Source organism: Pseudomonas sp. NPDC079367, assembly GCF_044542195.1.
In the GTDB taxonomy this organism is placed as follows: Bacteria; Pseudomonadota; Gammaproteobacteria; order Pseudomonadales; family Pseudomonadaceae; genus Aquipseudomonas.
Map to the genome: position 1 here is coordinate 57,672 of NZ_JBITTW010000008.1, position 40,391 is coordinate 98,062.

At 59.8% G+C, this 40,391-nt stretch carries 30 protein-coding genes, 5 tRNA genes and 2 pseudogenes (2 of these 37 cut by a window edge); 30 read left to right on the top strand and 7 right to left on the bottom strand.

The window, feature by feature from the left end; translation table 11 throughout:
* Positions 1-89, top strand: the 3' end of a protein-coding gene (locus ACIGDJ_RS10450; protein ID WP_313004598.1) for a SidA/IucD/PvdA family monooxygenase. It extends 1,249 nt beyond the left edge of the window; only the last 89 of its 1,338 coding nucleotides appear in the window; the start codon falls outside the window, past its left edge; its stop codon occupies positions 87-89.
* Positions 90-599: 510 nt separating this feature from the next.
* Here ACIGDJ_RS10450 and ACIGDJ_RS10455 read toward each other — a convergent pair.
* Complete coding sequence (locus ACIGDJ_RS10455) at positions 600-728, bottom strand: hypothetical protein (RefSeq protein ID WP_256589877.1); 129 nt, start codon at positions 726-728, stop codon at positions 600-602.
* Between ACIGDJ_RS10455 and mgtA the strand changes: the two genes are divergently transcribed.
* From mgtA to ACIGDJ_RS10500, 9 genes are all read left to right on the top strand, one after another.
* Positions 727-3,426, top strand: a complete 2,700-nt coding sequence (gene mgtA / locus ACIGDJ_RS10460; protein ID WP_397479061.1) for a magnesium-translocating P-type ATPase — start codon at positions 727-729, stop codon at positions 3,424-3,426. The genes ACIGDJ_RS10455 and mgtA overlap by 2 nt on opposite strands.
* 186 nt (positions 3,427-3,612) lie before the next feature.
* Positions 3,613-4,047, top strand: coding sequence for a chemotaxis protein CheY (locus tag ACIGDJ_RS10465; RefSeq protein ID WP_101160070.1), 435 nt, complete (start codon positions 3,613-3,615; stop codon positions 4,045-4,047).
* A 128-nt stretch (positions 4,048-4,175) separates the two neighbouring features.
* Positions 4,176-4,808, top strand: a complete 633-nt coding sequence (locus ACIGDJ_RS10470) for a response regulator transcription factor (protein WP_101160067.1) — start codon at positions 4,176-4,178, stop codon at positions 4,806-4,808.
* Positions 4,809-4,819: 11 nt separating this feature from the next.
* Positions 4,820-8,017 carry a transporter substrate-binding domain-containing protein gene (locus tag ACIGDJ_RS10475; protein WP_397479062.1) on the top strand — a complete coding sequence of 1,066 codons (3,198 nt, stop codon included), beginning with the start codon at positions 4,820-4,822 and terminating at the stop codon, positions 8,015-8,017.
* A gap of 141 nt (positions 8,018-8,158) precedes the next feature.
* Positions 8,159-9,025: a pirin family protein gene (locus ACIGDJ_RS10480; protein ID WP_313004614.1), complete on the top strand. Its 867-nt coding sequence runs from the start codon at positions 8,159-8,161 to the stop codon at positions 9,023-9,025.
* 242 nt (positions 9,026-9,267) lie between these two features.
* Entirely contained in the window at positions 9,268-10,710 is a 1,443-nt protein-coding gene (locus ACIGDJ_RS10485; protein WP_101160058.1) for a mechanosensitive ion channel family protein, read from the top strand.
* An 83-nt stretch (positions 10,711-10,793) separates the two neighbouring features.
* On the top strand, positions 10,794-11,588 hold the full coding sequence (gene xth / locus ACIGDJ_RS10490) for an exodeoxyribonuclease III (protein WP_397479063.1): 795 nt from the start codon (positions 10,794-10,796) through the stop codon (positions 11,586-11,588).
* Positions 11,589-11,689: 101 nt separating this feature from the next.
* Positions 11,690-12,523 (top strand): arylamine N-acetyltransferase, encoded by an 834-nt coding sequence (locus tag ACIGDJ_RS10495; RefSeq protein ID WP_397479064.1) that lies wholly within the window; start codon positions 11,690-11,692, stop codon positions 12,521-12,523.
* A 275-nt stretch (positions 12,524-12,798) separates the two neighbouring features.
* Complete coding sequence (locus ACIGDJ_RS10500) at positions 12,799-14,322, top strand: nucleobase:cation symporter-2 family protein (protein WP_101160050.1); 1,524 nt, start codon at positions 12,799-12,801, stop codon at positions 14,320-14,322.
* 114 nt (positions 14,323-14,436) lie between these two features.
* Here the strand turns inward: ACIGDJ_RS10500 and ACIGDJ_RS10505 are convergent.
* A tRNA-Asn gene (locus tag ACIGDJ_RS10505) sits at positions 14,437-14,512 on the bottom strand.
* A 219-nt stretch (positions 14,513-14,731) separates the two neighbouring features.
* On the opposite strand from ACIGDJ_RS10505, the gene ACIGDJ_RS10510 reads away from it, so the two are divergent.
* A complete protein-coding gene (locus ACIGDJ_RS10510) occupies positions 14,732-14,962 on the top strand; it encodes a hypothetical protein (RefSeq protein WP_101160047.1) in 231 nt (76 codons plus the stop codon).
* Here ACIGDJ_RS10510 and ACIGDJ_RS10515 read toward each other — a convergent pair.
* Together ACIGDJ_RS10515 and ACIGDJ_RS10520 are read right to left on the bottom strand one after the other, a co-directional pair.
* Positions 14,959-15,159, bottom strand: a complete 201-nt coding sequence (locus ACIGDJ_RS10515; RefSeq protein WP_016773917.1) for a hypothetical protein — start codon at positions 15,157-15,159, stop codon at positions 14,959-14,961. The two genes, ACIGDJ_RS10510 and ACIGDJ_RS10515, sit on opposite strands and share 4 nt — an antisense overlap.
* Positions 15,160-15,386: 227 nt before the next feature.
* Positions 15,387-16,583, bottom strand: a complete 1,197-nt coding sequence (locus tag ACIGDJ_RS10520; RefSeq protein WP_101160043.1) for an amino acid aminotransferase — start codon at positions 16,581-16,583, stop codon at positions 15,387-15,389.
* A 337-nt stretch (positions 16,584-16,920) separates the two neighbouring features.
* Between ACIGDJ_RS10520 and uvrB the strand changes: the two genes are divergently transcribed.
* The 14 genes and pseudogenes from uvrB to ACIGDJ_RS10590 all read left to right on the top strand — a co-directional run bounded on the left by uvrB (position 16,921) and on the right by ACIGDJ_RS10590 (position 30,017).
* Positions 16,921-18,936 carry an excinuclease ABC subunit UvrB gene (gene uvrB / locus ACIGDJ_RS10525; RefSeq protein WP_101160040.1) on the top strand — a complete coding sequence of 672 codons (2,016 nt, stop codon included), beginning with the start codon at positions 16,921-16,923 and terminating at the stop codon, positions 18,934-18,936.
* Positions 18,937-19,213: 277 nt separating this feature from the next.
* Entirely contained in the window at positions 19,214-20,695 is a 1,482-nt protein-coding gene (gltX, locus tag ACIGDJ_RS10530; RefSeq protein WP_397479065.1) for a glutamate--tRNA ligase, read from the top strand.
* Between the two features lie 178 nt (positions 20,696-20,873).
* A tRNA-Ala gene (locus ACIGDJ_RS10535) sits at positions 20,874-20,949 on the top strand.
* Between the two features lie 79 nt (positions 20,950-21,028).
* Positions 21,029-21,104 (top strand) — tRNA-Glu (locus ACIGDJ_RS10540).
* A 53-nt stretch (positions 21,105-21,157) separates the two neighbouring features.
* A tRNA-Ala gene (locus ACIGDJ_RS10545) sits at positions 21,158-21,233 on the top strand.
* Positions 21,234-21,313: 80 nt separating this feature from the next.
* Positions 21,314-21,389: transfer RNA gene (locus tag ACIGDJ_RS10550), tRNA-Glu, on the top strand.
* Between the two features lie 181 nt (positions 21,390-21,570).
* Positions 21,571-22,110: a TetR/AcrR family transcriptional regulator gene (locus ACIGDJ_RS10555; protein WP_397479066.1), complete on the top strand. Its 540-nt coding sequence runs from the start codon at positions 21,571-21,573 to the stop codon at positions 22,108-22,110.
* A 30-nt stretch (positions 22,111-22,140) separates the two neighbouring features.
* Entirely contained in the window at positions 22,141-22,974 is an 834-nt protein-coding gene (locus tag ACIGDJ_RS10560) for an alpha/beta fold hydrolase (RefSeq protein WP_101160032.1), read from the top strand.
* A 46-nt stretch (positions 22,975-23,020) separates the two neighbouring features.
* The gene (locus ACIGDJ_RS10565) at positions 23,021-23,470 is read left to right on the top strand and encodes a thioesterase family protein (protein ID WP_313006182.1); all 450 of its coding nucleotides are present in this window, start codon (positions 23,021-23,023) and stop codon (positions 23,468-23,470) included.
* A 131-nt stretch (positions 23,471-23,601) separates the two neighbouring features.
* The gene (locus ACIGDJ_RS10570) at positions 23,602-24,561 is read left to right on the top strand and encodes a tRNA dihydrouridine synthase (RefSeq protein WP_397479067.1); all 960 of its coding nucleotides are present in this window, start codon (positions 23,602-23,604) and stop codon (positions 24,559-24,561) included.
* A 119-nt stretch (positions 24,562-24,680) separates the two neighbouring features.
* Positions 24,681-25,127 (top strand): Hsp20 family protein, encoded by a 447-nt coding sequence (locus tag ACIGDJ_RS10575; RefSeq protein WP_101160023.1) that lies wholly within the window; start codon positions 24,681-24,683, stop codon positions 25,125-25,127.
* Between the two features lie 139 nt (positions 25,128-25,266).
* A pseudogene (locus ACIGDJ_RS10580) lies at positions 25,267-26,489 on the top strand (IS3 family transposase).
* A 142-nt stretch (positions 26,490-26,631) separates the two neighbouring features.
* On the top strand, positions 26,632-27,327 hold the full coding sequence (locus tag ACIGDJ_RS10585; protein ID WP_101160020.1) for a DUF1266 domain-containing protein: 696 nt from the start codon (positions 26,632-26,634) through the stop codon (positions 27,325-27,327).
* Positions 27,324-30,017 (top strand): DUF805 domain-containing protein, encoded by a 2,694-nt coding sequence (locus ACIGDJ_RS10590; RefSeq protein WP_397479068.1) that lies wholly within the window; start codon positions 27,324-27,326, stop codon positions 30,015-30,017. The genes ACIGDJ_RS10585 and ACIGDJ_RS10590 overlap by 4 nt, the downstream gene beginning before the upstream one ends.
* Here ACIGDJ_RS10590 and ACIGDJ_RS10595 read toward each other — a convergent pair.
* The 3 genes from ACIGDJ_RS10595 to ACIGDJ_RS10605 form a co-directional block, all read right to left on the bottom strand.
* On the bottom strand, positions 30,014-31,705 hold the full coding sequence (locus ACIGDJ_RS10595) for an Hsp70 family protein (protein WP_397479069.1): 1,692 nt from the start codon (positions 31,703-31,705) through the stop codon (positions 30,014-30,016). The genes ACIGDJ_RS10590 and ACIGDJ_RS10595 overlap by 4 nt on opposite strands.
* Before the next feature lie 94 nt (positions 31,706-31,799).
* Entirely contained in the window at positions 31,800-35,078 is a 3,279-nt protein-coding gene (locus tag ACIGDJ_RS10600) for a PAS domain S-box protein (RefSeq protein ID WP_397479070.1), read from the bottom strand.
* Between the two features lie 63 nt (positions 35,079-35,141).
* A complete protein-coding gene (locus ACIGDJ_RS10605) occupies positions 35,142-36,032 on the bottom strand; it encodes a LysR family transcriptional regulator (protein ID WP_042609424.1) in 891 nt (296 codons plus the stop codon).
* A 139-nt stretch (positions 36,033-36,171) separates the two neighbouring features.
* Here ACIGDJ_RS10605 and leuC point away from each other — a divergent pair, with 139 nt between their 5' ends.
* From leuC to asd, 5 genes and pseudogenes are all read left to right on the top strand, one after another.
* Positions 36,172-37,590, top strand: coding sequence for a 3-isopropylmalate dehydratase large subunit (gene leuC / locus ACIGDJ_RS10610; RefSeq protein ID WP_313006169.1), 1,419 nt, complete (start codon positions 36,172-36,174; stop codon positions 37,588-37,590).
* Between the two features lie 11 nt (positions 37,591-37,601).
* Entirely contained in the window at positions 37,602-38,246 is a 645-nt protein-coding gene (gene leuD, locus ACIGDJ_RS10615) for a 3-isopropylmalate dehydratase small subunit (protein WP_313006167.1), read from the top strand.
* Positions 38,247-38,386: 140 nt separating this feature from the next.
* Positions 38,387-39,154 (top strand): class I SAM-dependent methyltransferase, encoded by a 768-nt coding sequence (locus ACIGDJ_RS10620; RefSeq protein WP_101160006.1) that lies wholly within the window; start codon positions 38,387-38,389, stop codon positions 39,152-39,154.
* A 54-nt stretch (positions 39,155-39,208) separates the two neighbouring features.
* Complete coding sequence (gene leuB / locus ACIGDJ_RS10625) at positions 39,209-40,291, top strand: 3-isopropylmalate dehydrogenase (protein ID WP_090282646.1); 1,083 nt, start codon at positions 39,209-39,211, stop codon at positions 40,289-40,291.
* Positions 40,292-40,357: 66 nt separating this feature from the next.
* Positions 40,358-40,391, top strand: a pseudogene (gene asd / locus ACIGDJ_RS10630) (aspartate-semialdehyde dehydrogenase); it runs 1,019 nt beyond the window's last position.

Genomic DNA, 40,391 nt, shown 5'->3' on the forward strand with positions numbered 1-40,391 from the left:
ACGAAATCGCCGGCTCGCTGTATGAGCATGGCAAGCAGCGCGGGCATAGCCGCTCGGTGGCGGATTTGTTGTTGGCCACTGCCAGCTGAGTTCCGCGGCGCCTGACACACCGCCTTCGCGGGCAAGCCCGCTCCCACGATGGTTCTGTGAAGGCAGAGCAAAATGTTTTAGATCATTCCCACGCTCTGCGTGGGAATGCCTCAACGGACGCTCCGCGTTCGGCTTTTGGAAGGGACGCGGAGCGTCCCGGGCTGCATTCCCACGCAGAGCGCGGGAACGATCGCAGAGGGAATCCTGAACCCTGCCTGAACATCCCTCACATCCCCTCAAGCAGCGCTTCCAGCCATTTCGCTGCGGGCGTAAGCTGCGCGCGTTTTCATCAATTGCGGAGACCCACAGTGGGTACTTGTTCGAGTGACAGTTGTCGGCCGGTCTCGATGTCCGGCAGATTCTCGGCAAGATAACGCGCAGCCTTTTTCTCTGCCGTTGTCTCGCCGTAACAGCGAGCAGCGGCATCCCGTGCATGGCCAGTTCCGGGTCGTGCCTCGACGTCCTTCTCAACGACACTGAACCAAGCGTGCTGGCGACCTCAGTCGTCATCAGAGCTTATCGACACGCCTGTCGTGCCCGACCGGCGCGCCACGCCTTGCCGCGCCGGTTTTTCCGGTGCCAAGGCGCGGCGGTACCTGCTCGACGGTTTCCTGGCTGACCACAGGGGACACAGCCATGAAACTCACGCTCAAGGAATTTTTCGCAGGCTTTCTGCGCAGCCGCCATATCGGCCGGCACTTGCGTCGTCTGGCGCTGCTGGACTCGATCAACGACACCACAGTCAGCCGTGAAGTGCCGCCGACGCTGGCCAGCACGCTGGTCGCTGCCGCCCATGAAGACAGCGCTGCGTTGCTGTTGTCACTGGGCACCCACGGCGAGGGGCTGACCGAGGTTGAGGCTGATGCACTGCGCGCGCAACACGGCCTCAACGAAGTGGAACACGAGCAGCCGTTGCCGTGGTGGAACCATCTGTGGCACTGCTACAAAAACCCGTTCAACCTGCTGCTGACCTTGCTTGCGGTGATCTCCTGGCTGACCGAGGACCTCAAGGCTGCCGTGGTGATTTTCTCCATGGTGGTGCTGTCGACGCTGCTGCGCTTCTGGCAGGAGAGCAAATCCACTCAGGCGGCCGATGCGCTCAAGGCCATGGTCAGCAACACCGCCACCGTGCTGCGCCGGAATGCGCCGCGCCGGGAACTGCCGATCAAACAGCTGGTACCGGGCGATCTGATCGTGCTTTCGGCTGGCGACATGATTCCCGCCGATTGCCGCGTGCTCAGCGCCAAGGATCTGTTCGTCAGTCAGGCAGCAATGACCGGTGAATCGATGCCCGTGGAGAAATTCATCCATCAGGCTGATCGCGGCACACGTAACCCGCTGGAAATGGACAACATTCTGTTCATGGGTACCAACGTAGTGTCCGGTACAGCGGTGGCGGTGATTCTCACCACCGGCAACAGCACCTATTTCGGTGCGCTGGCGAAACGGGTCGGTGCGACTGACCGTGCGGTGACCTCGTTCCAGCAGGGCGTCAACAAGGTCAGCTGGCTGCTGATCCGGTTCATGTTCGTCATGGCGCCGCTGGTGCTGTTCATCAACGGTTTCACCAAGGGCGACTGGACCGAAGCGCTGCTGTTCGCACTGTCGATTGCCGTCGGCCTGACCCCGGAAATGCTGCCGATGATCGTCACTTCGACCCTGGCCAAAGGCGCCGTGTTTCTGTCGCGCAAAAAGGTCATCGTCAAACGCCTCGACGCCATCCAGAACTTCGGCGCCATGGATGTGCTGTGCACCGACAAGACCGGCACCCTGACTCAGGACAAGATCTTTTTGGCGCGTAATGTCGACGTCTGGGGTGAGGATTCTGACGCTGTGCTGGAACTGGCCTACCTCAACAGCTACTACCAGACCGGCCTGAAAAACCTGCTGGATGTCGCCGTGCTCGAACACGTGGAAGTCCATCGCGAACTGAAAGTCGGCAGCGTGTTTCGCAAGGTCGATGAGATCCCGTTCGACTTCAATCGCCGGCGCATGTCGGTGGTGGTGGAGAGCCGCGGTCAGCCCCATCAACTGATCTGCAAAGGCGCGGTGGAAGAAGTGCTGGCGGTGTGCAGCCGGGTGCGTCACGGCGAGGTCGATGAAGTCTTGAGCGATGAATTGCTGGCGCGGATTCGCCACGTCACCGGTGCTTTCAACGCCGAAGGTCTGCGCGTGGTGGCGGTCGCGGCTCGCTCAATGCCAGCAGGTCGTGAAATTTACAGTCTGGCCGATGAACAGGAGCTGACGCTGATCGGTTACGTGGCATTCCTCGATCCACCGAAGGAAAGCACCGCGCCAGCGCTCAAGGCCTTGGCCGAGCATGGCGTGGCGGTCAAGGTGCTGACCGGTGACAACGAACTGGTGACGGCGAAAATCTGCCGCGAGGTCGGCCTCGGCCAACAGGGTTTGCTGCTGGGCAATGACATTGAGCGCATGAGCGATGCCGAACTGGCCATGGCGGTCGAGACGACCAACGTCTTCGCCAGACTCACGCCGGCGCACAAAGAGCGCATCGTCGGCATTCTCAAGGGCAACGGCCATGTGGTCGGGTTCATGGGCGACGGTATCAACGACGCGCCGGCGCTGCGCAGCGCCGACATCGGCATTTCCGTGGACAGCGCGGTGGACATCGCCAAGGAAGCGGCGGACATCATCCTGTTGGAAAAAAGCCTGATGGTGCTGGAGGAGGGCGTGCTCGAAGGGCGGCGCACCTTCGCCAACATGCTCAAGTACATCAAGATGACTGCCAGCTCCAACTTCGGCAATGTGTTCTCGGTGCTGGTCGCCAGCGCGTTCATCCCGTTCCTGCCGATGCTGCCGATGCACCTGCTGGTGCAGAACCTGCTCTACGATATTTCGCAGATCGCCATTCCGTTCGATAACGTCGACGACGAGATGCTGAAACAGCCGCAGCGCTGGCAGCCGGCTGACGTCGGGCGCTTCATGCTGTTCTTCGGCCCGATCAGTTCGATCTTCGACGTCACGACGTTCGCCTTGATGTGGTACGTGTTCGACGCCAACACCCCGGATCACCAGACGCTGTTCCAGTCCGGCTGGTTCGTGGTCGGTCTGCTGACCCAGACGCTGATCGTGCACATGATCCGCACGCCGAAGATCCCGTTCCTGCAAAGCCGCGCCGCGATGCCGCTGCTGGTGATGACGGCGATTATCATGGCAGTCGGCATCTTCCTGCCGATGGGGCCGCTGGCGCATTACTTCAAACTGCAGGCGCTGCCGTCGCTGTATTTTGTGTTTTTGCCGCTGATTCTGTTGGCGTACATGGCCCTGACCCAGGCGGTGAAAGGCTTCTACATTCGCCGGTTTGGCTGGCAATAACGGCCCTGGAGCGCATTCACCTGTGGTAGCGAGACTGCTCGCTCCCGCAGGGGACAGGGTTGCGTCAGCGCGGTGGGATGTAGGGATGCCCGGATAAATCACCTGATATTTAGGAAAAGTCCTACAGAGCTATCCACGGCGCTTGCGTAGTCTTGCCTCCCCCAAAACCTTACCGGGAGAATGACCATGAGCAACAAAGCGTTGCGCATCCTGATCGCCGACCCGCAGCATTTTCATCGCATGAAAATCGAGCGCCTGTTCAACGCGCTCGCCTATTACCGCGTGGCCCCGGTGCAGAATCTCGACGAATTGTTGACACTGGTCGACTACGGCTGCGAGCCGTTCGATATGCTGGTGATCAATGCCGAACTGGCGGCGGGCTCCCTGGATCTGCTGGGTTTTCTGCTTGATAACCCACAGGTTCGCCACGCTCTGATCTACAACGAACCGTCCGCGCCGTGGCAGGCAAGTGCGGGGTTTGCCCAGGAAAACGTGCAGATCAGCCCGGTGCCATTGCCCAATTCACAACTCATCGGGCAAGTGATGGCAAGGGTCGAGGCCTCTGGCGACTGCCAGGCAATGCCTGACTCGCATTGGTCGTTGCGCCATGCCAATGCATAAAAGACCGGTGCGCCCAACTGTCAGAGCTGACAAGTGATTCTCTTGCTCATCCAGGTCGCAGCGCCAGCGCGGCCACCGATTTCGGCACCGGCTGTTGCGGTGTCTTTCACGATTGTGCGGGAGCGAAAATGAAGTCAGCGCTGATCGTCGATGATCATCCAGTAGTGCGCGCGGCTATTCGAATCGTCCTGCAGGCTCAAGGCTTCAGCCAGATTCATGAAGCGTCCAATGGTAACGAAGTCGTGCCGTTGATCTGCGCGCATGATCCGCACCTGGTCGTGCTCGATCTGGGGCTGGGGTCCATGGACGGGTTGGAAGTACTGACACGAATCCAGATCAAGGCGCCGACGGCGCGCTGTCGGGTTCTGGTGTTCAGCATGCATGAGCCTACGCATTACCAGGAGCGTTGCCTGCGTGCCGGCGCGAGGGGCTACGTAACCAAGAGCAATCAACTGACGCTGCTGCACGAAGCCATCAAGGCGCTGATGTCCGGCCACACTTATTTCTCCGCGTTGCCCAATAACAGCGGTCTGTACAACGCCATGCAACGCACTGAAAAGGAGCTGATTGCTCAGCTTTCCGATCGTGAATTATGCATTTTCGTGCAGTTGGCGCTGGGCAAGCCGAACAAGGCCATCGCCCAGGAGATGCACCTGAGTCACAAGACCGTCAGCACCTACAAGACCCGCATGATGGCGAAACTTTGCCTGGGTTCACTGGTGCTTCTGCGTGAATTCGCCAAGCGCAATCACTTGATTTGAGTGCCCAAGACATGACGCACGGGCTGCGGATTTTATCGCTGTGGCTGGGGCTTGTTGCCTCGGTCTGGGCGAATGATCAGCCGCAGACGCTTGAGGTGCTGGCGCGCCTCGAACCGGGGAGTATTCAGGTCCGCCTCGATGATCGGGAACGCCAGTGGCTGCGAGAGCACCCCGTCTTGCGCATGGGCATCTCCGGCCCTGATTACCCACCCTTCGAGATCACCCGCAATCAGCATGAGCTGGAAGGGCTGACGGCCGATTACGCCGATCTGCTCGCGCAACTGCTCGGCATCCGGATTGAAGTGCGGCGTTTCGCCGATCGGCCCGCATTGATGGCGGCGCTCAAGCGCGCCGATGTCGATTTGCTGGGTACATCGAACAGTTTCGAAGCGGCGGATCCGGCGTTCATTCTGTCGCGGCCATACGCTGAAGATCAGCCGATGCTCGTCACGCGCCACCATGAGAAACTGCCCGCCAACCTGGCGGCCAAACGCATCGCTGTGGTCGCAGATTACCTGCCGCTCGCCCATATTCAGGCGTTTTACCCCGCCGCCCACGTTCAAGTTTATGCGTCGGCAATGGATGCACTCGGCGCGGTCGCCTTCGGTGCCGACGATGTGTACCTGGGCGACTTCATCAGCGCCTGTTATCTGATCAACACCAACTATCGCAACGACCTGCAACTGGCCGGGCCGTCGGGGCTTGACGCCAACGCCTTCGCTTTTGCGTTGTTGCGCAGCGACGTGATGCTCAAACGCATCGTCGACAAGGCATTGTCGGCCCTGCCCATGGAGCGTCGTCATCTGATCGAACAGCGCTGGAATGTCGGCCGCGCCGAGATGGCCGAACAGTCTCGAGTGCAACTCAGCGCCGCGGAGCAGCGATGGCTGGACCAGCATCCAGTGGTGCGGGTGGGCGCCGTTGAAGATTTCGCACCGTTGGCTTTTTTCGATGCCGACGGACGCTTCAATGGGCTGTCAGCGCAATTGCTGAGCCTGATTGCGCAGCGCAGCGGCCTCAATTTCGAGATCGTGCGCGGCTCCTCGCTGAACGATCAATTCGAGCAACTGCAGGCCGGTGAGCTCGATGTTCTGCCATCGGTGACGCCGAGTACCGAGCGTGAAGCGCAGCTGCGATTCACCCGCGCCTATCTGAGCAATCCGTTCGTGCTGGTAAGCGCGGCGAACGGGCAAGCTCCGCTGTCGCTCGACGAACTGGCGGGCAAACGCCTGGCCATCTACCGCGGCCACCCATTGCGTGATTACCTGCTGCATCGCGTGCCCGGTCTGCATCTGGTCGAGGTCAAAAGCCCTGCCGAAGGCATGGCGCTGATTGCCAAAGGACAGGTCGACGTGACGGTGAGCTCGTTGCTGGTGGCGCGTTTTCTCATAGCCCGGCAGTATCGCGACCGTCTGCGAATCACCGGCACCGTTGGCGATCAGCCGGCGCGCATCGCTTTGGCCACGGCGCCGCAATCGGCATTGCTGCACTCGATCCTGAACAAGGCGTTGCTGAGCATTGCGCCGCAGCAAACGGATGAACTTGCCGAGCGCTGGAGCCACGATCTGGTGGTCGAAGACAGCTACTGGCTGCGCCACCGTCAGGAGATAATGCTTGGTTTCGCCGGCGCAGTTGCCTTGCTCGTGCTGGCAATGCTCTGGATCGGCTGGCAGCGCCGGCAGATTCATCAGCGTCAGCAATGGCTGTTGCAACTGCAGCAGGCCAAGGACGCGGCGGACGAAGCCAATCGGGCCAAGAGCACTTTTCTGGCAACCATGAGCCATGAGATCCGCACGCCGATGAACGCTTTGATCGGCGCGCTCGAGCTGGCCCTCGAGCGCGCAGAAGAAGGCGTCACCGACCGACTGGCAATTCAATTGGCATCGAATGCCGGCCAGCAATTGTTGGCGTTGATTGGCGACATCCTGGATATCGCGCGCATCGAGTCCGGGCATTTGTCCCTCGCACCCGAACGAGCCAATCTACGCGACACGGTGTCATCGGTATGCCGAGTATTTGAAGGGCTGGCGCAGCAGAAGCGTTTGTTGTGGCGCATCGCACTTGATCCGCGCGCCAATGCGGATGTGCTCATCGATCCGACGCGTTTCAAGCAGGTGCTGTCAAACCTGTTGAGCAATGCGATCAAATTCACGGAAGCGGGAGAGGTGAGCTTACGGCTGCAGATGGTTGCGATATCGCACGAGCAAGTGAATGTGCAGGTGTTGATCGAAGACAGCGGCATTGGCATCAGCGCAGAGGATCAAGAACGGCTGTTCAATCCGTTCGTTCAAGCGAGCAATAGTTCACAAGCAGCGCGCAGCGGGTCCGGCCTTGGCCTGGTGATCAGCCGCAACCTCTGCGCAATGATGGGTGGCATGCTGCGCCTCGACAGTGACCTGGGACAAGGCACGCGAGTGGAAATCAACCTGCGGTTGCCCCTGCTGAGCGCGATGACGGCCACACCGGTATCGCCCGACGTGACGCCCGTTGCCCGTGTATTGGACGTGTTGGTGGTGGACGATTATCCGGTCAACCGCTTGCTGATGGGCTGGCAACTGAGCGAGCTGGGACATCGCACGGTAGACGCTGGCGATGGTGAGCAGGGGCTGGAACGCTGGCGCACGCAGGCCTTCGATGTGGTGATCACCGACTGCAACATGCCGCGACGCAACGGCTATGAATTGGCGCAGGCGATTCGCAACGAAGAAGCCGCCAGCGGCCGCAGACCCTGTCTGATCCTGGGTTTTACTGCCAATGCGCAGGTCGAGGAGCGCTTGCGCTGTCTGGATGCTGGCATGGACGGCTGTCTGTTCAAACCGATTCGCTTGCATGATCTGGCTGAAGCCTTGAATGGCGCTCGCGGCTGCGAGCCTTACGAAGATGAATCGCCGGGCGTTGAGCTTGATCTGAGTGCTCTGGAACAGATGGTCGGGGCCGATCACTCGTTGATCGAACGCTTGCGCAAGCAAGTCGGCAACAGCCTGCGCGACGATCTGCACACTCTGGATCATTTGCAGGCGGGCGACCGCGAAGGCTTGCGCGAGTTGACCCATCGCATCAGGGGCGGTGCGCAAATGGTCGGCGCGGCGCGAATTGTGGCCGCGTGTGCAGCTCTGGAAACGGCGTGCCGGGACAGTGAAAACGCGGTGGTCGACGGTGCCATCGACGAGTTGCGCAAAGTCATGCACGGCCTCGCCCGAAGTCTCTGAACAAATGCCGTCACCTGCTCGTGAAGCACGCATTGCCAGCACTGTTCTGTAAATGGAACACTCAAGCCGATTTTGACCATCTAGTCGAATATTCGATATGCCTTTAGGCTTAATCCAATGCAATCACCCATTGGAGACCCCATGAAAAACATCATCGGCATCTACACCAGCCCGCGCGGCCATTGGGTCGGCGACGGTTTCCCGGTGCGCACCCTGTTTTCCTACGACAACCTGGGCAAGCACATCAGCCCGTTCCTGCTGCTCGATCACGCAGGTCCCGCCGAATTCACCCCGACCACTGAACAGCGTGGCGTCGGCCAGCACCCGCACCGTGGTTTCGAAACCGTCACCATCGTCTACGACGGCGAAGTGCAACACCGCGACTCCACCGGCAGCGGCGGCACCATCGGCCCGGGCGACGTGCAATGGATGACGGCAGCGTCCGGCATCCTTCATGAGGAATTTCACTCGGAAAACTTCGCAAAAACCGGCGGCAAGCTGGAAATGGTCCAGCTGTGGGTCAACTTGCCGGCCAAGGACAAAATGGCCGCGCCGGGGTACCAGACGATTCTCGACCGTGACATTCCGAACGTCGCGCTCAAGGATGGCGCCGGCAGCCTGCGTCTGATCGCCGGTGAATTCGATGGGCACACCGGACCGTCGCGGACGTTCACGCCCATCGACGTCTGGGATCTGCGCCTCAACGCCGACAAGCTGCTGACGCTTGATCTGCACGAAGGACGCAACACCGCACTAGTCGTGTTGAAAGGTTCGGTACAGGTCAACGGCGCGGAGTCGGTGGGAGTAGGGCAGTTGGCGCTGTTCGAACGCGACGGTGATCGCCTCACACTGCAAGCGAGCGAAGACGCGGTGGTGTTACTGCTCAGCGGCGAGCCGATCGACGAACCGATCGTCGGCCATGGCCCGTTTGTGATGAACACCGAGGAGGAAATCCACCAGGCCTTCGCCGACTTCCAGTCCGGCCGCTTTGGCCGGATGCACCCTTAACGCAAAACACCCTGTAGGAGCTGCCGAAGGCTGCGATCTTTTGATCTGATCGTTCCCACGCTCTGCGTGGGAATGCAGCCGGGGACGCTCCGCGTCCCATAGCCTCAAGATCGCAGCCTTCGGCAGCCCCTACAGGGTTTCGCAGTGTTTTCAGGCAGCGGTTCATCCGCTCAAATCAATTGCTCCTACACTGTGCCAATCTGTGCGATCTTCTCGCGATTGGCCTTTTTCGGAGTTGTTTGATGCTGTCTCTGCTGACCGAACACCCGTTGTTTTGCGCATTGATCCTGATTCTGCTCGATCTGGGCCTGTGGCGGCTGATCAGCTCCCGCGGCAGTGAATGGAAGTTGCTGGTGCGGGTGCTGATCTTCGCCCTGTTCAGCATCGTTCTGTTCAACGAAGGCCTCAACCCGCTGGAGCCGGCGCCCTGGGCCGACAATGTGCCGCTGCATCTGGCGGCGACCGGGTTGCAGATCGGTTGGTGGCTGTTCGGCGCGCGCACGCTGACGGTGTTGATCGGCGCGGTGATGATGCAACGGGTCGGCCACACCGGTCGCCTGTTGCAGGACTTGCTCGGCGCGGTGATTTTCCTCATCGCGATCATTGCGGCGCTGGCCTACGTTCTGGATTTGCCGGTCAAAGGCGTGCTGGCGACTTCCGGCGCGTTGGCGATCATTGTCGGCCTGGCCCTGCAGAGCACTTTAAGCGATGTGTTTTCCGGCATCGTCCTCAACACCACCAAGCCCTATCAGCTCGATGACTGGATTTCGATCGACGGCACCGAGGGCCGCGTCACCGACATCGACTGGCGCGCCACGCGTCTGCAGACCAGTCAGGGCAGCATGGCGGTGATTCCCAACTCGCTGGCGGCCAAGGCCAAAATCATCAACTTCAGTCGGCCAAGCAACATGTTTGGCGTGTCGATCAGCGTGCCCGTCAGCCCCCATGCCCGGCCCAGCTCGGTGATCGAAGCACTGGAGCGGGCGATGCAAGGGTGTCGGCAATTGCTCGACACGCCCGCGCCGAGCGTGTCGTTGAAGAGTTCTGCCAGCGGCGGCGCGGAATACGAGATCAGCGGGTTTGTCGCTTCGATGGGCGAGAAGCGCGTGGTGCGCAATCAGTTGTTTGATCTGGCCTACCGACATTTGCAGGCCTGCGGGGTCAATCTGCTGTCGAGCAACGAAACCATCGCCGCGCCGCAGTTATCGCGGCCACGGGCACTGCTGGAAAGCTCACCGATTTTCTCGACGCTACGCGAGGAAGAAAAAGACACCTTCAGCCAGAACATGACCCTGCAAACCTTCCGTGCCGGGGACACGATTCTGGCGGGCGGTGAAGTCAGCGATCATTTGTTCATCATTGAATCCGGTGTGGTCTCGGTGACGCTCAAACGCCACGGTACACCACTGGAGTCCGGGCGAATGGGGCCGGGAGAGGTGATCGGCGAGGCCGGAATACTTTCCGATACTGCGCTGCCGGCGGATTTTTCGGCGAAGACGTTCTGCGCCCTGTATCGCATCGAGAAGTCGTACCTGAAACCCTGCCTGGATGCGCGTCATGACATTCACGATGCGATGCAGGCGTTGCTCGATTTCCGCTTGCACAAGGCGCAGTCGCTGACTGAGGACGCGCCAGTCGTTGCGCCGAAAAAAGGCTTCCTGCAGTGGCTGCGTCATCGCGTCTGAGCCACGCCGTCGGCATTCGATGCAACCTGCGCGGCGCTCTCAGGGTCACAATTTCTAATCCCACCGGGCAGGAGTTGCGGACGATGAAAAACCTGCGAATCGCCACCTTCAATGTCAACGGCATGCGCGCGCGATTGCCGAATCTGCTGGAATGGCTCAAGCGCGAACAACCGGACATCGCGTGCCTGCAAGAGCTTAAATCAGTGGACAGCGCATTTCCCGCCGCTGAACTGGAAGCCGCCGGTTACGGCGCGATCTGGCAGGGCCAGGCATCATGGAATGGCGTGGCGATTCTGGCGCGCGATGCGCAGCCGCTGGAGAGTCGACGCGGTTTGCCGGGTGATGCCGATGACACGCACAGCCGCTATATCGAAGCGGCGGTGCACGGCGTGCTGGTCGGTTGCCTGTATCTGCCCAACGGTAACCCGCAACCGGGCCCCAAATTCGATTACAAACTGGCCTGGTTCGAACGCCTGATCAGCTATGCCAAAGATCTGCAGAGCAGCGATCACCCGGTGGTGCTGGCCGGTGACTTCAATGTCGTGCCTACCGACATGGACATCTACAACACCCGTTCCTGGCTCAAGGATGCCTTGTTGCAACCCGAAAGCCGCGAGTGCTACCAGCGCTTGCTGGATCAGGGCTGGATTGATTCCCTGCGCCACGTGTATCCCGAAGAGCGCATCTATACCTTCTGGGATTACTTCCGCAATCATTGGCAAACCAACTCCGGCCTGCGCATCGACCATCTGCTGCTCAACCCGGCACTGAGTCCGTACCTGCACGACGCCGGGGTCGACGCCTGGGTACGCAACGAGCCGCACGCCAGTGACCATGCGCCAACGTGGATTCGTATCGGCTCGCGGAAAAAACGCTGAGCGGGCGATTGGCGAAATCAATTGTCGAACGCCGTGCCCGATCCCGTATACAGGGCAACATCCTCGCAGTGTTCTGCGGCCCTATGCATAAGGATCGAGCAATGAGCGCGCCACAGCTGACCAATACCAATCTGTACCTGCAACGGCTGGGTTTCGATGCGCCGCCGCCACCTACGCTGGAAACCTTGCGTCAGTTGCAACTGCGCCATACCGCCGAGTTTGTGTTCGAGAATCTCGCGACGGTCAGTGGTGAGCCGGTGTTGATCGACCTTGCGTCCATCGAAGAAAAACTCCTGCGCAGTGGTCGCGGCGGCTATTGCTACGAACTCAATTACTTGTTCTTCGCGCTGTTGCTGGAATTGGGGTTCGACGCGCGGGCGATCAGCGGGCGCGTGGTGATGAATCAACCCGAAGGCAGCTGGACGGCGCGAACCCATCGTTTGAGTCTGGTGACCATCGACCAAGCGCGTTACATCACCGACGTCGGCTTCGGCGGCATGGTGCCCACCGCGCCGCTGTTGCTCGACAGTGAAGATGAGCAACCAACCCCGCACGAACCCTACCGCATCGACAAACAAATGGATGGCTACCTGCTGCGCGCGAAAGTCGCGGGCGAGTGGCGGCCAATGTACCTGTTCGATTTGCAGCGCCAGGAAGACATCGATTACACCGTCGGCAACTGGTACGTCTCGACCCATCCCGAGTCACCTTTTGCGCATCGTTTGATGGTTGCACGCACCGGCAATGGTTGGCGCAAGACCCTGAACAACGGCAGTTTTGCCATTCATCACATGGGCGCCGACAGTGAGCGGCGCGAGGTGGCGGACGTCGACGAGCTTGTTGAATTGCTGCGGCGTGAGTTTGACCTTGAGATGCCTGATTCACCGCGTGTACGACAAGCGCTGGCCCCGGTAATAGCGCCATTATCGGTCTAAGGCTTTACGTCAGGCACCAGCACGCGACGGATCTCCCCGCTGGCAAAAAGAACGCGACTGCACCGTCGGTCGCCGTGAACGCTTCAGCCTGGTGGGCACTGGCGCGCACGCAGCGGGAATGTGTTGCCGGATCTGTTGGGGCAAGAAGTGCCGGCTAGAAGGTTGGATGGCTACCTAACCATTATGTGACTGACAAGTTGTATACAACTCTATGGACATTTGTCCTGAGTATTGAATACAGTGTGCGCATAACAAAAACCAGGGAACCCCCCACCATGAAAACGCCCCATGTTTCACACCAACGGCCCGAGGACGAAAACCTCGGGGTCGGCGCGAATATGGCTTACGGCCTGCAACATGTTCTGACCATGTACGGCGGTATCGTTGCGGTGCCACTGATCATTGGCCAGGCGGCCGGTTTGTCGCCGGCGGACATTGGTCTGTTGATTGCTGCTTCATTGTTTGCGGGGGGGCTGGCGACACTGCTGCAAACCCTGGGTCTGCCGTTTTTCGGCTGTCAGTTGCCGCTGGTTCAGGGCGTATCGTTCTCCGGCGTGGCGACCATGGTCGCGATCGTCAGCAGCGGCGGGGAGGGCGGTTTCCAATCGGTGCTGGGTGCGGTGATTGCCGCCTCGTTGATCGGTTTGCTGATCACGCCGGTGTTCTCACGCATCACCAAGTTCTTCCCGCCGCTGGTCACCGGTATTGTGATCACCACCATCGGCCTGACGCTGATGCCTGTTGCCGCACGCTGGGCAATGGGCGGCAACAGCCACGCGCCGGATTTCGGCAGCATGCAAAACATCGGTCTGGCGGCGGTCACGCTGGTGCTGGTGTTGCTGCTGAGCAAGGTTGGCAGTGCAACCATTTCGCGCCTGTCGATCCTGTTGGCCATGGTGATCGGCACCGTGCTGGCGGTATTCCTCGGCATGGCTGATTTCTCCAGCGTCACCACCGGTCCGATGTTCGGCTTCCCCACACCGTTTCACTTCGGCATGCCAACCTTCCACTTCGCTGCAATCCTGTCGATGTGCATCGTGGTCATGGTGACGCTGGTGGAAACCTCGGCGGATATTCTGGCGGTTGGCGAGATCATCGACACCAAGGTCGACTCCAAGCGCCTGGGCAATGGCCTGCGTGCCGACATGCTGTCGAGCATGTTTGCGCCGATCTTCGGTTCGTTTACGCAAAGTGCTTTCGCGCAGAACGTCGGACTGGTGGCGGTGACCGGCATCAAGAGCCGTTTCGTGGTTGCCACCGGCGGCCTGTTCCTGGTGGTTCTGGGGCTGCTGCCGTTCATGGGGCGGGTGATCGCCGCTGTGCCGACTTCGGTTCTGGGCGGCGCCGGTATTGTGCTGTTCGGCACGGTGGCGGCGAGCGGCATTCGCACGTTGTCGAAGGTGGATTACCGCAACAACGTCAACCTGATCATCGTTGCCACCTCGATCGGTTTCGGCATGATCCCGATCGCCGCGCCGAACTTCTACGATCAATTCCCGAGCTGGTTCGCAACGATTTTCCATTCGGGTATCAGTTCATCGGCAATCATGGCGATCCTGCTCAACCTGGCTTTCAACCACTTCACGGCCGGCAACTCGGATCAGCAGTCCGTGTTCGCCGCAGCGGAAGAGCGCACTCTGCGTTATCGCGATCTGGCCGCGCTGCGTGAGGGCGATTACTTCAGCGACGGCAAGCTGCATGACTGCGATGGCAAGGAGGTACCGGTGATCGAACCGGATGACCACGACCTCGGGCAGGGCGCGCCGAAGGTGCAGGTGAAGAGCAGCGAACATGTCTGACCGCTGCGTCTGAATCAGAAAAGGCCGACCTGCCCGTGCAGATCGGCCTTTTCTGTATTTTTCGAGCGCCCACAAAAAAGCCCCTGAACCTTTCGATTCAGGGGCTTTGCTATTTGGCTCCACAACCTGGACTCGAACCAGGGACCCAGTGATTAACAGTCACTTGCTCTACCAACTGAGCTATTGCGGAATTGGTGCGTATGTTACTGATTCAAAAAGAGAAGTCAAGCGCCAGTTGGCAACTTTTGCGAATCGTCGGGACGGGCGGCATTTTGTCAGCGATTGGCGGTTACCAGAATGACCCCAGAGGTCTACCATGGCAGCCCGGAAGTGGTCACACGCGCTGCCGGCCATTCGCCGCAAAGGTACGCGCCATGACTCAAATCACTCGCAACACCCAGGTGCTCGCATGAGCACCACACAAATCAGCCTGCCCAAAGGGATCGGCCCGCACGCCGAAAAACTCTTCGATGCAATCGCGGGAGCCAGTACCGCCGAAGCGTTGAACCGGGCGGGCGGCAAGGCTGAAGGATTCGTCCTCGGTCTGGAAAGCAGCAAAGCGATCAAGAGCCAGGTCGCCGAATCGCTGTATGTGATTTACGACGATGCCGCCACTCAGCGCTCGGCCGAACTGGCTTAACTGCCGAAGGTGATCGTGCCGAGCATCAGCTTGGCATAGGCTGCCGTCGCTGCCAGTTGCACCAGCCACAGGGCCAGACCACCGAGGAATACCCCGGTGGCGACTTGCAACACCAGGCTCTTTTCACGCTTGGCCGGAGCGCGCGGGATGAAATCATCCAGGTCGTCACGGTCGGCGCGCAGGTTGTCGTTTTTCATGTGGGTTCTCTTCAAAAATTTCGTGTGTACACAAAACCGGTAGGAGCTGCGGAACGCTGCGATCTTTTGATCTTGATCTTAGAAACAAGATCAAAAGATCGCAGCCTCGTTGCACTCGTCAGCTCCTACACTTTGGATTGTGTGCAGTCTAGAGGTTGCAAGGCGTTTTCCGGGACAAATAAAAACGGGAAGCCCAAAGGCTTCCCGTTTTTCATCAGGCGGGGAAATCAGATGACCTGAACGATCGCGTCCGTCACCGCCTTGATGTTGCTCTGGTTCAGCGCAGCCACGCAGATGCGGCCGGTGTCCAAAGCGTAGATGCCGAACTCGTTACGCAAGCGATGCACCTGTTCGGTGGTCAGGCCAGAGTAGGAGAACATGCCGCGCTGACGACCGACGAAGCTGAAATCGCGGCCCGGGGCTTTTTCTGCCAGGAGGGCAACCATCTGCTCGCGCATGCCGCGAATACGCAGACGCATCTCCGCCAACTCGGCTTCCCACTGTGCACGCAGTTCCGGGCTGTTCAGCACCGCAGCAACGATGCTGGCGCCGTGGGTCGGTGGGTTGGAGTAGTTGGTGCGAATGACGCGTTTGACCTGCGACAGCACGCGCGCGCTTTCTTCTTTCGATTCGCTGATGATCGACAATGCGCCAACGCGCTCGCCGTACAGCGAGAACGACTTGGAGAACGAGCTGGAAACGAAGAAGGTCAGGCCGGACTCGGCGAACAGACGCACGGCAGCGGCGTCTTCATCGATGCCGTCGCCGAAACCCTGGTAAGCCATGTCGAGGAACGGCACGTGCCCTTTGGCCTTGACCACTTCCAGCACCTTGTTCCAGTCCGCCGGGGTCAGGTCGACGCCGGTCGGGTTGTGGCAGCAAGCGTGCAGGACAACGATCGAGCCGTTCGGCAGGGCGTTGAGGTCGTCGAGCATGCCGGCACGGTTCACGTCGTGCGTGGCAGCGTCGTAGTAACGGTAGTTCTGCACCGGGAAACCGGCGGTTTCGAACAGCGCGCGGTGGTTTTCCCAGCTCGGGTCGCTGATCGCCACGACGGCGTTCGGCAGTAGTTGCTTGAGGAAGTCGGCACCGATTTTCAGTGCGCCGGTCCCGCCGACGGCTTGAGTGGTGATGACGCGACCGGCGCTGATCAGCGGCGAGTCGTGGCCGAACAGCAGTTTTTGCACGGCCTGGTCGTAGGCAGCGATGCCGTCGATCGGCAGGTAACCGCGCGAAGCGTGTTGAGCGACCCGAATCGTCTCGGCTTCGATCACCGCGCGCAGCAGTGGAATTCGCCCCTCTTCGTTGCAATACACGCCCACGCCCAGGTTGACCTTGGTGGTCCGGGTATCGGCGTTGAATGCTTCGTTGAGGCCCAGGATTGGATCGCGGGGTGCCATTTCGACAGCGGAGAACAGGCTCATTATTACGGCGGCTCTGAATGGAGAGTGGAGGGACGTGTAGCGCTCCAGCCGAATGCACTAGAGCGGTGCACAAACGGGGAGCTAGTATAGAGGCCATCACCGCGCAATGGCGACAGGCGAATCGGCTTTTGCGGTAAGTTTTTCCGATTATTTCTTGACCGTTAGTCGATTGAGTTTGTCAGAGTCTTTACCGGATGTAGGACGTTTGCCTTGAAAGCCCAGGCAATCGCCACCACATTAAGCACAATCCAGATTTTTTCTTGCGCGACATCGGTCGTTTGCGGTCGTCCTCGTGGTGCTCCGTCTGTCTCGGAACGCCGCGATTCCAGAGGTGTGTATGTCGGAATTCCAGCTAGTCACCCGCTTCGAGCCCGCCGGCGATCAGCCGACAGCCATTCGCCAGTTGGTTGAAGGCATTGAAGCCGGGCTGGCGCACCAGACGCTGCTCGGTGTGACCGGCTCGGGCAAGACCTTCAGCATCGCCAATGTCATCTCCCAGGTACAGCGGCCAACGCTAGTCCTGGCGCCGAACAAGACCTTGGCCGCGCAGCTTTACGGGGAGTTCAAAGCGTTCTTCCCGAACAACGCGGTGGAATACTTCGTTTCCTACTACGACTACTACCAGCCCGAAGCGTATGTGCCGTCGTCCGACACCTTTATCGAAAAGGACGCGTCGATCAACGACCACATCGAGCAGATGCGCCTGTCCGCGACCAAGGCGTTGCTGGAGCGCAAGGACGCCATTATCGTCACCACGGTGTCGTGCATCTATGGCCTGGGCAGTCCGGAAACCTATCTGAAAATGGTCTTGCACGTTGATCGCGGCGACAAGCTTGATCAGCGCGCGCTGCTGCGGCGCCTGGCGGACTTGCAATACACCCGCAACGACATGGATTTCGCCCGGGCGACGTTTCGCGTACGGGGCGACGTGATCGACATCTTTCCGGCGGAATCGGATCTGGAAGCGATCCGCATCGAGTTGTTCGATGACGAGGTCGAGAGCATTTCCGCTTTCGATCCGCTGACCGGCGAAGTCATCCGCAAGATGCCACGCTTCACTTTCTACCCGAAGAGTCACTACGTGACACCGCGCGAAACCCTGCTCGACGCCATCGAAGGCATCAAGGTTGAACTGCAGGAGCGTCTGGAATACCTGCGCAGCAACAACAAACTGGTAGAAGCCCAGCGTTTGGAGCAGCGCACCCGTTTCGATCTGGAGATGATTCTCGAACTGGGGTACTGCAACGGCATCGAAAACTATTCGCGCTACCTGTCCGGGCGCCCGGCCGGCGCGGCGCCGCCAACGCTTTATGATTACTTGCCGGCCGACGCCTTGCTGGTCATCGACGAATCCCACGTCAGCGTGCCGCAGGTCGGCGCGATGTATAAAGGCGACCGCTCGCGTAAAGAGACGCTGGTCGAATACGGCTTCCGTCTGCCTTCGGCGCTGGATAACCGGCCGATGCGTTTCGACGAGTGGGAAGGGGTCAGCCCGCAGACCATTTTCGTCTCGGCGACGCCGGGCAATTACGAGGCCGAACACGCCGGCCGCGTGGTCGAGCAAGTGGTGCGGCCGACCGGCCTGGTAGACCCGCAGGTTGAAGTGCGGCCGGCGCTGACCCAGGTCGACGACTTGCTCTCGGAAATCACCAAGCGTGTGGCGATCGAGGAGCGCGTGCTGGTCACCACGCTGACCAAGCGCATGGCCGAAGACTTGACCGACTACCTCGCCGACCACGGCGTGCGCGTGCGTTACCTGCACTCGGACATCGACACCGTTGAACGCGTCGAGATTATCCGCGACTTGCGCCTCGGCGTGTTCGATGTGCTGGTCGGCATCAACTTGTTGCGTGAAGGTCTCGACATGCCGGAAGTGTCGCTGGTGGCGATTCTCGACGCCGACAAGGAAGGCTTCCTGCGTTCCGAGCGCTCGCTGATCCAGACCATCGGCCGCGCGGCGCGTAACCTCAATGGTCGCGCGATTCTCTACGCCGATCGCATGACCGGTTCGATGGAGCGGGCCATCGGCGAGACCGAGCGTCGTCGCGAGAAGCAGATCGCCTACAACCTTGAACACGGCATTACCCCAAAAGGCGTGATCAAGGACGTCGCCGACATCATGGAAGGCGCCACCGTGCCCGGTTCGCGCAGCAAGAAGCGCAAAGGCATGGCCAAGGCTGCCGAAGAGAACGCCAAGTACGAAGCCGAACTGCGCTCACCAAGCGAAATCACCAAACGCATCCGCGCGCTGGAAGAGAAAATGTACCAACTGGCGCGGGATCTGGAATTCGAAGCAGCGGCGCAGATGCGCGATGAGATTGCCAAACTGCGCGAACGATTGCTTACGGTTTAAGGGATTGTTCCCACGCTCTGCGTGGGAATGCCGCCCGGGACGCTCTGCGTCCCATCGCTCGCGTGACGCAGAGCGTCACAGGATGCTTTCCCACGCAGAGCGTGGGAACGATCATTGTGTATCCCTGTGGGAGCGAGCTTGCTCGCGAATGGGGGCGACTCGGTATAAGCGAGTCCCGGTTCCGGCTTAAATACCCTGCCCGCTGGAGCGGGGCGGGTGTCGCCTGTTACCATTCGCCGCTTGATTGTTTTGCTTTTCATTCTTTTCGAGACATGCCATGACCACCGTCCGCACTCGCATCGCGCCATCGCCTACCGGGGACCCCCACGTAGGTACCGCTTACATCGCATTGTTCAATTACTGCTTTGCCAAGCAGCACGGCGGTGAGTTCATCCTGCGCATCGAAGACACCGATCAGTTGCGTTCGACCCGCGAGTCCGAACAGCAGATCTTCGACGCCCTGCGCTGGCTCGGCATCGACTGGAGCGAAGGCCCGGATGTCGGCGGCCCGCATGGCCCTTACCGGCAGAGCGAGCGTGGCGATATCTATCAGAAGTATTGCCAGCAACTGGTCGACATGGGCCATGCGTTCCCGTGCTTCTGCACCGCTGAAGAGCTTGATCAGATGCGCGCCGAGCAAATGGCCCGTGGCGAAACTCCGCGTTATGACGGCCGCGCACTGTTGCTGTCGAAGGAAGAAGTCGCCGCGCGCCTGGCCGCTGGTGAACCGCACGTCATCCGCATGAAAGTGCCGAGCGAAGGCGTTTGCGTGGTCCCGGACATGCTGCGTGGCGATGTCGAGATCCCGTGGGATCGCATGGACATGCAGGTGCTGATGAAGACCGACGGCCTGCCGACGTACTTCCTCGCCAACGTCGTCGACGATCACCTGATGGGTATCACCCACGTCCTGCGTGGCGAAGAATGGCTGCCATCGGCACCGAAACTGATCCTGCTTTACGAGTACTTCGGCTGGGAACAACCAGAGCTGTGCTACATGCCGCTGCTGCGTAACCCGGACAAGAGCAAGCTGTCCAAGCGCAAGAACCCGACTTCGGTGACGTTCTACGAGCGCATGGGCTTCATGCCGGAAGCCATGCTCAACTACCTCGGGCGCATGGGCTGGTCGATGCCGGATGAGCGCGAGAAGTTCTCGCTGCAGGAAATGGTCGACAATTTTGACCTCAAGCGCGTATCCCTCGGCGGGCCGATCTTCGACATCGAGAAATTGTCGTGGCTCAATGGCCAGTGGCTGCGCGATCTGCCGGTGGAAGAGTTCGCCGCGCGCGTGCAGAAGTGGGCGTTCAACTCTGAATACATGATGAAGATCGCGCCGCATGTGCAGGGCCGCGTCGAAACATTCAGCCAGGTCGCACCGCTGGCAGGGTTCTTTTTCGCTGGCGGCGTTAACCCGGACGCCAAGCTGTTTGAGTCGAAAAAGCTCTCCGGCGATCAGGTTCGTCAGTTGATGCAGTTGATCCTGTGGAAACTGGAAAGCCTGCGGCAGTGGGAGAAGGACAGCATCACCGCGACGATTCAGGCGGTGGTCGAATCCCTCGAGTTGAAACTGCGCGACGCGATGCCGTTGATGTTTGCGGCGATCACCGGGCAGGCCAGTTCGGTGTCAGTGCTTGATGCGATGGAAATTCTCGGGCCGGACCTCACCCGTTATCGCCTGCGCCAGGCAATCGACCTGCTGGGCGGCGTGTCGAAGAAAGAAAACAAAGAGTGGGAAAAGCTGCTCGGCGCCATTGCCTGAACGCTGTAGGAGCTGCCGAAGGCTGCGATCTTTTGATCCTGCCTTCGGCGTTTCTCCCGAGTTTACGGGGGAGGGCGGTAAGTGATTGTTATCCCGACAAAAAATTTTGAAATTTTTCAAAAATAAGTTTGACAGGCTTTCGATACGCCCTTAAGATTCGCCCCGTCCTCAGCGATGAGGGGCTATAGCTCAGCTGGGAGAGCGCTTGCATGGCATGCAAGAGGTCGACGGTTCGATCCCGTCTAGCTCCACCAATTTACACTTCAAGGTCTGGCCACACCGGCCTTGAAGCGATCAACACTCAGCGTTGATCAGTTGTATGGAAGGGTTTGCGTCCCCTTCGTCTAGTGGCCTAGGACACCGCCCTTTCACGGCGGTAACAGGGGTTCGAGTCCCCTAGGGGACGCCAGTTTTACAGAAGTGATGTTGCAAGAGATCACTCCGCCGCGAGGCGAAAAATCCGGGGCTATAGCTCAGCTGGGAGAGCGCCTGCATGGCATGCAGGAGGTCAGCGGTTCGATCCCGCTTAGCTCCACCAATTTTACAGTTCAAGGTCTGGCCACACCGGCCTTGAATCGATCAGCTCTCAGCACTGATCAGTTGTATAGAAGGGTTTGTGTCCCCTTCGTCTAGTGGCCTAGGACACCGCCCTTTCACGGCGGTAACAGGGGTTCGAGTCCCCTAGGGGACGCCACGATTACCCGCTCTGCGGGATTTATAAGGGTCATTCAATTATTGAATGGCCCTTTTGTTTGTCTGGCGTTTGGCCAATTCTCCATTTTCCTTACACTGTGCTTCAGACCAGCGGTCATATTCATGACTTGCGGAATATTATTATGCGAATAATATTCTAGTCGTAATATTCGGAGGCGACGATGAACGATAAAAAAGCTCAAACCCGCGAACGTATCCTCAAGGCAGCCAGCGCCGCACTGATTCAACGCGGACCGGCAGACCCGAGCGTGGGTGAAGTGATGGGCGCAGCCGGCCTGACCGTCGGCGGCTTCTATGCGCACTTCGAAAGCAAGGACGCGATGATGCTTGAAGCGTTCAGGCAATTGCTGGGCCGGCGTCGCGACCTGATTGCCGACATGGATGCCGATCTGACTGGCGAAGAACGTCGCGCCTTGGTGGCTGCGTTCTATCTGTCACGCAAACACCGGGATTCCAGCGACGCCGCGTGCCCGATTCCGGCGTCGATTGGCGAACTTGGCCGTCTGCCCGAGTCGTTCCGCATCGCGCTGAACGAGCATTTGGAGTTGATGGTGGCGCAACTGGCAGCCAGTCCTGAAGACACCGACAAGGCTTTGGCCGATGTCGCGCTGATGGTGGGTGGTCTGGCCCTGGCAAGAGCGCTGGGTCCGGGAGAGTTATCCGATCGATTGCTGCGCGCTGCCAAGTCGGCTGTGCGTTGACCTGAAGGCAACAAGCCTGAGGAGAGAGCGATGAACGCGTTGAAGTGGGTTCGTGGCGTTAACGGCACCTTGGGCTGGATTGCACCGAAACAGGTGGCGAGCAAAATGCGTCTGGCATTCATGACGCCTCGCGCGCTGCCGCTGCGGGACTGGGAGCTGCCATTGCTGGCGAGCTCCGAGCGCATCACTTTGCGCTTCGGCCTGTCGGCGCTGCGCTGGGGCCAGGGCCCTACGGTGTTGCTGATGCACGGTTGGGAAGGACGGCCCACGCAATTCGCCTCGCTGATCAATGCTCTGGTCGAAGCCGGCTATACCGTCGTCGCACTCGACGGCCCGGCCCATGGTCGCTCGCCCGGGCGCGAAGCCAATGTGGTGCTGTTCGCCCGCGCCATGCTTGAAGCCGCTGCCGAATTGCCGCCGCTGCAAGCGGTTATCGGCCATTCCATGGGCGGTGCCAGTGCGATGCTCGCCGTGCAACTGGGCCTGCGCACCGAAACCCTGGTGAGCATTGCCGCTCCGTCGCGCATTCTCGGCGTGCTGCGCGGTTTCGCGCGCATGGTCGGCATGCCGCCGCGAGCGCGATCCGCGTTCATTCGTCAGGTCGAACAGGACGTCGGCATGCGCGCCGCGACCCTCGATGTGGCGCAGTATCAGCTGGATATGCCGGGCTTGATCGTGCATGCCGAGGACGACAATTTCGTCTCGGTCAAGGAATCGCAGCTGATTCACGAAGCCTGGTTCGACAGCCGCCTGCTGCGTTTGGAGAGTGGCGGTCATCAACGCGTGCTGGCCGACCCTCGAGTGATTGATGGCGTGTTATCACTGCTGGCCGGGCGCAGCCTTCAGGCGCGCCAATCGGCCTGAGCTCCGTTACACTGCCCCGGTTGAAAACTTTGACCGGGAGTGGGGCATGGGCTGGGATCGGGCAACGCCGTTTACCATTGATCTGCAAGTAGGCGCTGAGGACATCGACGGGCTCGGGCACGCCAATAACGCGGTGTACGTGACTTGGCTCGAGCGCTGCGCCTGGCGCCACTCGCAACGCCTGGGGCTGGACCTGGTCGAGTATCGGCGGCTGGATCGGGCGATGGCCGTTGTTCGCCATGAAATCGATTATCTGGCTGCGGCTTATGAGGGCGATGAGTTGCAGTTGGCGACCTGGATCGTCGATTGGGATCAGCGCCTGAAAATGACCCGGCATTTCCAGCTCAAGCGCCCCAGTGACAATGCCACCCTGTTGCGCGCCCAGACCACCTTTGTCTGCATCGAACTGTCGACAGGCAAGCCCAAGCGCATGCCGGCCGAGTTTATCGACGGCTATGGCCCGGCGATCTGGCTCCAGCCTGACCCGGTCCGGTAGCGATCTTTTGATTTTGCTTTTTGCAGATCAAGACCAAAGATCGCGGCCTTCGGCAGCTCTTACAGGGGATCTGCGGTTTTCTGCGATATCCAGTAAACTGCCGGACGTTTTTTCTTCAAGTAGTCTTTCCCATGCAAATTGCTCTGGCGCCCATGGAGGGGTTGGTCGACGACATCCTGCGCGACGTGCTGACCCGCGTTGGCGGCATTGACTGGTGCGTGACCGAATTCATTCGGGTCAACGACCAGTTGCTCACCCCGGCGTACTTTCACAAATTCGGCCCCGAGCTGCTCAACGGCGCCTGCACTGCGTCTGGTGTGCCGCTGCGCGTGCAGTTGCTCGGTTCCGATCCGGTGTGCCTGGCGGAAAACGCCGCGCTGGCTTGCGAACTCGGTTCTGAAGTGATTGACCTCAACTTCGGCTGTCCGGCCAAGACCGTCAACAAATCCCGTGGTGGTGCCGTGCTGCTCAAGGAGCCGGAGCTGCTCAACCGGATCGTCGAGCACGTCCGTCGCGCCGTACCGGCGCATATCCCGGTCACCGCGAAAATGCGCCTGGGTTTCGACAGCCCCGACGGTTCGCTGGTCTGCGCCACGGCGCTAGCCGAGGGCGGCGCCGAGCACATTGTTGTTCACGCCCGAACCAAAGTTGACGGCTACAAGCCGCCGGCCCATTGGGAGTGGATCCCGCGCGTACAGGACGTGGTCAAGGTGCCGGTGTTCGCCAACGGTGACATCTGGAGCGTTGAAGACTGGCGCCGTTGCCGGGAAATCAGCGGCGTAGAAGACATCATGCTCGGCCGCGGTCTGGTTTCCCGCCCGGATCTGGCCCGGCAGATCGCCGCCGCTCGCGCTGGTGAAGAGGTCGTCGAGATGACCTGGGCCGAACTGATGCCTTTGATCCAGGATTTCTGGCTGCAGGCCAAAGCGCAGATGACCGCGCGGCAATCGCCCGGCCGCCTCAAGCAATGGCTGGCCATGTTGACGCGCAACTACTGCGAAGCCGCCGAGCTGTTCACCGTTCTGCGGCGCGAAACCGAGCCTGATCAGGTCTCCCGTTTGCTCGGATTGCCGCTCGTCGAGGCCGCGTAAAAAATCTGAAATTAATCTCTTGAAATCAAAACAGCGGTCCCTATCTAAGGGGTACGCGATGCCGAATTCGGGTCGCGGAGACACAAAACCTTGCTGATTGTTTTCAGGAGATTTGAATCATGAGTACTGCATTTTCTCTCGCGCCACTGTTCCGTTCCTCGGTAGGTTTCGACCGTTTCAACGATCTGTTCGAAACTGCGCTGCGTAACGAGCCAGGCAGCAGCTACCCACCTTACAACGTCGAAAAACACGGTGATGACCAATACCGTATCGTCGTTGCGGCCGCCGGTTTCCAGGAAGAAGACCTGGACCTGCAAGTCGAAAAGGGTGTGCTGACCATCAGTGGCGGCAAGCGCGACACTGACGAGAGCGTCACGTTCTTGCACCAGGGCATCGCTCAGCGAGCCTTCAAGCTGTCGTTCCGTCTGGCCGACCACATCGAGATCAAAGACGCTGCACTGCGCAACGGCCTGCTGAGCATCGATCTGCTGCGTGTGGTCCCGGAAGAAGCGAAAGCCAAGCGCATCCCGATCAATGGAGCGCAGCAACCGGCGTTGCAGCATTGATTCACGTGCTGACACACAATCGTCTGAACCGACGATAAGCCGTTGAACGAAAGGCCCCGAAACGTCGGGGCCTTTTTTGTGTGCGCTGTCTCGTCCTGAATAAGGTTTACACCTTCTGACCTATCCTCAGGAGGAACCAATGGAATCGGGAAAAAGGCGCAGTCAACGTGATTACACGCTGGGCTTTAAATTAGCGGTCGTCGATCAGGTTGAAAAGGGCGAACTGAGTTATAAAGAGGCTCAACGACGTTATGGGATCCAGGGTCGGTCGACTGTGTTGGTGTGGTTACGCAAGCATGGAAGGCAGGACTGGAGCCAAGGCGCCTCCATTCGTGCCCAGAGGAATCGACCGATGGCCGAGCCAAATTTGCCGCTGACACCAGAGCAGCGAATCAAGGAGCTGGAAGAAAAGCTGGCCCTTGCCAACCAGAAAGCCCAATTTTTTGAAGCTGTCGTTGACGTGCTGAAGAACGATTACGGTGTTTCTGTCGTAAAAAAGCGATCCGGCAAGTCCTCAGCCAAGGGCAAATCGAAGGCCTGAGTGTTACCAGGGCTTGCCAGTTTTTGGGCATTTCACGGCAGGCGTATTACAAGCGAAATCGAGCTTACGACGCGCAAGCTAGCCACGCGCAAAAGGTGCTGGGGTTTGTGCTGGAGACACGCCTTGAAATGCCCCGGCTGGGCACCCGCAAGCTGCACGGCCTTATGCAGTCCGAACCTGAACTGACGCAAACGGTAGGCCGAGATCGGTTGTTCGATATTTTGCGGGATCATCGGCAACTGGTTCCACGCAAACGCGCTTATCACAAGACTACCGATAGTCATCATCGCTTCCGTCGACATCCGAATCGGCTCAAGCCTGGCCCTGACCAGGTCACTGCCACCGGCCCGGAACAGGTCTAGGTGGCGGATATAACCTATTTGCCGACCGAGCAAAGTGTCGCTTACGTAAGTCTGGTCACTGATGCGTTCTCGCGCAAAATAGTCGGCCATCATGTGCATGAAAGCCTGCATACCGAGTCCGTGATCCGTGCGATGAGGAATGCTCTTCGACACCGAAGAACCAATCAGCCGCTGGTACATCACTCCGATCGGGGCTCGCAATACTGCTCTAATCTCTATCAAAAGCTGCACGCCAAGCATGGGGTCAGATGTTCGATGACTGATGGCTACGACTGCTACCAGAATGCTCTGGCGGAACGAGTGAATGGGATTCTGAAAACAGAATTTCTTCTACACCGCCCCAAAGACCTTGCCCAAGCCAAGCGCATGGTTGAGGAATCGATAGAAATCTATAACCGTAAGCGACCTCATTTGTCCCTGAAATACAAAACGCCCGATGCGGTGCATCGGGCGTTTTGAAACTGAAACAGGTGTAAACCTATTTCAGGACTAGACACGCAGAAAAAGCGATGCGGCGTTTGCTGCTGCTGTCGGGGCTCTTTACAATCTGCACAATTTTGCCGACCCCCATTTTGCGGCAGTCGGCCTGGAGCCTTTGTTCATGGACGAAATCAAACAGCGCTGGCTGTGCGCCTTGTCCGCACCGATGGCCGCGCTCAACACCGGCGCCGGGTATGACGACCCTGCGTTCTGCGACGACCGTTATATCGACCTCAAAGAGAGTTGGGGAATCGATGATCGGCAGCAATTGTTCGACATGCTCGAGCGGATGACTGACGACGGTCATGCCAAACACCTCAGTTCGGCCTATTGGGCATGGCAGCGTTGTTTGCCGAGTGAATGGCAAGCGTTGCTCGAAGATCTCAGTCCGCGTGAACGTGTCCTCCATGAGTTTGCCAGTCGTACCTTCGCCAGCTGTGGTCCCGGCGGTATCCTGTCCTGGGATTATGGCCGCATGGGATTTCTGCTGCGCTGCGCAGTGCGTAATCAATGGATCGATCTGGCCGAGAGCAACTGGTTGCACAGTCGATTGGCATTGAGGGCACAGTTTCATTACGGCAACTGGATGGCTTATTTCAGCGGCTTTCTGATAGGGCGAACCTTCTGGTGCTGCTTGAGCAAAAGCGATGATGAACTGGCGGTCGAGATGAGTCGCGAGGGCGCCAGCGCTTTCAACACCAGGATTGCTCGTGGGCTTGCGCAGAACATTCCACACTTTCTCGCCGATCTGCCTTGGCACATGGACATTGATGCGCCGCCTCGTCCGGCATCGCTTGGGGAGTTCGACTGGTCATGAGTTGCTGGATTCGACTGGGCATAGAGCCGACTACCGACGAAACCCTGATTCGCACCGCCTACCGCGCCCGTCTGCCGGCGCACCATCCGGAAAGCGACCCGGAAGGGTTTCAGGCGCTACGCATGGCCTATGAAAACGCCCTGCGTCTGGCGCGTGAAGGGGAGGAGGAAGAGGCCGAAGACGAGATTGACGCTGCACAAGCCAATGTTGTTGAGGTTCCGCGGGCGTTCGTGGATTTCTGTGCGTTGCTGGATGATCCCGCTCGCCGGTTCCACTTCGCGGCATGGGAAACATTCGTCCGCAGCCTCGACGACTTGTCGCTGGAAGTGCTCGATGATCTGAGTTGGGGCTTGTATCACCGAATGGCCGACGCCGGTCCGTTGTCCTACCGTTGCGCGAATCTGTTGGCGCAACGCATGGCCTGGGACCAGCAACTGCTGGCTCTGGGATTCCATGACGCGCAAGCGGTAGAAACCTTTTTGCAGCGCATCAAGACGCCTGACCCGTTTGATACGGATCTGATGAGTACATGGCCAGAGCCAGCACAGACCGAATCGCTGTGGTATGCCCGCAGCCTTGACTACATCTTCACCCACCGACCCCTGCATGAGTTTGCCGATTTTGTCACGCGGCACACGTGCGTGCCGTTGCCCAATGATGCCGCCTATCTCAAGCGTTTGCTGGTGCAGTTCACCCAAGCGGGGATTGGCACCCCGACGTTCTTGCACCGTTGTGTCGAACAACACGATGCCGCGCCGGATAACTTCGACTGGCTGTACCTGCTGGCGTGTCAATACAGCTTGTCGGGACGCGACGATCAAGCGTTTACATGCTGGATTCGGCTTTGGAGCGAACATCGTCATCCCATGGCCGAAAATCGTTTGCTGGAGCTGTGCGCCAAGCGTCAGCCGACCTTTCTACCGTTGCTGATTCAGGCCTTCGACCGTCTGGAAGACTGCCCCGGTTGGTCGGATGATCTGGGCGATGAGTGCCAGGTGTTTGGCAGTCCGTCACAACGCCCCGAGACGTTGACTCGCTGGTTGGGTGTCGGGCGGCTCACGCTTGATGGACTGGCGCGTAGCTTTGTTGACTGGCGGATGGTGGGCGATGAGCTGCCATTGCTCGCGCAATTACTCGGCGAGCACCACGACAGCCGTTTGCTGCGTCTGTACCGGCACGCCTGGGCGCTGCACCGCGGTGATTCGGCCTTGTTGCAGCAGCTTGTCGACGAACCGCTCCCTGTTGACGCGCTGGAACGCCTGGTGTTGAGCGAGTTCAAGTATCAGGCTCGGCAACATCTGCGCTGGTTGGAGAGTGCGCCTGTAGCGCAGGCCATGAGCGCTTTCACTGACTCGCGGGCACTCTCACCGCAATGGCCGTCGGCGTTGTCCGAAGGCGAACTGCACAAGGTTTGTCGGCTGTGGTTGCAGCGCTTGCGACCCTACAGCGACACCGCGCTCGCGCGCATTGCGGACGCGTTCGAACTGCGTGCAGTCAAAGACGGCAATGACCTGACAGAGCTCGATCTGATGCTCCAACTGAGTCGTCGCGCGACGGGGTTACCGCCGATCGGGTTAGGCGCGGCGATCTGGGATTGGCACGCTCAAACCGCGTTTTTGCTGGCATTGCTGGAGCAACCGGAGCGCTGGTTGCAATTGATTGATGCGCAGTGCCTGGAACGCTTGTCGTTCAATCCTGCGCATCCCTTGAGTCGGCTGCAGCCACTATTGCGGCGCTTGCTGCGTGAGCAGGGTAATTGCGCCGGTTTGCTGGGCTGGTTGCAGGGCGACGATCCGGTACACGGTTTGCTGGTGCAACAACTCTTCAGTGTCGAACAGGCCCTCGACAGCGCCAGGCTGCCCGCCAATACACTGCTTTACACCTGCGTCGAAAGTGACCGAGCGGCGTGCGGCGACGATCTGCTGGGCTTGTTGATGTTCTGGAGCGTGCTTTACCACGATCCAGGCCTGAGCGCCGAGCAACACCGGACGTTATTGCAATCGATTGCAGCGGTCAGCTGTGAGGATGACTGGTTTGAAGGCTTTCGCGACGGTCTGATCAAGGGCGAACCGGTGTGGCCACCGCGCAAAGTGTTGACGGATTTCGGTGTCGACAAACTGTTGGCTTATGAAGCGCTGGATGCGCTCAAGGGTTTGATTCGTTACGGCGCCGCCGGTGTACCGAAAACGCGAGTGTTACGGCAACTGCAGCAGGGTAAGGATGACGTGCAGAACAGCGTCGGCTTGCGCTTGGCATTGTGCGCGTTGCTGTCATGGTCGGAGCGTTTATTGTTGGCCAGCGGTGATGTTCAGCCAGTACCGGCCAGGGCGTTCTGGCGCCTCGGAACACGGTTGGGGCGCAAGGCTTTTATCGCACAGGTCTTGGGGTGTGTCGTGCTAACGCCAATCGCCGGGCTGATAACGGGCACAACGATTGGCGGGATCGTCATCATGTTGCTCGGCGCGCTGCTGTTGTTTGCGGCGGTTCTACGGCGATTGCATGATATGGGCCGTGGCATTCCCACGCTGCTGATAATGCTTGGGCTGACGCCGTTTCTGCCATTCCTGCCGCTGGTGTTGTTCGGTTTCGCTGGAGACAAGTTGCCCAATCGCTATGGCGTGCCGCCGGACAGCGGGGAACACGTGTTGTCCGGCGGGCTGCAGGCCGCTTTACGGCGACTGAACGGCTAAAGACGCAGTTGATCCAGCGCATTGTTCAGCGCTGAGCGGTGGCTGGCGATCTCTGCAGATTGCTGGCCGCCGAGCACGGTAGTGAAGCTGTCCAGCCATTCGGCAATTTGCTCGCGCTGGCTGCCCAGACTCTGCATCCAGGCCCGTTCCAGTCGTGCCAGCAAGGTACGGTTGGGCAGGGCGTCGCGCGGATGCACCTTCAATGTCGAAAGACGGTTGTGGCTGGCCTGCCGAGCCTGCTCGTCCAGCCCAGTGGGACTGCGATCGATGCTATGGCTGTGGCGTTCGCCGGTATTGAGCAGGGTTACGTCGACTTCAAGCAGGCCGTTAATGTCATAGCTGAAGCGCACGTCCAACGCTTGTATCTCTTCGCTGGGCGTCAAGGTGACATCGAAAATATCGATCAGAATGTTGTCACGCACCCATGGTCTTTCCCCCTGATAAACCGCAATCCGGATCACCGTTTGTCGAGGATGAGTGGTGTAGTAACGCTCGACTCTGGAGGTTGGAATAATAGTGTTGCGCTCAATGATTGGCGAAAATGCTCCGTCGATATCCTTGCCGCGCATGGTTTCAATCCCCAGCGTATAGGGGCAGACATCCGTCAGGATCAGTTCTTCAACCGCACCGTCCCGCGCCTTGCATGCCGCCTGCGTCGCCGCGCCCAGCGCCACAATGGTGTCCGGGTCGAGATGCCGATAAGGTAGGCGTCCGAACAGCGTGGCAACCATCTGCTGCACCGTCGGCATGCGCGTGGCGCCACCGACCAGCACGAGGCTGTCGAGGTCGCGTGGTTTCAGTCGGGCATCGCGCAAGGCCTGTTCGATGGGTGCGCGCAAGCGGGCCAGCAACGGCTCCCAGATCTTCACCGCAGCGGCTTCATCCAGTTCCCATTCGAACGTTCGCTCGGCGTGGCGCCAGCTCAACTGCTGCGCGCCTTCACCGAGTTTGCATTTCAGCTGTTCCAGCGCATCACCGAGACTGGCCATGGCTTGCGCATCGATCGATGAAGGTGTGAGTTGCCAGTGTTTCAGGCAGGCCTGCAGCAGGGCGGCAGTGAAATCCTCGCCGCCGAGAAAGTTGTCGCCAGTGGAGGCATGCACTTCGATCAACGGCAGCGCGTATTCGAGCACGGTGACGTCGAATGTGCCGCCGCCGAGGTCGAAAATCAGCGTGCGTTCGAATTTCTGCTCGTGCAGGCCGTACGCCATGGCGGCAGCGGTCGGCTCATTGATCAGGCGCGTCACGGACAGCCCGGCCAGTTCGGCGGCGAACAAGGTGCGCTTGCGCTGTTCGTCACTGAAATACGCCGGTACGGAAATGACCGCTTCTGTAACCGGTTGGCCTAGAAACGCTTCCGCGTCCTGCTTGAGTGAGCCAAGCACCAGCGCCGACAATTCTTCCGGGCTGAACCGGCGTGTGCCGAGCTGGATTTGTCGGTCGCTGCCCATGAAGCGCTTGAACGCGGCAGTGGTGCGTTCCGGGTGCGTGGTCAGGCGGGCGCGGGCGGCTTTGCCGACCAGAATCGTATCGTCTTCATCGAGACTGACCACCGACGGTGTCAGTACGTCGCCGAGGGCGTTGGCGATCAGTTCAGCGCGGCCCTCACGCCAGACGGCGATCAGGCTGTTGGTGGTACCAAGGTCGATGCCCAGCAAGGCCGGGCGGAGAAGGGTTGCATCCTGCATGGTTGCTCTCGAAACGGCGCAAAAACCGCGACCCTACAGGCTGCCGCAAACTGTGGCAATTGTTGCTCTGTTGCCAGGCTGTGCAACCGCCGATTCAGGGCAGCATTTTTTTCAGATCCTTGAGCGCCACCGGCCGGCTATGCAGATAGCCCTGATACAAGTGGCAGTCCAATTCTTGCAAAAACGCCAGTTGCGCCGGCGTCTCCACGCCTTCGGCAATGACTTCCAGCTCAAGGCTGCGGGCCATTGCGACGATTGCCCGAATGATCTCCGCGACGTTGGAGTCGGTGGTCGCGTCGCGGATGAACGACTGGTCGATTTTCAACGTGTCTACCGGCAGGCGTTTCAGATAGGTCAGCGATGAATAACCGGTGCCGAAATCGTCCATGGCGAAACTCACTCCGAGCTTTTTCAAACGGCGCATTTTGCTGATGGTGTCTTCCAGGTTCTGAATGACGATGCCTTCGGTGATCTCCAGTTTCAGCAGCGAGCAGGGCAGGCCGTGACTGCTCAGGCTGTGTTCGATGCGTTCGACGAAATCGTTCTGCCGGAACTGCCGTGGGCTGATGTTCACGCACAGGCTGAAGTTGAGCGGGTCGACCCGTTTCAACGCGATCAGTTGTTTGAAGGCGTTGCAGGCTTCATCGAGGATCCAGGTGCCGACTTCGAGAATCAGGCCGCTGTCTTCCAGCACTTTGATGAATTCGGTGGGCGATTGCGCGCCGAGTTCGGGGTGATTCCAGCGCACCAGCGCTTCGGCGCCGATGATGCGATTGTCGCGGGCATCGACCTGCGGTTGAAAGTGCACGTTGAACTCGCCGCGAGACAGCGCCAGACGCAGGTCCGTCTCCATGCGCAGGCGCTCGCTGGCCGCTTTCTGCATGGTGTTGTGATACATCTGCGTGGTGTTGCGCCCGGAATCCTTGGCCCGGTACAGGGCGATGTCGGCGCGTTTGAGCAGGTCGGTCGGGGTCGAACCATGATCGGGAATCAGCGCCACGCCAATGCTCGGCGTTACTTGCAGGCGCTGACCGTCGAGGAACATCGGCTCCGAAAGCAGTTCGCGAATGGTGTCGGCCAGCGCGCGCACTTGTTCGCTGACTTCACTGCGTGAACCCTCAAGCCCACTAAGCAACACCACGAACTCATCGCCACCGAGGCGCGCTACCGTGTCTTCCATGCGCACGCTGGCTTCGAGCCGCGCGGTGATGATTTTCAGCACGGTGTCGCCGACCGGGTGACCGAGGGAATCGTTGATGTGCTTGAAGTGGTCGAGGTCGAGAAACAGCAAGGCGCCGCGCAGATTATGGCGCTTGAGCAGGGCGATCTGCTGGCTCAGGCGATCCATCAGCAGGGCGCGGTTGGGCAGGTTGGTCAGCGGGTCGTGGTAGGCCAGGTGACGGATCTGCGCTTCGGCGTTTTTCAACAGGCTGACGTCGCGCGCGGTCAGCAGCAGGCACGCGGTTTCGTTAAGGGTGATCGGCTCGACCGAGACTTCCACCGTGAGCAGTTCGCCGCGCTTGTTGCGCCCCAGCATTTCCTGATGATGCACGCGGCCCTTGATCTGCAGTTCGGCGAGTAGCGTCGAGCGCTGTTTTTCTTCGGCCCAGATGCCCACCTGGTAAACGGTTTTGCCCACCACTTCGTCGGCGCGGTAACCGGTGAGGCGACAGAAGCCGTCGTTGACCTCCAGATATCGCCCGGTGTCGCGCTCGGTGATGGTGATGGCGTCGGGACTGGAGTGAAACGCCTTGGCGAATTTTTCCTCGCTGGCCTTCAGTGCCGCTTCCGAGCGTTGTTGCTGGGTGATGTCGCGCAAGGTGGTGACGATGCACGGCTGATCACCAACGCTGATCTGCCGGCTGGAAATCACGCAGGTCAGCGACTGGCCGTCCTTGTGCTGAACCAGAATGGCCACGTTGCTCAGGCCTTGTTCACGAATGACCCGTTCGATGCGTTGCAGGCTTTTTGCCGAGGCGTCCCACAGGCCGATTTCTTCAGCGGTGTGGCCGATCACATCGGCGGCGCTCCAGCCAAAGGTCTGGCTGAAGCTGGAGTTGATCTCGATGAATTCCCCGGTTTCCTGACGCGTTACGCAAATCGGATCGGGGCTGACCTGAAACAACGTGGCGAATTTCTCTTCCGAGGCCACCAGCCGCTGCTCGCGCTCGACCTGATCGGTGATGTCCAACAGCGTGCCGGCCATGCGCAGCGGCGCGCCGTTTTCGTCACGATAGAGGCGCGCGCGGCTTTCCAGATAGCGCGAGCTGCCGTCGGGCAATTGCACGCGATAGGTCAGTTGATAATTGCCCGCCGGGCCTTCGCGCAGGCTTCGGTAGGCATCGCGCATGGTGTCGCGCTCCTCGCCCGGTACGCCTTCGAAAAACTCCTCGAATGACTCGTGAAACGGAATCGGTTCCAGCCCGTGCAATTGCGCGGCGCGCGCCGAGCCGTAAAGCATGCCGCTGGGGATGTGCCAGTCCCAGGTGCCGAGTTGCGCCGAATCCAGCGCCAGGTCGAGGCGTTCCTGGCTGTCCTTCAAGGCCAGTTCGGCGGCTTTGCGCTCGGTGGTGTCGAGGAACGTGCTGAGCAGATAGGGCTGGCCTTCGAGCTCGACCTTTTGCGCGCTGAGGATGCCATCGTGGACCTGGCCGTTGCTGGCACGGAACTGCACTTCCATGCTGATCAGTTCACCCTTGGCCTTGGTTTTCTTCACCAGTTCGGCGCGTTGTTCCGGGTGCACCCACAAGCCAAGCTCCAGCGTGGTGCGGCCGATGGCGCTTTGCACCGGCCAGCCGAACAGGCTTTCGAAATACTGATTGGCCTCGCTGATCAGACCGTCCTCCTGACGGGTGAGCAGAACCATGTTCGGGCATAGATGGAAAAGTGTAGCGAAACGTTTCTCCGAGCTGCTGAGGGCTTGCTCGCGTTGGCGTTGGTGGGTGATTTCGCGAATCACCCCGATCATTCGGGGCCGGCCGTTTTTGTCCGGCAGCAGGCTGCCGCTGATCTCCAGCCAGTGCAGGCTGCCGTCGGGCCAGCGGATGCGGTGGTGCATCGCCTGCTCCAGCGGTGCGCCGGCGATTACCGCGTGGAAGGCGCGCACGGTTTTCGCGCGGTCTTCCGGCGGCAACAGGTCGAGGTATTCAAGGTCTGCCGGAAGCGGCTGCCGTGGATCGAAACCGAACAACGCCTGCGTGCCGCGCGACCAACTGATCTGCCCGCGCTCGATGTCCCAATACCAGGCACCGAGCCGCGCGCCGTTGAGCGCGGCGAGCAATTGCGGCGCGCTTTCCCAGCTCTGCTCGGAATGGCGCGGATCAACAGCCTGGATTCGCGGCATCGGCGGAATTCGGTCAACAGATTTCGGCATTGTCAGCGGGCCTTGAGCTTAGTGGCGTGAGGCACAGGAGCGGCTCTATAGGAGTAGCACAAGTCAGGCCGGGGTCCCTGGCCGATCGATTTGTGCGTCCAGCAGGGCCATGAAGGCTCTTGCTGCATTCGATAGCGTCCGTTCGGTGTGCAAGATATAGCCTAGCTGGCGAGTGAGCTGTATGCCCGGCAATGCGATGCTTGCCACTTGTTCGTCGAGCATGGTGCGCGGCAGCACGCTCCAGGCCAAGCCGATGGAGACCATCATCTTGATGGTTTCCAGGTAGTTGGTGCTCATGGCGATGTTCGGCGTCAGGCCTTGGGCTTCGAACAAACGCTGGACGATGTGATGGGTAAAGGTGTTGCCACCAGGGAAAACCGCCGGATGGCCGGCAATGTCGGCCAGACTGACGGCGCCGTTGTTGATCAGCGAGTGCTCCGGCGCCACGACAAAATCCAGCGGGTCGTCCCACACCGGGGTGGCTTTGACCAGCGTGTGCGGCTCCGGCGCCAGCGTGATAACTGCCAGTTCTGCACGGCCGTGGAGAATTTCCTCGTAGGCCACTTCCGAATCGAGGAACTGAATATCCAGCGCGACCTGTGGGTAGCGGCGGGTGAACTCCCTTAATAAGGGCGGCAAGCGATGCAGGCCGATGTGGTGACTGGTGGCCAGGGTCAGGCGACCGCTGACTTCGCCGGTGAGGTTGGTCAGGGCCCGGCGGGTGTCGTCAAGCACGTTGAGAATCTGATAAGCCCTTGGCAACAGGGCGCGGCCGGCCTCGGTCAGGCCAACTTCGCGGCCCAGTCGGTCGAACAGGCGCACCTTTAATTGTTGCTCAAGCCCGGCGATGCGTTTGCTGATTGCCGGTTGGGTCAGGTGCAGGCGTTCGCCAGCGCCCGAGAAGCTGCCAGTCTCGGCGATGGCGATAAAAGCGTTCAGGTTAGCCAGATCCATGTCGCATTCCAGTTGGTTATCCAAAGCATAAAAAATATGAATTTGAGTTATTTAATCTAACCCCATAGGATCGGCCTCACAAGCCAAAGGGTTATTGATAAGCCCAGGGCATAGAAACAAGCTGATGAGGAACCGTCTGATGGCCGGCAAAACGCTGTACGACAAGCTCTGGGATTCGCATTTGGTCAAGCAGCGCGACGATGGCTCTGCGCTGATCTACATCGACCGTCACATCATTCACGAAGTGACCTCGCCGCAAGCCTTCGAAGGCTTGCGTCTGGCCGGGCGCAAGCCGTGGCGCATCGATGCCAACATCGCGACCCCGGACCACAACGTACCGACTACGCCGGAGCGCAAGGGCGGCATTGAAGCCATTGCCGATCAGGTTTCGCGTTTGCAGGTGCAGACCCTCGACGACAACTGCGATGAATACGGCATCGTCGAGTTCAAGATGAACGACGTTCGCCAGGGCATCGTCCACGTGATCAGCCCGGAGCAGGGGGCGACCTTGCCGGGCATGACTGTGGTCTGCGGCGACTCGCACACCTCCACCCATGGTGCATTCGGTGCATTGGCACACGGCATCGGCACCTCCGAGGTCGAGCATGTGCTCGCTACTCAGTGCCTGGTCGCCAAGAAAATGAAAAACATGCTGGTGCGCGTCGAAGGCCAATTGCCGTTCGGCGTGACCGCCAAGGACATCGTCCTTGCGGTGATCGGCAAGATCGGCACCGCCGGCGGTAATGGCCATGCCATCGAGTTCGCCGGCAGCGCGATCCGTGATCTGTCAGTCGAAGGCCGCATGACCATCTGCAACATGTCCATCGAAGCCGGCGCCCGCGTGGGGTTGGTGGCGGCGGATCAGAAGACCATCGACTACGTCAAAGGTCGTCCATTCGCGCCGAAGGGCGAGCAGTGGGACATGGCCGTCGAAGCCTGGAAAGATCTGGTCTCCGACGCCGACGCCAAATTCGACACCGTGGTCGAGCTCGACGCCACGCAGATCAAGCCGCAAGTCAGCTGGGGCACTTCCCCGGAGATGGTTTTGGCCGTTGATCAGAACGTGCCTGATCCGGCTAAAGAGATGGATCTGGTCAAGCGCGACTCAATCGTCCGCGCCTTGAAATACATGGGGCTGACCGCCAATCAGGCGATCACCGACATTCAGCTCGATCGCGTGTTCATCGGTTCCTGCACCAACTCGCGCATCGAAGACTTGCGCGCCGCTGCAGTGATCGCCAAGGGCCGCAAGGTGGCCTCGACCATCAAGCAGGCAATCGTCGTGCCGGGCTCGGGTCTGGTGAAAGCGCAGGCTGAAGCCGAAGGTCTGGACAAGATTTTCCTCGAAGCCGGTTTCGAATGGCGTGAGCCGGGCTGCTCGATGTGCCTGGCGATGAACCCGGACCGTTTGGAGTCCGGCGAGCATTGCGCCTCGACCTCCAACCGCAACTTCGAAGGCCGTCAGGGCGCTGGTGGCCGCACTCACCTGGTCAGCCCGGCCATGGCGGCGGCAGCAGCGGTGAACGGCCGTTTCATCGACGTTCGTGAATTGATCTAAAGGAGCGCAGCATGAAAGCTTTTACCCAGCACACTGGTCTTGTCGCGCCTCTGGATCGTGCCAACGTCGACACCGATCAGATCATTCCCAAGCAGTTCCTGAAATCGATCAAACGCACTGGCTTCGGTCCGAACCTGTTCGACGAGTGGCGTTATCTGGATGTCGGCCAGCCGTATCAGGACAACTCCAAGCGCCCGTTGAACAAGGATTTCGTGCTCAACGCCGAGCGTTATCAAGGCGCCAGCGTGTTGCTCGCCCGCGAGAACTTCGGCTGCGGTTCGAGCCGTGAACACGCGCCGTGGGCGCTGGAAGAGTACGGTTTCCGTAGCATCATCGCGCCGAGCTACGCCGACATCTTCTTCAACAACAGCTTCAAGAACGGCCTGCTTCCGATCATCCTCAGCGATGCGCAAGTTGATGAACTGTTCAAGCAGGTTGAAGCCGAGCCGGGTTATCAATTGCACGTCGACCTGCAAGCGCAGACCGTGACCCGTCCGGATGGCAAGGTCTACAGCTTTGAGATTGATGCGTTCCGCAAGCACTGCCTGCTCAATGGTCTGGACGATATCGGCCTGACCCTGCAGGACGGCGATGCGATCGCGACGTTCGAGGCCAAGCATCGGGTCAGCCAGCCGTGGTTGTTTCGCGACGCGTAAGCAAGATTTCAGATTGATGCAGTCAGGGCTGACCTCTTCGCGAGCAAGCCCGCTCCCACAGGGGAATGCATTTTCAAAGGTGTGAGCGGGCTTGCTCGCGAAGGCGGTAGCTCAAACAACACAAATGCCAGGAAATGACCATGACCAGGACCGCCCAACACACCCAGGTCGTCCAGAAGCAATTCGGCGACCAGGCCGCCGCTTACCTGAGCAGCGCCGTTCACGCCCAAGGCAGTGAATTCGCGCTGCTGCAGGCTGAGCTGGCCGGGCAGGGCGGGGCGCGCGTGCTCGATCTGGGGTGCGGTGCCGGTCATGTGAGTTTTCATGTGGCACCGCTGGTCAGGGAAGTGGTGGCTTACGATCTGTCGCAGCAAATGCTCGATGTGGTTGCCGGCGCCGCCGTCGATCGCGGCTTGAGCAACATCGTTACCGTCAACGGCGCAGCCGAGCGCTTGCCGTTTGCCGATGGCGAGTTCGATTTTGTGTTCAGCCGGTATTCGGCGCATCACTGGAGCGACCTCGGCCTGGCCTTGCGCGAAGTGCGCCGGGTGCTCAAACCGGGCGGGGTGGCAGCGTTCGTTGATGTGTTGTCACCGGGCAGCCCGTTGTTCGACACTTACCTGCAAAGCGTTGAAGTGCTGCGCGACACCAGTCATGTCCGCGACTACTGCGCCGCCGAGTGGCTGCGCCAGGTCAGCGAGGCCGGTCTGCATGTGCGCAGCACCACGCGTCAGCGCCTGCGTCTGGAGTACAGCAGTTGGGTCGAGCGCATGCGTACGCCCGATGTCATGCGCGCAGCGATCCGCCAGTTGCAGCAGTCGATGGGCAACGAAGTGCGCGAGTATTTTGAAATTGATGCCGATGGCTCGTTCAGTACCGACGTAATCGTACTGATGGCTGAGCGATAAGCATTTTTCCGGGCGCGCCGGTGAAGGCGCACCGCTTGAAGACACGAGGAAAGCATGAGCAAGCAGATTCTGATTCTCCCGGGTGACGGTATCGGTCCGGAAATCATGGCCGAAGCGGTCAAGGTGCTGGAGTTGGCCAATGACAAGTACAGCCTGGGCTTCGAGCTGAGTCACGACGTGATCGGTGGCGCGGCCATCGATAAGCACGGCGTGCCATTGGCCGACGAAACCCTGGATCGCGCCCGCGCTGCCGACGCCGTGCTGCTGGGGGCGGTCGGTGGCCCGAAATGGGACACCATCGAGCGTGACATCCGTCCTGAGCGCGGCCTGCTGAAAATCCGTGCGCAACTGGGCCTGTTCGGCAACCTGCGCCCGGCGATCCTGTATCCGCAACTGGCCGACGCCTCGAGCCTGAAGCCGGAAATCGTCGCCGGCCTGGACATCCTCATCGTCCGTGAGCTGACCGGCGGTATTTACTTCGGTGCGCCGCGCGGCACCCGTACGCTGGACAACGGCGAGCGTCAGTCCTACGACACCTTGCCGTACAGTGAAAGCGAAATCCGCCGCATCGCTCGTGTCGGTTTCGACATGGCCATGGTTCGTGGCAAGAAGCTGTGCTCGGTGGACAAGGCCAACGTGCTGGCGTCCAGCCAACTGTGGCGTGAAGTGGTCGAGCAAGTGGCCAAAGACTATCCAGAGGTCGAGCTGAGCCACATGTACGTCGACAACGCCGCCATGCAACTGGTGCGTGCACCGAAGCAGTTCGACGTGATCGTCACCGACAATATGTTCGGTGACATTCTCTCCGACGAAGCGTCGATGCTCACTGGCTCCATCGGCATGCTGCCGTCGGCCTCGCTGGACTCCAACAACAAGGGCATGTACGAGCCTTGCCACGGCTCCGCTCCGGACATCGCAGGCCAAGGCATTGCCAACCCGTTGGCGACCATCCTTTCGGTGTCGATGATGCTGCGTTACAGCTTCAATCTGCACGACGCCGCCGATGCCATCGAGAAAGCCGTCAGCGTTGTGCTCGATCAGGGCTTGCGCACCGGCGATATCCATTCGGCCGGTTGTACCAAAGTCGGTACGCAGCAAATGGGCGACGCAGTAGTCGCCGCGCTGCGGAATCTGTAATCTCTCGGGCCCGCTGCGAAATTCAATACAAAGCAGCGGCCCACTTTTCAAGAAGGTGTAGTTGCGATGAAAAGAGTAGGACTGATCGGTAGGCGCAGGA

Excerpts from the sequence above, each read along its gene's own strand:
- ACIGDJ_RS10510 (WP_101160047.1), top strand. The coding sequence starts at position 14,732 with ATGAGCACCACACAAATCAGCCTGCCCAAAGGGATCGGCCCGCACGCC.
- ACIGDJ_RS10455 (WP_256589877.1), bottom strand. The coding sequence starts at position 728 with ATGGCTGTGTCCCCTGTGGTCAGCCAGGAAACCGTCGAGCAGGTACCG.
- mgtA (WP_397479061.1), top strand. The coding sequence starts at position 727 with ATGAAACTCACGCTCAAGGAATTTTTCGCAGGCTTTCTGCGCAGCCGC.
- gltX (WP_397479065.1), top strand. The coding sequence starts at position 19,214 with ATGACCACCGTCCGCACTCGCATCGCGCCATCGCCTACCGGGGACCCC.
- ACIGDJ_RS10620 (WP_101160006.1), top strand. The coding sequence starts at position 38,387 with ATGACCAGGACCGCCCAACACACCCAGGTCGTCCAGAAGCAATTCGGC.
- ACIGDJ_RS10500 (WP_101160050.1), top strand. The coding sequence starts at position 12,799 with ATGAAAACGCCCCATGTTTCACACCAACGGCCCGAGGACGAAAACCTC.
- leuD (WP_313006167.1), top strand. The coding sequence starts at position 37,602 with ATGAAAGCTTTTACCCAGCACACTGGTCTTGTCGCGCCTCTGGATCGT.
- ACIGDJ_RS10475 (WP_397479062.1), top strand. The coding sequence starts at position 4,820 with ATGACGCACGGGCTGCGGATTTTATCGCTGTGGCTGGGGCTTGTTGCC.
- ACIGDJ_RS10495 (WP_397479064.1), top strand. The coding sequence starts at position 11,690 with ATGAGCGCGCCACAGCTGACCAATACCAATCTGTACCTGCAACGGCTG.
- ACIGDJ_RS10515 (WP_016773917.1), bottom strand. The coding sequence starts at position 15,159 with ATGAAAAACGACAACCTGCGCGCCGACCGTGACGACCTGGATGATTTC.
- ACIGDJ_RS10480 (WP_313004614.1), top strand. The coding sequence starts at position 8,159 with ATGAAAAACATCATCGGCATCTACACCAGCCCGCGCGGCCATTGGGTC.
- ACIGDJ_RS10600 (WP_397479070.1), bottom strand. The coding sequence starts at position 35,078 with ATGCCGAAATCTGTTGACCGAATTCCGCCGATGCCGCGAATCCAGGCT.
- ACIGDJ_RS10570 (WP_397479067.1), top strand. The coding sequence starts at position 23,602 with ATGCAAATTGCTCTGGCGCCCATGGAGGGGTTGGTCGACGACATCCTG.
- xth (WP_397479063.1), top strand. The coding sequence starts at position 10,794 with ATGAAAAACCTGCGAATCGCCACCTTCAATGTCAACGGCATGCGCGCG.
- uvrB (WP_101160040.1), top strand. The coding sequence starts at position 16,921 with ATGTCGGAATTCCAGCTAGTCACCCGCTTCGAGCCCGCCGGCGATCAG.
- ACIGDJ_RS10560 (WP_101160032.1), top strand. The coding sequence starts at position 22,141 with ATGAACGCGTTGAAGTGGGTTCGTGGCGTTAACGGCACCTTGGGCTGG.
- ACIGDJ_RS10590 (WP_397479068.1), top strand. The coding sequence starts at position 27,324 with ATGAGTTGCTGGATTCGACTGGGCATAGAGCCGACTACCGACGAAACC.
- ACIGDJ_RS10585 (WP_101160020.1), top strand. The coding sequence starts at position 26,632 with ATGGACGAAATCAAACAGCGCTGGCTGTGCGCCTTGTCCGCACCGATG.
- leuB (WP_090282646.1), top strand. The coding sequence starts at position 39,209 with ATGAGCAAGCAGATTCTGATTCTCCCGGGTGACGGTATCGGTCCGGAA.
- ACIGDJ_RS10485 (WP_101160058.1), top strand. The coding sequence starts at position 9,268 with ATGCTGTCTCTGCTGACCGAACACCCGTTGTTTTGCGCATTGATCCTG.
- ACIGDJ_RS10470 (WP_101160067.1), top strand. The coding sequence starts at position 4,176 with ATGAAGTCAGCGCTGATCGTCGATGATCATCCAGTAGTGCGCGCGGCT.
- ACIGDJ_RS10605 (WP_042609424.1), bottom strand. The coding sequence starts at position 36,032 with ATGGATCTGGCTAACCTGAACGCTTTTATCGCCATCGCCGAGACTGGC.
- ACIGDJ_RS10575 (WP_101160023.1), top strand. The coding sequence starts at position 24,681 with ATGAGTACTGCATTTTCTCTCGCGCCACTGTTCCGTTCCTCGGTAGGT.
- leuC (WP_313006169.1), top strand. The coding sequence starts at position 36,172 with ATGGCCGGCAAAACGCTGTACGACAAGCTCTGGGATTCGCATTTGGTC.
- ACIGDJ_RS10520 (WP_101160043.1), bottom strand. The coding sequence starts at position 16,583 with ATGAGCCTGTTCTCCGCTGTCGAAATGGCACCCCGCGATCCAATCCTG.
- ACIGDJ_RS10555 (WP_397479066.1), top strand. The coding sequence starts at position 21,571 with ATGAACGATAAAAAAGCTCAAACCCGCGAACGTATCCTCAAGGCAGCC.
- ACIGDJ_RS10465 (WP_101160070.1), top strand. The coding sequence starts at position 3,613 with ATGAGCAACAAAGCGTTGCGCATCCTGATCGCCGACCCGCAGCATTTT.
- ACIGDJ_RS10565 (WP_313006182.1), top strand. The coding sequence starts at position 23,021 with ATGGGCTGGGATCGGGCAACGCCGTTTACCATTGATCTGCAAGTAGGC.
- ACIGDJ_RS10595 (WP_397479069.1), bottom strand. The coding sequence starts at position 31,705 with ATGCAGGATGCAACCCTTCTCCGCCCGGCCTTGCTGGGCATCGACCTT.